Here is a 47,887-nt window from a genome sequence, read left to right on the forward strand (position 1 = left end):
CTTTTGGCAGCTTTGAAAAGGGACGGTTATTTGGTCTGCCGGATGTAGTTGCTACCGTCAATCTGAACTCGCCGCACAATTTCGAACAAAATGACCATTTTAAGGTGAATGTGTTGCCTTTTGCGCCGACCAAAGGTCAGCGAGGTCAAGATACTCCCGATTCGATTGCTAAGCGCGAATATGGTGCCAGCACCCGCACAGCAAGTTATTTCCTTGCAGATCATCCAATCAGACTTTGGCTAGATGAAATTTTAGAAATTTCGTGGCCCAAAGAGTCCAGAAAAATTAGTGCAAAAGAATGGCTGTGTGGTCAGTTGGGCGTCGAGCCGCCAGAGCGCCTGACTCTGAAATTTCTAGAGAAAGTGTTGCGTGAAAGAACGGAGGACGAACGCCGGAATGTCATTTCTGAAATGACTCAGCAATATCCTAATGCCAGTGAGCTGAGGTCACTGGAGAAGGTGCACAAAGTCTTGCAGGATAATCAAAGCTGATGTTGAACCGTTCTCTTACCGAAAATGCCACCGGCGGCTTCTATGGAAGCGAGCGGCTCGCGGTACGATTGTGGACTGAGTTGGTCACTCCACAGCAGGGCATAGCACAAGACCGATGGCATGGATTGCAAAATGACTGCTATCAGCTGCTAGTGGACACGCTGGACACGCGCTATCCCGGCCGTTATCGCCTGAACGATGTGCGCCGACTTATGGACCGAATGTGTGATGCGAGGCTGTTTGTCGGGCCGGAGTTGCCCTGGCTTGACGGCTTGTTCGGCCAACTGATGCTCCGCAATGGTGACATGATTTGCTATCGCGAGGCCGAGGTCCAAGCCTATGCACGACTAGCGGCGGAGGTGGACCCGACGCTGCTGGTGGCATGGCATCTGAGTGGCTGGCTGAGGGAGAGTTCACCCACACAGGGGAGAGACATATGCCGCGTCGTATCAGCGCAGGCTCCCTTCTTTGCACCCCCACCCAACCTAGCTTTGCCGCATGCCGAAGGCCATGTCCACCTGGGGGGGATTGCCGCCGATAGTCTCGTTCTGGGTGACTGTTTGCTGAAACCTGAAGGTTTAAGCTGGGCAAGAAACAAACAGTCCGATTGGGTCACGCAGCTGAAGCGTATGCGACAGCTACTGATACTTTTGTTGGAATCCCCACATCGGGAAGGTTGGCCGGTGGAGATTTCAGCGCTAATTAATGACCCGATGGCGAACCAAGAGAGGCTGCCAGATTGGACGCTGTTGGCAGCGAGCCAGACTTCGGCACCAGTGGGGTCTCCCTTATGGGTATGTAGCCAATTTGCCCAGGCCATGATTCGCGGTTGTGCCAACCGCTGGCTCTGGCTGCAGCTATACCTCTGCAGCTTGTATCGTGACGCCCAGCTCGTTCCGCAGTGGCGTGTTGCTGTTCTGTGCTGGCTGCAGACGCTCAATGATTTGCGTCGACGGCTGATCATGGATGGCCAAGGCTTGACTCGTTTCGTTGAACACTATTTTCAGGCCCCTTTGAGGCGCGGCGTCCGGCCTGACTTGCATGAAAATGTGCGCCGGCTACTGGTGGCGAAGGGGGATGTGGCGGAGGTCAAAGCGATGCCGGGGGCATTTTCTCCGAAGGCCGTAGCCAAGCTTTCCGCTGCAGTTGTCAGACAGAGCAAGCAGCATGGAGCCATGCCACCTTATATTTTTGGCGAGCATGAGGTCAGCATCGAGGGGGCCACTGGGCCGTACCTGCAGTCGTTGGAGCGCTGGCAGTTCTGTGGCCATTTCTCTCGCTCTCAAGGGCAAAAGCGGGCTTTCGGTAAAGAACCGAGAGCAGATTTGGAAAAGCACTGGAAAATAGCTGATGAATTGCTTGCTAGTTTGTCTCGGCAGTCGGGTTGGAACCAACCAGAGTTTCTGGGCGGCCGCCTAAATCAAAATTTCCGTTTCCAGCCCGCACGCTGGTTTCGCGGATTAGACGTGGCTGGAGACGAAAATGACCTACGTATCGAGTGGTTTGCGCCTATGTTGCGCTGGTTGCGTCGGGGTTTTGTGTCGCGCCCCGACGGCGAGCACGCCAGCAGTGGCTTTCATCTGAGCATCCACGCAGGCGAGGACTACGCACATCCTTTGTCTGGTATGCGTCATGTCGACGAAACGGTACGCTTTTGTGAAATGCGCGATGGTGACCGACTAGGGCATGCCCTAGCTCTTGGGATTGAACCTGCACAGTGGGTTGAGCGACAGGGCGAGATGATGCTCCCTCTAGATGAGCATCTGGACAATCTGGTTTGGCTTTGGCACTACGCCACGACACTCAGTGGCCGTTTGCCTCTGGCACAACAGGTGCTGCCTATCATTGAGCGTCGTATTGCGCGTATCTTCCCCTTCACACTTTGGCTTGAGCCACCTGAACTGGATAGAAATTACCAAGTAGACGATGGGAAGCCACGGGCTCGTCTAGAGTCGGTGCCTCCTTCGGAGCTTTATCGTGCCTGGTGCCTACGCCGTAACTGTCACCATCTTTGGCAAAAACTGCACGATGATGAGCCAAGAAGTGAGCGGGAACTGTGCGCGGTGCCGGATGCCGTAATGATAAACAGGCTGTCAGATACAGCGGCGTGTATTTACCGTTACCGCCACCAACATTTGGCGGCATCGAGCAAGCTTCCATTGGTGGTAATAAGAGTAGGCAATGAGTGGGACGGGCAGGCGCTATATGGAGAACATGCCAACCCGGTGCGTGAAATTATCGATGACGTAGATACGGTCCCGGAATTAGAATTCATGCATGCCCTGCAGGATTACCTGCTAGATCAATATGACCAGATGGGGCTGATCATCGAGACCAATCCTACGTCGAATGTTTACATAGCTCGACTTGAGAGCCATAGCGAGCACCCGATCTTTCGCTGGAGTCCGCCAGATGAGTCAGTGCTAGAAACTGGCGGCAGGTATAACAAATTTGGTTTGCGGCGTGGGGCGATTAGGGTTTTGGTCAATACCGATGATCCGGGAATTATGCCAACTACCTTGAGAACAGAGTTTTCATTGTTGCGCGAGGCTGCCATCGCGCTAGGGGTGGCTAGGACAGTGGCGGAAGAGTGGTTGGATAAATTAAGGCGCTATGGAGTTGAACAATTCCATAGAAATCATGTCGCTGTATTCGAAAGGGAGAGCGATGACATCGATTTTTAGCCAAAAAGATAGTTTGGGGTTGGCTGTTTGGTTAAGATGTAGCAATGCATTTTGCTTTGTCTATTAACTGAGCTTCATATCTTTATGAAATTGATGGTTGCAACTGGTAAATGGTTCAAGGATTTACTTTTTATCGTGTGACGTAGTCTGGGTAGTTGGCGTCGCTCGATTGAGCCATTCGGGAGGGGGAGATCAAAAGCTTGTAGCGTCCGTCTCAAAGACCGGCAGCTGTCCGTTTCATTTATAGGAAAGTCATGGTCTTAGGCGGGCAAAAGGGAGTGCTTGGAGTTGATGTGTAAAATGCTTGGGGTTCGCAGTTTCGGGCCTCGCGCCCTATGCTCTGTACGAAATCCCGCGAAACCGAATCGCGGCCCCTCGACCGCTGAGATTTTGTAGAGTCCCTCGCCATCAATGGAAAGGAATTCTGTGATGGCAAAGCGTTACGAACTCTCGGATGATGCCTGGACTGCGGTTGCCGAGCTCTTCACTGAAACCCATGGTCGGGGGCGGCCCCACCTAAGTGATCGGCTGATGCTCGATGGCGTGCTCTGGGTGCTCTGCTTGGGTACTGCGTGGCGAGATATGCGGGAGCGATTTGGCCTGTGGCCAACGGTGTATAAACGGTTTCGGGGCTAGCGAAACCAAGGGACGTTTGATCAGATGCTCAAACGCTTGCACCTGAGATTAAATGAGCAAGGCTTGATCGATCTGCAAACCTGGAGGATTGACCCAACCGCTGTACGCGTAACCCGAGCCTCTTCTGGCACCGGGAAAAAAGGGGACCTGACGAGCCTGCCGATCACGTTTTAGGCCGCAGTCGTGGTGGCCTGAAAACCAAAGTCCACATGCTCTGCGACGCCAACGGGACACCGTTGCGCTTCCTCCTCTCTGGTGGTCAAGCCAGTGACATCAGCTACACCCAACCCCTGTTGGATGAAATCTGCATTCCCTCGAGCCAACGTGGCCGCCCGCGTAAACGCTGCAATTGGTTGTTTGCCGACAAGGGCTATGACGCCGAAGGGCTCCGGCGCTACTGCGACCAGTATCGAATGCAACCCGTCATTCCGATGCGCTCGATGAAGCGCAAACCCAAGCCTGGCTTACCCAGGCTGTTTGATCGGCCCAAGTACCAACAGCGCAATATCATCGAACGCATGTTTGGCTGGCTGAAAGAGAACCACCGCATCGTGACACGCTTCGACAAGCTAGTGAAAAGCTATTTCGCCATGGTCTCGCTGGCTTGTTCCATGCGGTGTTTGCGACATTTCTTATCGTACAGAGCCTAAGGGTCCCTGATGGCCATCTTCCTACGAAACGCGCAGTCCTTTCCGACTCTTGGAAACTTGCGAAAACAGCCTCTCGGGAATAAAGTCCTCCCGTCGCCGAAGCATCGGCGATGCGACCTTGGCCGGTCGGAATCGAAAGGCGCATCAGCGCCCAGTCTTCATCGCAGGCGCTTTTTTGTGCCCGCGATGTCGCGTCATGGCGGTGGTGCGTGGGACACCTTCGGGTGTGCCGGGCTCCTTTCGTCCCGGTCGGCCAACCCGCGTACTGCTGCCACCTTAACTTGCTTGGCCGCGAGCGGTGGCAGTTCCATCACGAAAGGAACTCATGCATGACCACCGTAAATCCGCTAAAGATCCTCGTATCCGTTCTCCACCGTCGTACCTCGGCGGCCTTCAACGATCTCACCTCCAGTCAATCTCGCTCTGTCTCTACAACAAGGGAGGCACGTCATGACTGACCAAGAACGCCTATCCACCATCCAAAGCTACGCCTGGACCCTCGAACTGTTAGGCGAAGCCCTGGTCCAGCACGACGAAATGCTGGAGTGCGAACACAACCCTCGCCTGAGCTTTCGCAACACTGCCGGTATCCATCAGGCGATCCGGATCATCAGCCGTCTGGCCAGTGAGCAGTGTGGGAAGGTCATGGAGCGAAACGGCCAGGCCCCTGAGCGTTAGGCGAGATCATCGATGAATGGCGGACGAGATATCACCCTTCGGCTGGTTCAGTTACACCACTTCCGGGACACGATCGGCAGCTATCGTCCGCCCGCATAGCCAATGAGGGCAGCGGCCAGCGCGACCATCGGGAACGGTACGATGAGCGCGAAGATGGCGTCGAGCAGGCCGCTTAAGCGTTGGCGTCCCAGGGGCAGGGACGCCAAGGCTCAGAGCTGCGGACCGCATCAATGGCAGTGATGGTCACCGGTCTTGTGATTGGTGTGGCAGCCCCGGGCGTCAGTACCGCCACTGTGCGCAAAAGCGACTACCGATGAGAACGAAAGGACTGCAGCGATCAACAGCGAAACGATTTTCATCAGGCTACTCCTTGCTTGGCCAGGTGGTGGCTTATTGCCATTTCCAGCGTATGGCAAAATGCTCCCGGTTAACAACCAGAGCAACGCTGGCGCAGCGTATAACTGTCAAAACTGAGCGATATCCTTTTGGCCCGGTTAGGTGTTTTACTTAGTGCTTTAGATTGAGAAGGATCTGATCTAGATGGTGTCGAAGGACAGCTTGAGCGGTTTGATCGCGTTTGTACGTGCGGCTGAGTCGCAGAGCTTCACCTTGGCGGGGCGTGGTTTGGGTATTTCCTCCTCTGCCGTGGGCAAGAGCGTTAGCCGCCTGGAGGAGCGCCTTGGCGTGCGTTTGTTCCATCGCAGCACCCGACAGATCAGCCTGACCAGCGAGGGGCTGGACTTCTTCGCCCGTTGCCGCACCCTGCTGCAGCAATTGCAGGACGCCGAGGCGGCCTTGGCCAACTCCAAGCAAAGGCCCAAGGGCGTGCTACGGGTTAGCCTGCCGGCAGTAGGCTACCGTCTGATTTCCGGAAGCATGCGCGAATTCTACCGGCGCTATCCCGAAATAGAACTGGACCTGGACTTCAGCGACCGGATGGTCGATGTGGTGGAAGAAGGTTTTGACGCGGTAATCCGTAGCGGTGCGCTGCCGGACTCGAGCCTGGCCGCCCGCAAGATCTGCACCTTCCGCTTCGTGCTATGCGCGGCACCCGAATACCTGCAGCGCTATGGCGTCGCCCGCACCCTTCAGGACCTGAGCAGCTATCGGGGTATCGGCTACAAGCTGCCGTCGAGCGGCAAGCTGCAGCCATGGACGTTGCAGGCGCAGGGCGAGCGGGTTCAAGTGCAGGTAGAAACGGCGATGGTCATGAACAGTGTCGAGGCGGTGCTGGCGGCCTGCCGAAATGCCATGGGCGTGGCCTACCTTCCCGACTTTGTGATCCAGGAGTACATCGCCAGTAACGAGTTGACTCTGGTAATGCGTGAACTGAGTCTGCCGGGTGACTTCTGGATCGTCTGGTCGCCGACCAGGCTGCTGTCACCCAAAACACGCGCCTTCATCGACTTCTTGGGCGAGACTGACCTGATGACCAACGCCAGCTGAGCAAACCAGCTGGCGTTGCATCACGCAGGTCAGGCAATCAACAGCTTCTTGAAGCGCGCCGAGTAACGGATAGCCTCGACCACCTTGAGCCGGACCGGCACTTTGTAGCTGTCCATGCGTTCGCGGCTGTACTGGCGTATAGCCCGCAGGACCTCGGCGGTGGCATCGCCATAGTCGCCATCGAGTACCACCTCGGCGGCGACGAACTGCCCGGTCAGGCCGTTGCGCTCGCCATAGGCTTTGCAGTCCTTGATGCGCGGGTGCTGCATCAGCACCGATTCGACCTCGGCGGGGTACACCTTCTCGCCACCGACATTGATGATCTCCTTGCTGCGGCCAAGGATCTTCAGGTAGCCATCAGCATTGACTTCGACCAGGTCGCCGGTCTTGAACCAGCCGTCATCGGTGAAGCTGTCCATGCTGTGGTTGAGGTAGCCCATCACCTGGGTAGCGCTGCGCAGCCACAGTTCGCCGTCGACCACACGGTACTCGGTATCGCCTTCCTGGAAGCGCATGAACAGGCTGTCGGAGGACTGCGAGCTGGTGTTCATGATACCGGTTTCGCTGGTGCCGAAGGTTTGCAGGAATTTCACCTTGGGCAGTTTCTCGCGCAAGGCCCCCAGCAGGCTTTCGGGCATCGGCTCGGTGCCGTAGGTAATCATGCGCAGGGCCCCCAGGTCGTAGCGCCCGAAGACATTGTTGATGAGCATCAAATTGAGGAAGGTCGGCGAGGTCGGCAGCACCGTGATCCGGTGATCGGCGATCAACCGGGCGACGATGTCCGGGCTCTTGGTGGCGGCAATGGTTGCCGTGCCGCCGATGGTCAGGATGTTGAGCAAGGTGTTGATGCCGCCAATATGGTCGAACAGCAGGAACAGGAAAATGCTCAGGCGCCGAGAGCGCTTGTTCTGGTAGCTGGCCACCAGCCGATCGAGGTCGTGCAACATGGCCTTGGGCTGCCCTGTAGTACCGCTGCTGAACAGGATCAGGCCCGCATGCCCGAGCCCCTTGAGCTTGGCCACCAGAGCATTGTCCTCGCCCTGCGGAGTGTGCCGGGTGACCTCGCCGCTGTCGGCATCGATCTGGTACTCGGCTTGAGCGGCGGCAAGCTTGTTCTGCACTTCCTGCTCGTTGCTGGCGGTGTTCAGCGCGATTACGTTGCCGTTCTGGTACAGCGCCAGGAACAGCGCGATGCCACGGAACGAAAAATCGCCCTGGACGAATACCGTGGTCTGCGCCGCGACACCTTGGGCCCGCAGGTGTTCGAGCTGGCGCAGTACCTCGGCCTTGAGTTCGGCATAGCTATGGCTTTGCTGCTCGGTGTTGAGAAATGGTGTATCGGCAAAGCCGTCGAGCTGGTCGATCAGAGGCTTGAGAGTCATCAGAAATTCCCTTTTGTAAGGCTTCGCTCAGAAACGCACCGGAAGTTCGTTGGGACGGCGCAGCACGGTGCCGTTGATCCAGGCCAGCGATTTCGGCGCGCGGTCCAGCTGCATGTCGGGCAACTGTTCGATCAGCGTCTCGAGTACGATGCCGATTTCCAGCCGGGCCAGGGCCGGGCCCATGCAACTGTGGATGCCATGGCCGAACTGGATGTGTGCGGCCTTGTCCTCACGCAGTGGGTTGATCCGCAGCGGCTCGCTGAACACGGCCGGGTCGCGGTTGGCCAGGAACACATTGGCATACACGCAGGTGCCTGCCGGAATCTCACCACGGCTGGTACTCACTGCCTGAGTGGTGATGCGCGGGAAAGCCGACAGCTTGCCGATCGGGATAACCCGGATCAGTTCCTCGATCAGTGCCGGCAACTGCTCCCGGTTACGCTGGGCGTGCGTCCACAGCGCGGGGGCGCACAGAAGCGTGTAGACCGATTTGGTCATCACGCTCAGGGCGTTGTGATCGCCACCTAGCAGAATGCCCAGCAGCACGCCGACGAATTCCTCGTCGGTGAGTGGGTCGTCCATGCTCGCACGCTGGTCGACGTACTGCCGGATGAACCCGTCCGGTTCGGCGTGGCGGGTGCCACGCACGAAGTCCATCAGGTAATCGAAGCTAGCCTTGACCGCTACTTCGATACCCGGGATATCGTCCGGCGGCGCCGACTGGATGATCTGGCTCCAGGGGCGGAACAGTTCGCGGTCCTGCAGCGGGATCCCGAGGATGTGGCACACGGTGGAGGAGGTCAGGTCCTGTAACACCGAGGCGAACAAGTCCGGTGCCAGCTCGCCGTCACGCATGCGCTGGACGTTGCGCCGGGTGGTGGTTCGTACATGCTCGCGCAGGCTTTCCACCCCGCGCTTGCTGAAGGCTCGGGCCACAGTGGCACGCGAGCGCATGTGTGCCGGGTTGTCGAGGTTCAGCAGCAGCTCCGGCTGGGTCGGGCCTGGAAGGAAGGTCGGGCCACCTTCGACGTTGCACAGGGTGCGGCTGATACTCGGGTCGGCCAGGAAGCTACGGCAATCGTCGTAGCGGGTCAGGTGTGTGGCGACGTGGCCGCTTGGCAAGCGGATCTGCTGCAGTGGCTGGTCGCTGTCGAGCACGTGGTAATAAGGCGCGGCATCCAGGTTGGGGATGTCCATCACAAAGGGGAAGCTGTGGGTCGTCATGTCGGGCCTGCCACGTGTCAACGGGATGGATAAAGCAGCGCGCGCACGGCGTCGCACACTTCGAGGCTGTCCTGGAAGTGAATCGCCTGCCAGCCGGCGGCGCGGGCCGCCTCACAGTTCTCCTCGACGTCGTCGATCAGTACACAGCCGTGGTCGTCTACACCCAGCTCGCGGGCAGCCAGCGCGAAGATGCGTGGGTCTGGCTTGCGCAGGCCGACCTTGCACGAATCGATGATGCCGTCCGTGACGTCGTCCAGGCCGACCATGCGCCGCCACGACGTTTCCCACTCAACGGTATTGTTGGTGAGGATGGCCGCCTTTACCCCGGCCGCCTTGACCTCGTGGAACAGTTCGAACATGTGCGGGTTGACCTCATGGTCGGCAAACCACTGCTCGCCGTGGTTGTCGAAATCGCAGCGGCTGAGGTCGATGCCGGGATACAACTTGCGCAGCGCGGCGCTCATTGCCTGCCCCCATTCCACCTGGGTCATCAGGGCAAGCTCAATGGGGGCCTGGAACTGCACGCCCAGTGGACGTGCGACTTCGTGCATGGCCGCTTCCATCTGCTGGCGGTTGATGCCGGTCTTGCCTTCATAGACTCGGTACAACTCAGCGATAGAGGGGGAGAGTACGCCGCCGAAGTCGAACCAGATTGCCTGAGTAGTCATGGGTGTTGTCCTTGTCAGAGTGAAGTCGTCAGGGTGACGGGGGGAATCAGCAGGGTGTCGCGCAGCGACAAATGCGCCAGGCCAACCGAAAGGCCGACGCCAAAGCCACAAGCCACCAGGTTGTCCTGGCGCAGGCGTTCGGCATCCGGGCTGGCCGACAGTAGTACAGGGATCGATGACGGCCCGGTGTTGCCGATACCGTCCACATGCACCGGGATGCGAGCCGCGTCGATGCCAAGCTTTCGGCCGAGGTAATGCAGCATGAAGGCGTTGGCTTGGTGCAGCAGGAAGTACGGGATGCTGTCAGCCGGTAGCTGCAGCTCATGCAAGAAGGCATGCAGTGCGGCCGGAACCTGCTCCAAGGCGAAGTTCATCACCTGCGCACCGTCCATGAACAGGCTGCCAATTGCTGCGCTGGTGGTGCCTGGCTCGCGCTCTGCGGCCTGATACCGTAACGGTGTCCCCAGATGCCTGGCGCCGTTGCCGTCGGTGGAAAAAGCGAACGAGAAACTGTGTGGGCCAGCCTCTACCAGGGTGGCGCTGGCACCGTCGCCGAACACCATGCGCACATGATGGTCCTGTGGCTGTAACAGCTTGCTGATGACGTCGCTGGTGCACAGCAACACGCGTCGGCAGCTACCGCTGGCAACCAGCAGCGAGGCCTGGAACAGGCCATACACGTAGCCAGAGCAACCGAAATTGAGGTCGAACGCCGGGATGTCCCGGCGCAGGCCGAGTCGGGCTGCGAGTATTGCGCTGCTCGCCGGCATCAGTACATCAGGTGTCTGGGTCACCAGCACGAGCGCATCGATGCTGTACGGGTCGACATCGGCGGTGTCAAACAGGCTGCGAGCCGCACCACAGGCGAGATCGGTAGTGGACAGCTCACCGGCGATTCGCACACTGCCGATGCCGGTGCTTTTGGCAATCCGCGCGGCTTCGCGCTCACCGAACAGCGCGGCGAAGTCATCGAGGGTGAGTTGACGATCCGGCAGCGCCGATGAAACCGCGCGGATCGAAAGGCCATGAAGGGTGCTGTTCATCGGAGTACCTCAGGCAGGTTCTGCGAGGCTGCTGGCGACCGCTTCGAACAGTTCACCGAGGGTGTTCAGTTCGTCCAGGATCTCCGGGTGCAGGGCAAGGCCGAACTGGTCATTGAGCACGCCAAGCAAGGTCACCTTGGTCAGCGAGTCCCAAGTGGCCAAAGGCTCAAGCAGGAGGTCATCGGCAAGTTTCGATTCGGGCAGTTCCAGAAGCCCGGCCAGCTCTTTTTTCAGGGCGAGTATGTCCATGCTGTATGTCTCCAGTTGGGTAAAGCCGATAGGGTGGGGGCAGATGCGGTCAGAGCCCGCCGAGGTAGATCACCTGGCCGGTGATGAAGTCGCTCTGCGCCGACAGGAAAAAGTCGGTGACATGGCTGACGTCATCGAAGCTGCCCAAGCGCTTGATCGCCTGTTGCTGTAGCAATGCGTTCATCTTCGACGCAGGAATGGCGCGGGTCAGGTCGGTGTCGATCGGTGTCGGCCCAAGGGCATTGACCGTGATCCCGTAGCTGGCAAGCTCCTTGGCCATCACTGCGGTGAGGGTTTCAACAGCGGCTTTGGAGGCCGCGTACAGCGCTTCACCCTCGAGCTTGAGTGGCCTGGCCACCGTGGAGAAGTTGATGATGCGCCCGGCACCCTCACGCTTCATCAGCTTTGCCGCCTCGCGGCTAAGTAGAAAGGTACCGAGCAGGTTGGTGCGCACGATCTGTTCAGCGGTACTGTAGGGGGTGAGCAGCGAGTGGTTCATACTGGCGATGCCGGCGTTGTTGATCAGGTGATCCAGGCGTTGGTGCCGGCGGCGGATCTCGCTGACCATGGCTAGCACAGCGGCCTCGTCGGCCACGTCCAGGGCGAAGTGTTCGTACCCGGGATGGTCAAGATCGCTAGCCTGGCGGCTGCAACCAATGACCCGATGACCACGCGTCAGGTAGTGCTCGGCCAAGTGCCGACCGATACCTTTACGGGTGCCGGTGATGAGCGTGATCGGCTCAGCCATGTTCCACCTCGGCGCAACGCTTGCTGATGTAGTTGGCGAACGAACCGACGGTGGCGAACGGGCTGCGTACCGCCGACATGGCGCTGTCGTTGACCAGGGTCAGGCGCACATCAAGTTGCTGTTCGAGCAGTGCCTCGACTTCGACAACGATGGACACCAGGCTCATTGAGTCCAGGGCACCGCCATGCCCGTACAGCGCGGTTTTTTCGCCGGCGGCCAGGTCGATGGGGTGAGCCAGGCTCTGGTTTTCCAGGCGGATGGCGGTGTAGATAATTTCCAGGATACGGGACTTCATGGGACGCTCCTTGTGTCAGTCCATCATCGTGATGTAACGGTGCAGCAGCTGGTTTTCCTTCAGGTAGAAGTAGCGCGAGTCGATCACCGAGGTATCGAACTCGACCGTCGCGAGGGCCCGTCCTTGCTGGCGGAACTGCATGGCGACGGTGAAGCGGAAGTTGATCGGCCCGCTGCGCTTGAGGGTGACCGGAATGCACAGGATTTCTGTCGGTACCGGCAACAGGAAGTCGTTGTAATCGACCCGAATGCTGTTGGTGATGAAGTTGGCTTTGCCCCGGGCCGCGGGTGCGATGTAGAACTGTTCGGCGGTGGCGATCGACAGCTGTCGGGCGGCTTCCACGATCATCATTCCGGAGATGTGCTGGCCGGTGAGATGGTCGCTGAGCTCGGCGTTGGCTTCATCGATCATCAGCGCCGCGCTGAAGGTGCCATTGCCGTTATCGACCACTTTCGAGATGGCAATATTGTGCCGTTCATGTTTATGCGTTGTGCTTCTGCAGGCACGAACGCTCAGCTGTTCCGGTACCAGGCTGACTTGCGGTTTATTTAGTGCGTACAAGTTCGAAAGTTGATCATCGCTGACGCCCTGGCCAATATGCAATGTCAGTGCGGCCTGTCCGGAACTTGCAAGGGCGTGGGCGGCATCTGCGGAAATGAACAGGTCATTGTTGCAGTGATTTTTTATACGGTTGCCAACCACGATGTAATGTTTGTTGTTGGCGGTTTTGTTATCGGTCTCAACAGCGCCTGCGGCAAACGGGCACAGTGAGGCGGGCAAAGCCTGAGCGAGCGCTTCCATGTTTTACCTCTGCAGTTAGTTAAATGATGATGGCGGTGTTTCAGGCAGCAAGTGCGTCCAGCAATATCTCTGACAATCGGTCTGTTTGGGTTTGGTAGAAGAAGTGACGGCCAGGCAGGCAATGTTCGGAAAAACGCCCGTTGCTATATTGGCGCCACGCCCGGACCTCTGCGAATGGAGCGAAACTGTCCTGGGCACCGGCTATGGCTGTCAGCGGTGTATTCAACTGCGGGCGAGGCCGATGGCAGTAGGTGCTCGCTGCACGGAAGTCGTTCCTGAGGTTGGGCAGCAGGTATTTACGTGCGGCCGGGTTGCTATACAAGTAGGGGGGAACGGTGCCGAACGTGGCAATAGAGTCGAGAAAATCGTCATCTTCATCGTGTACCCTGACGCCATGGCAGCTGAACAGATGCGGCGGGCGACAGGCCGCTACCACCAGTTCGGTGATGGCCCACGGCATGGCCGCTTGGCGCTGTGCGACTTCATATGCCACCAATGCGCCAAGGCTGTAGCCAAACAGCACGACCTGGGCTGGGCGTGACTTGTGAAGGTGCTCGATCACCTCATTGGCCATGTGTCCTACAGTAGTGGGTGACGGTGCGAGTGCGCCTTGATAACGGCCTGAATAATGAATGTCGATACAGTCGACGCCCGGCGAAAGAGTGCTCTGAAGCGCTTTGAATGCACGGCTGCTACCCCCGGCAAAGGGAATGAAGACAATACTTTTTTGAGTGTTGCATGCACGCATGTTCAAACCCGTCGATAATCATTCTATGGGCGGTATGCCAAGCAAGGCGGTGGCTGCCCTGATGGGCCTTTAATGTGCGAAATTATATTTCAGGATATTTCGTGGTATTTGAGCATTTTAGGCTGAAGACTCCGGACTATAAGTTGAATATGCCGGCGCGACAGTACCCATTGGAGAACAGTGGATTGTGGTTTATTAGGGGGCAGTGCTGGCTGGGCAAAAAAAAACGCCACCGGGCAGGTGGCGTTTTTTTGAAATCACTGGCTGGGTAACGTGCCGGTGTGTGGCCGTAACATCGTAAACAATGTAGCGCCGGCCCCGAGGGAGCAGGCCAGGCCGAATAGTAGCGGGCCTTTCCAGTGCCAGTGCTGCCAGAGCCAGCCGCCCATGGCGCTGCCCAGGGCGCCGCCACAGAAGTTGCATACCATGTACACAGTGTTCAGGCGACTGCGGTACTCCGCACTGAGGCTGAAGATCCTGCTCTGGTTGCACACTTGCCCCAACTGCAGCGCGAAGCACAGCAAGTTGGCGCCGAGTAGCAGCACGCCCAGTTGCGGCCAGCTGATCAGCAGCGTGAAGGCGAGGCACGCCAGCACGATCGACAGGATGCTCATGGCTACCGTGCCGTAGCGGTCACACAGCTTGCCCGCCATGGGCGTGAGCAGGCCAGCCAGCGCGCCCCAGAAGCTGAAGATGCCAATGTCAGCGTTGCTCAGGCCCAGAGGCGATGCCTGCAATTTGAAGGCGATCACCGACCAGAATGCACTGAACGCAGCGAACAGGCTGGCGCCCAGCACGCACGACAAACGCAACAGGGGCTCGACGCGCAGCAGGCCGGCCATTGAGTACATGAGTTGCGCATAGCCGGGTGCACCGGTAGTGCGCGGGCGGGCGTCGATCAACCCGGGCAGGGCTAGCGCGCAAGCCAGCATACCGAGGGCGGCGCAGCGGTACACCGCCTGCCACCCGGCAAGCTCGCTAAGCAGCCCGGCCAACGAGCGCGACAGCAGGATCCCGGCCACCAGGCCGGTCTGCAGCAGGGCAAGGTTGCGGCTACGATGCTGGGCGCAGGACAGCCCAGCGACATAGGGCAACATCACCTGTGGAATGCAGGTGCCCATGCACACTAGCGCACTCAGCGTCGCCAGGCCTGCCAGGCTACTGGTAATGCTGGCCAGACCGAGCATCACTGCGGTCCAGACCAGCAGGGCTTGGCACAGTCGACGTGGATCGAGGCGATCACCCAAGGGCACAATCAGCAGCATTCCTAGCGCATAACCAAGCTGTGAAGCTGTGGCTATCCAGCTGACTTCACCCGTGCCCACTTGCAACGCTGTGGCGAGTAACGGCAGAAGGGCCTGATTGAAGTACACGTTTGCCACCGACAGGCCACAGACCACCGCCAGGCCGACGAGGGCGAGCACAGGGATCCCGTTGTTGCGTGTAATCGCCATGCCGTCGTCAGCCCCGCACCGAATCGGAGGCTGGCAGGCTGCTGTGAGGCGCTTTGGCATGCCTTGCCTGCTCGTCGTGCCCAAGCAAGAAGAACGCCGCTCCAGCCGACAACACGGTGAAGCCGATCAGCACCAGCACCAAGGTGCCGAAGCCGTCCAGATACGCGGCCTGCAGCAGCATGGGGTCAACGCCCTGAACCTGGCCCAGGTCGCCCATCACCAGGCGCTGCGCCAGTTCGCTGTAATCGCCGGCAGGCAGTACGCGCCCGAGACTGTTACCTACCAACGCGGTGAGCAGGGCGATGGTGATCGCCAGGGCGACACCTTCGCCCGCTACCCGGGTGGTGTTGAAGATGCCGGCGGCCATGCCTGCTTGCTCTTTGGGGATCACGCTAACCGCCAGCCCGTCCATCAGGCCCCAAGGGAAACCGGTGCCGATACCAATCACCAGCATTGCCAGCACCAGTTGCTGGTAATCGCCAATAGCGGCATGGGCCAACAGGTACAACCCCGCGGCCGCCACCAGGAAGCCTGCAGCCGACAGCACGCCAGCACTTACCCAGCGGGTCAACCAGGCGGCCAGCAGCGGGACCACCAGCATCGGCGCCGACAGTGCCAGCATGATCAGGCCGCTGTGCATCGGGGCGATGCCTTCTACGCCGATCAAGCGAAACGGAAGCAGCACGATCAGCACGATGTAGCAATAACAGGTGCCGATCGGCAGAATCTGCACCCCGACAAAGCGCGGGTATTTCAGCAGGCTCAGCTCGAGCATCGGCTGCCTGGCGCGCAGCTCGATGGTCACGAACGCCAGCAAACTCAGTGCCGCGCCGCCGAACAGGCCCAGGATCAGTGGGGAGCGCCAGCCGGCCTGCGGCCCCAGGATGATCGCAGTGGTAAACAGTGCGAGCATGCTCGAGAAGGCAAGCACACCGGGCAGGTCCAGCTTGGGCGCTTCGGGGTTGAAACTTTCGCGCATCCGTGACAACGCCGCCAGCAGCGAGATCGCAGCAAGGACCGCGGTGCTGACGAAGATCGAGCGCCAGCCGAACTGTTCGATCAGCAGGCCGCTGACCATCGGCCCGAACGCCAGGCCCAGCCCGAACGTGGTGCCAAGCAGGCTGAACGCGCGCGTGCGGGCCTGGTCCTCGAACTCTTGGGCCAAGGCGGCGGAACCGCTGGCCAGGGCAGCGGCGGCGGCAACGCCTTGCACCGCCCGCAAGGCATCAAGCCAGACGATGCTGTAGACGCTCGCCAGCAGGATGCTGACGATGACGAACAGGGCCAGGCCCAGCGTGAACAGGCGCTTTCGCCCGTAAATGTCCGACAGGGTTCCGGCTGCCATCAGCAGGCTGCCGAAACTGAGCATGAAGGCGTTGGTGATCCAGGTAAGCGAGGACGGCTCGGCATCGAAGGCCTTGCCGATGGCCGGCGTGGCCACGGCGCCACCGGTGAAACTCAGCGGCAGCACCAGGGCGGCCAGGCAGATGGCTGCCAGAACATAGTAACGGCCCGCGTGCGGGGTGTGATCAGTAGCCTGATCCATTGCGCTATCCCTCCTGTTGTAGCACCGTGTGCGTTAAATCTATAGTGGCCGCAATGCTGGATAAACAGGCTGGAACTCCACTCATAATGGACAAAAGGGAAGTAATGCCATGGAAAGCCTGAACGGCATCCTCGCCTTCGTGAAAACCGCCGAGTCGTTGAGCTTTGTCAGCGCGGCGCGGGCGATGGGTATTTCCGCATCGGCGGTCGGCAAGAACGTTGCCCGCCTGGAGAGTTCGTTGAAGGTGCGGCTGTTCCAGCGCAGTACGCGCAAGGTCAGCCTGACGGCGGAAGGCCAACTGTTCTATGAGCGCTGCCGGCGCATCCTCGACGACCTCCAGGATGCGGAGGCCATGCTGTCCCATGCGATACAGGCCCCGCGTGGTCGCTTGCGGGTCAGCCTCCCGACCATCGGCTACCGTTTTCTGCTGCCGTTGATGCCGGCTTTTCGCAAGGCATACCCTGAAATCGAACTGGAAATGGACTTCAACGACCACCTGGTCGACCTGATCGACGATGGCTTCGATGTGGTGATCCGCAGTGGTGGGCTAGCCGATTCAAAATTGATGTCGCGCAAGCTCGGGCCGTTCCGCTTTGTCCTGTGCGCAGCGCCTACCTACCTGGCACGCAAGGGGCGGCCCCAGACGCTAGCCGACCTGGAGCGACACGACTGCCTGCGCTATCGCTTCGTCACGACCGGCAAGATCATGGACTGGAGCCTCGGCGCCGATCCCGAGATTACCCAGTTGCGCTTACCCACGGTGCTGACGCTGAACAACATGGAGGCAATGCTGATGGCAGCGGTGGACGGCCATGGCATCGCCTACATGCCGGACTTTCTGGTACGTGAATCGGTCAGGACTGGCGCCCTGGAAAGCCTGCTTGATGCGCATACCTCCGACCAGGGCCAGTTCTGGGCACTGTGGCAATCGAGCCGCCACCTGTCGCCGAAGATCCGTGTGTTCGTCGACTTCATCGCCGAGCGTTTGTTCAAGGCGTAAATTGCCCGGCGCCTCCAACGATCTCCACAACACATAACTCATTGAGTTGGCAGTGACCTAGTGGGAGCGGGCGTGTCGAGGCGTCGAACCGCCGCGAACACCGGCGCAGCCGGTGCCAGGCACCGCGTTGGATTCTTCGCGGGCACGCCCGCTCCCACACGGTACGCGGACCGCTTGCGAGCGCTTCACAAATGAAGCAACCCCAACGCCCCGATCAAGGCAGGCGGCATTACCAGCGCCCCCAGGCGCAGGAAGTCCAAGGCACCGACGTGTTCGCCTTCACGGCGAACGGCAACCAGCCAGAGCAAAGTGGCCAGGGAGCCGGTAATCGACAGGTTCGGCCCGAGGTCGACGCCAATCAGCAGCGCCGCAGTGGTTCTCGCGGGTAAATCGACAATATGGCCAACGGAGCCTGCGATCAGGCCGGTCGGCAGATTGTTCATCAGGTTGCCGGCGATAGCCGCGATCACGCCGGCGCCCCAGCTCGCCTGGTGCTCGGAGCTGCGCGCCAGCGCGGCCAAGCCATGGGCCAGGTGCTCGATCACACCCGTCTGTGCCACCGCTTCCACCAGCACGAACAGGCCCGCGACCAACGGCAGTACGCCCCATGCCACGCCTTTGAGCACCGGCATCGGGTTGCGCCGTTGGCGCAGGTGAATCAGCCCGGCCGTGGCGATGCCGGCGCAGAAGGTGGGTAAGCCGAGCTGCCGGTCCAGGGCGGAGGTCAGCAGCAACAGTACACCTGTCAGCACGATACCCAGCGCGCATAAACGTGCACCGCTGGACAGCGGTTGCACGTCGATGGCCGTCGCCAGGGGCTGGCGGATCTGCTTGCGCTGGGCCAGCCGCAGCACCAGGTAGGTCAGGCCGATGGCGGCCAGCGATGGCAAGGTGAATTGCCGCAGCCACTCCAGCAACGGCGGCATCTGGCTGCCGAACACTACCAGGTTGGCCGGGTTGGAAATGGGCAGCACAAAACTGGCGGCATTGGCGATGAAGGCACAGATGAACAGATAGGGCAGCGGCTCGGCCTTGGCCGCCCTGCAGGCGGCGTACACCGCTGGGGTCAGCACCACCGCCGTGGCATCGTTGGAGAGGAACACCGTTACCAGTACCCCCACCAGGAATACCAGGTCGAACAGGCGCTGGCCGGAGCCCCGGGCATGCTGCACCGCGTACATGGCCAGCCAGTCGAACAGCCCTTCCTGGCGTGCCAGTTCGGCCAGCACCATCATACCGATCAGAAACAAGTACACATCGCCACCCTCGGCAACAGCGGCGAGGGCTGTGTGCAGTGGCACCAGGCCAAACACGGTCAGCAACAAAGCGGCGCCGACCGCCCAGATATACTCCGGCACCCGCCAGGGGCGCAGGATTACCCCGCCGGTCGCCACGGCGGCGACGGTCCAGATGAGCGAGGATGGATCAAATACGGGCATGCAGTTTACTCAGGTGAATGAATGACTTGGCGCGGCATGGCCGTGCCGGCCTTTGGGGGGCGTGCAGCACGCTATATCTTGTCAAAGTGATTGGGCTGAGCTGACTGTTGCCGACTTGGATGTCCCTTGCGAAGGCCTGTCTGATAGGTGAGTAGTCCGAGTGCAGCCACGATACCCAGAACGACGAAGGCTGCGCCATAGCCGAAATGTTGCGCGATCCAACCGGCGAGTGCGTGGCTCATGGCCGCGCCTATCCCCTGGATCGTCATCACAGCACCAAGCCCTGCATTGACGTGCCCAGTGCCGCGCAGAATGCAAGCGACAAGCCCAGGCAAGGCGACCCCCAGTAGACCCGCCCCGATGCCGTCAAGGGCCTGTACCGGAATCAGTGCCCACGGCGACTCCCAGAAACCGGCGATCAGCCCTCGCAAGGGCAAGGCCAACAGGGCGGTAATGATCAGTGCCCGATACCCATGCCGAGAGGCATACCTCCCGGCCCAAAGTGCCACAGGAATCATCACCAGCTGCGCCACGATGACGGTCGATGCCGTGAAGGCGCTGGGGTCGGCCAGCCCACGCGTGACGACCGACTGCGCCAGCAAGGGCAGCATCGCGGCATTGCCCAGGTGGAACAGCAGCATGGTGACCGCGAGCAGGCACAGCTCGCGCGAGTCCGTCAAAACCCGCACCAGGGAAGGCGAGGGGCTGGTGCCTTGCGCAGGCAGGTTGCCGGTGAGGTCACCACCGCGGGCCCGCTCATGGTTGATGTCCTGTGGGTTGATCTTGCGCAAGCATGCAAGGGCTGCGCATGCCATCACGGCCATCAGCACGAAGACGGCTGACAGCCCCCAGCGGTAGCCTGCCAGCCCGGCCAATGCAGCCGCGACCACGTTGCCGGCATGGTTCCAGGCCTCGTTGATGCCGAGCTGCCGAGACAAGTCTCGCTGATCAACGATGCCCAAGGTGATGCCCATGATGCCGGCGCCCATCAACGCGCCCACAGCACCCGTCACCACCTGGGAGGCGATGACGACGCCGAACGATGGCGCCGTCCATAGCGCTGCCGTGGCGAGCATGAGTGCTAGGGTGCCGCTTGCCAGCAGAAGTCGCTTGTGGCGCGAAGCGTCGATCCAGGCGCCCATCGGCGTGGTCGCCAGCATGCCTGCGATGCCGCCGGCGGCCATCACGTAGCCGATGTCATCAGCGCGCCAGCCCTGGCTGGCCAGAAACACGCCGAGGAAGGGGCCCAGGCCATCACGGACGTCGGCCAGGAAGAAGTTGAGGCCGGACAGCCAGCGTCGTGAGCTGGCATGCGCCGGGGGTATGGAAGGTGTTGCCGGGTGCATAGCGGCATTCCCTTATGGCGCGCGGTCGTAGAGCGGCTGCAGGGTGGATAACGTGGTGCCCATGCTGACCGCTTCCAAAGCGGTGCCAAACGCATTGCGCGTGCCCAGCCCGGAGGCCGCGAACGGTGCCCCCGTCTGCACGGAAAGACGCAGGCTCTCTGGCGGGAAACGAACGATGCTGCCATCGCTCAGGATGACGCCGTTGGCCTCGCCCCGTGGGCCAGTGAGCACGGTGTCCACATGGCCTTCCACCTGCTGGGGCTGCAGACGCTGGGCGCGCAGGTGTGGCGGCAGCACTCGGCCTTGGCCAACCGGCGGCGGTTGGTCGTACACGGTGCGCCCGCTGTCGGCGTGGATGATGGCGTCGGCCTTGACCGTGCCTCGTGTCTCCGCCCGCCCGATGATGCGAACGGCGTCCCCCACCTTGACCGTGGCCGTGAGCGCATCGGCCATGTGCGGTGGAAACCTGGCAATGGTTCCGTTGCTCAGGCGCAGGCCGTCGACCTCACCGTAGGGATTGATGAGCATGCGCTGAACCTGGCCTTCCACCGTGTACTGGCCCGTCAGGCCGGGTGCGTCGACCCCTTGATGTGGTATTGCAGGCAGAGGGGAGGGCGGATCGGCGGGCGCGGCCTGTGCGCTGAGGCTACACAGGCCGAATGCCAACGCAACAGACGTAGCGATGAAATACCTGGACATTGGAGAAGCTCCTTGGGTCGGGAAAGCAGCCAACCTGCAGGGCAAGCACCATGCCAAATAATATTTCCAATAAAATCAAATACTTATGAAGTTTCCAGGCGATCTGCCGTCCGATCTCGTGACGCCAGGGTGTCACGAGATCGGACACCGGTTTGCGTGCGAAGGGGTTAGTCCAGATTGAACTCGGCCAGCTTGCGATAGAGCTGCTGGCGAGACAGGCCGAGGCGCCGCGCCGCCTCTGCGCGGTTGCCTGCCGTCGCAGCCAGGGCGCGCACGATCATTTCGCGCTCCAGGCGGGCAACGGCCTGTGCCATGGGGCCTTCCCAGTCGATGTCCAGGCCCGGGGTGAGCGCAGCCGCAGGCTGTAACCCGATGTGTTCGACATCGATGACCGGGCCGTGGCTGAGGATGGCCGCGCGCTCCATGGCGTTACGCAGTTCGCGCACGTTGCCAGGCCAGGGATGGGCCAGCAGTAAGCGGGCTGCCGCCGCGCTCAAGCGCTTGGGCGAGTCGCCGCCCAGCAGGCGTAGAAAGTGTTCGGCCAGCAGCAGCACGTCGCCCAGGCGCTCACGCAGCGGCGGCAGCCACAGGGGCACTACCTGCAGGCGGTACCACAGGTCTTCGCGGAAGCGCCCCTCTTTGACCGCGCTGGGCAGGTCCCGGTGGGTGGCCACGATGATGCGCACGTTCACCGGCTGGACGCGGTTGGCGCCCACGGGGGTGATCTCGCGTTCCTGCAGCACCCGCAGGATCTTCGCCTGCGTGGCCAGCGGCATATCGCCTATTTCGTCGAGGAACAGGGTGCCGCCATCGGCCTCACGAAAGCGCCCGATACGGTCGTTGACGGCACCGGTGAACGCACCTTTGACATGCCCGAACAGCTCGCTTTCCATCAGGTCGGCCGGGATCGCGGCGCAGTTCACTGCAACGAAGGGGCCGCTGGCTCTGCCGCTGTTGCGATGCAGGGCCCGCGCCACCAGTTCCTTGCCGGTGCCCGTCTCGCCGAGGATCAAGGCGGTGGCATCGGAGTTCGCGGCCAGCCCGATGCGCTTGAAGACCTGGCGCATGGCCTCGCTGCTGCTGACCAGTTCGGTGCCATCCACGGGCTCTCTTGTGGCAGGTGATGCCCCGGCCGCCTGGGGCCTGTCCGGGGTGTGGGCTGCTCGCCGCAGGGCCCGTTCGAGCGTTTCGAGCAGGGCGGCCCTGGTCACGGGCTTGGTCAGATGGTCGAACGCGCCCAGGCTCATCGCCTCGATGGTGTTGCCGCCGCTCGCATAGGCGGTGAGCATGATGCAGGGCACCTGCGAGATGCGCGCCGCGCGGCGCAGGAACACCAGGCCATCCTCGCCCGGCAGGCGCAGATCGACGATGGCCACATCCACGTCCTCGGTGCGCAGTCGGTGCAGGCCTGCATCGGTGGTTTCAGCCTGCAGCACCGCATGCCCCAGGTCTTGCAGCATTTCTGCAAGGCTGTCGCGGAACGCGGCGTCATCGTCGACGATCAGGATTCGGGCCACGGTAGCTCCATTTCTATACGCGTTCCCTTGGTCGACTTGGCGAGACCGACCCGCCCGCCGTGCCCCTGCACGATCTCGCGCACCAGCGCCAGTCCCAGGCCGGTACCTCCAGCGCGGTTGGTGGCGAACGGTTCGAACAGTGTATCGCGCAAGTCGGCCGGAATGCCGCAGCCATCGTCCGCCACCCACAACAGCAATGCGCCACGGCGCGTGCGATGCGCACCAAGTTCGATTTCACCGCGTTCTTCCGTGTGCGCCAGCGCATTGAGCAACAGGTTGTCAAAGACCCGCGCCATTTGTGCTGGGTCGAACAGCGCAACCTCCTTCGCGCTGGCGGTCAGCCCCGGTTCAACTGCCAGTGTGATTCGTACCCCTTTATTTTGCGCCGCTTCGGCGTGGGCATTGCGCCGCTCCTCCAGCCATGCCTGCAGGTCAACCGCCTGGCGCTCGGCGTGGAACGGTTGGGTCAACGCCAACAGGCTCGACACCAGCGTCTCCAGGCGTGCCGTTTGCGACAGTACCGCCTCCAGGGCGCCAGCCACACGTGCTTCGCGCCGGTCGGCCGGGGCAGCCATCGCGTTTTCCACCTTCATGCGCATCGTGCCCAAAGGGTTGCGGATTTCGTGCGCGAGCCCGGCGGAAACACGCCCCAACGTGGCCAGGCGTTCGGACTGGGCCAGTTGCTTGCGCAGATGGGCGGACTGGCGCTGCCAACGCGAAATCATCCAACCCAGCCATGCGCCGGAGACCACGACCAGCGCCAGCAGCAGGCTCACCGCGAGGATCAAGGTGTTGACTGTTTCTGTGGCCAAAAGCGGCACGCGCATCAGGGTCCAGGCGATCAGGTGCCGGTCAGCGCTCTCCACAGGGCATGCGGCGAAAGCCACGGCTTCGCGTAAACCCGGTCGCACGTCTGCCACGAGGCTTGCGGAATCCTGCGCGCGTTGGGCCGTGGAGGCAATGCGCTCCAACTCGGCACTCGGCGGATCGCGCTTGATTCCCGTGCCGTCGTAGGTTGGGAACGCGTAGGCCACCACGCCCGCATCCGCTCGCCAGAAGCCGCCCTCCATGCCCGGCTGATCGCGCAGTGCCAAATCAAGCACCGCCTGCGCTGCAGCTGGGGTCATGAGATAGGGTTGATCTTGCGCAGACGGAAGTTGCTGGCGAACGCGTGCTGCACCTGCCTGCAGCGCCTGGCAACTGGTCGAGGTAAGTTGGCGCGCCTGCGCAATCTGCGGGCCGGCGCCTTGGCGGCTGATGACCAGCAGCAGCCATCCCAGCACCAGCGCAACGGCGGCAATGGAAAGCCACAGAATCAGCAGATCACGTCGAACGGAGGGTTGCAGCGACAGGTCAGGTTTCCTTTGATGTGGCGCACCGCTGGTCAATCGGGGGGCGTTCTGATGGCAACCTTGCCAGATGGGAAATCGCCGTGCAAGGACACGGTCAGTTGAATTAGCGGGGACTCTGTGGGAGCGGCTTTAGCCGCGAACACCGGCGCAGCCGGTGCCAGGCAACGCGTTGGATTCTTCGCGGCTAAAGCCGCTCCCACAGGGTACGCGTACCGCTTCCCTTTGCCTTTGTGTGGTCTTTTCGCCTCAGCAGGCGATACTTCTCTGTATTGCAGGCGTGTTCCTGGTGGCGCGCGCCGCTGGGAGGTGTCACGTGAACAAACTGACAATCGTGGGTGCCGGCATGGTCGGCGAGGCGGCGGCGCAGATCATTGCTCGGGAAGAGTTGTGCCGTGAGCTGGTGTTGATGGATGTGCAGGGCGAGATGGCACAAGGCAAGGCGCTGGACGTGTGGCAGGCGGCAGTCGAGTCGGGGTCCGATACCCGGGTTTACGGCGGGGCCAAGGCTGAAATGCTGCAGGGCTCCGAGCTGGTGGTCATCACCGCAGGGGTGCCGCGCAAGCCTGGGCAGTCGCGGCAGGATGTACTCAGTACCAACCTGCCCATCCTCGACGGCATCATGGCCGACATCAAACACCATGCGCCAACCGCGACGGTGCTGGTGGTGTCCAACCCGGTCGATGTGCTCACCTATCGCGCCTGGAGCCTGAGCGGGCAGGGGCGCAACAAGGTGTTCGGCCAGGCGGGTGTGCTTGATACCGCACGCATGAAGTGCTTCATCGCCGAGCAGACCGGGTTTTCCGCCCGGGATATCACGGCGCTGGTACTGGGCGGGCATGGCGACAGCATGGTGCCGCTGATGCGCTACTGCCAGATCGGTTCGGTGCCGCTGTCACACTTCCTGTCCAGTGAACAGATCGAGCAGATCGTGGAGCGCACGCGCAAGGGCGGTGGCGAGATTCTGGGGTTGAAGAAGCTGGGCAGCGCCTGCGATGCGCCGGGTGTGGCGATTGCACAGATGGTCGATGCGATCGCCAACGGGCGAAACCGCATCTTGCCGGCGGTGGCGATTCTGCAGGGCGAGTACGGGCGCACGGATATCGCCATGGGGGTGCCCTGCGTACTGGCAGAAGAGGGGCTGGCGCGGGTAATCGAGTTGCCGCTGGATGCGCAGGAGCAGGCGATGTTCGATCAATCGGCTGATCAGGTGGCGCGGGATATTGCTGAAATGAAGGCGCTGTAACGCTGTGGGAGCGGCTTTAGCCGCGAAGAATCCAGCGCGGTGCCTGGCACCGGCTGCGCCGGTGTTCGCGGCTAAAGCTGCTCCCACAGTGTCCCTGCCAACCCAGCCTGGCCCCTAGCGCTGATAAGCCTTGCCAAAATGCCGCTCCAGCCGCGCCTGCACCAGCTCCAGCAAGATCGACAGCACCCAGTAGATCACTGCCGCCGTGGTCAGCATCTCCAGGTACCGATAGCTCGACCGCCCGTACGACTGCGCCAGGAACATCACCTCCCACACCCCCATCACCGATATCAGCGATGAGTCCTTCAGCATCGAGATGAACTGGTTGGCGGTAGGCGGAATGATCACCCGCATGGCCTGGGGCAGGACGATATGCCAGAAAATCTGCGGCGTGCGCATGCCCAGCGCCAGCGCTGCTTCACGTTGCCCGCGCGCGACGCCAAGAATGCCGGCCCGGAAGATTTCGCTCAGGTAGGCCCCGTAGTTCAGCGACAGGGCGATGATGCCGGCGCTGATGGCGCCCGGTACCACGCCCAGCTGCGGTAGCCCCAGGTAGATCAGCAGAATCTGGATCAGCAGCGGTGTGCCGCGGAAGAACGAGGTGTAGAAGCTGGCGACCCCCACCAGCACTGCGCTGTTCGACAACCGCGCCAGCGCGGCGGCAAAGCCGAACAGCACCGATACCACCATCGAGCACAGGCACAGGAACAGGGTCAGCGCTGCGCCTTGCAGAAAGCCGTTGGGCCCCAGCTTGAAACCGGCGAGGTTGGGAAACTTCTCCAGGATGATCGAAAACTTCAGGTCGAAGCTGAGGAAAAACGCGACGAACAGGCCGAACAGCGCCAGCCAGGTCAGCAGCAGCCGGGTGCGAAAGCCGAACAGGCCGGCGCCCGTGGGCTTGACCACGGGCTTGGGGGATGGGGGAAAGGTGCTCATTTGCTGATATCGGCGCCAATCCATTTCTGCGACAGCTTGGCCAGGGTGCCATCGGCCTTCAACTCGGCAAACACCTGGCGCACCTTGGCATCCCACTCAGGGTCGCCTTTCTCGATGGCCACCGAGTTCGGCTCTTCATACAGCGGGGCGCCGGCCAGCTTGAAGCGTTTGTCCTGGTCCAGGCGCGGCTGTGCGGTCACCAGGTTGGTAAGGATGGCATCCAGGCGTACGCCGGCGCCCAGGCCCAGGTCCTGGAAGGCAACGTTGTCGGTGTCGTAAGGCGCGATCTGCACGAACTCGAAGGGGTATTCGAGCTTCTTGTCTTCGTTGCCTTCGATCACCAGGTTCTTGTTCAGGTAGCTCTCGTAGCTCGATGCACTGGTCAAACCCACCTTGCGGCCTTCCAGGTCCTTGGCCCCATGGATGCGCTCATCCTTGGCGTTGACCACGATCACCGCAGGCGATGCGTAGTACTCCACCGGGAAGTCGAACACTTCGGCGCGGGCCTTGCTCGGGGTCATCGAGCAGATGCAGATGTCGTAGCGGCCGCTCCAGCGGCCAGCGGCGATCACGTCCCACGAAGGGGTTTCCAGGCGCAGCTTGACGCCCAGCTTGTCCGCCACGGCCTTGGCCACATCCACGTCGAAACCGTCCAGCTGGTTCTGGTCATTGAGGAAGGAAAACGGCGGGTAGCTTTCCATCAGGACGTTGACCAGTTCCTTGCGCGATTCAACCCGCTCCAGCGTGGCACCGGCAAAGGCCTGGGAAGCAGTTGCGAGCAGCACAAGGCCCGCACCGAGCACAGTAGAAAATCGCATGGACATACCTGAAATGTTGGCCAATTATAGGAGGCTGTATTTAATAGTTATAAGTGTCACCCACCTAGTGAATTTTATTCATAAGTACCTTTAGAGTAGTTATATGAAACAGCGAGCAATGGTAATTCTCGACGGTGGCATGGGCCGTGAACTGCAGCGCAGCGGGGCGCCGTTCCGTCAGCCCGAGTGGTCGGCGCTGGCGCTGAGCGAGGCACCGGAAGCGGTGGTTGGCGTGCACGCAGCGTTCATCGCTGCCGGTGCCCAGGTCATTACCAGCAACAGCTATGCGGTGGTGCCGTTTCACATCGGCGAAGAGCGTTTTGCCAAGGAAGGGCGACAACTGGCCAATATCGCCGGCCAGCTGGCGCGACATGCCGCCGATGCCGGTGCGCACCCGGTCAGGGTGGCAGGCTCGCTGCCGCCGCTGTTCGGCTCGTATCGTCCGGACCTGTTCCAGCCCGAGCGCGTCGAGGAGGTGCTGACCCCCTTGCTGCAGGGCCTGGCCCCGCATGTTGACCTGTGGCTGGCGGAAACCCAGAGCTCGGTTGCCGAGGTGCGGGCCATCCACGGCCACTTGCCTGCAGACGGCAGGCCGTTCTGGGTGTCGTTCACCTTGCAGGACGAAGAAGTCGACGAGGTACCCCGCCTGCGTTCCGGCGAGCCGGTGGCCGATGCCATCGAAGCCGTGGTCGGCCTGGGGGTGGCGGCCGTGCTGTTCAACTGCAGCCAGCCCGAGGTCATTGGCGCTGCACTGGAGGTAGCGCGCTCAGTCATCGAGCGACACAACGCCGACATCGCCATCGGCGCCTATGCCAACGCCTTCCCGCCGCAACCGAAGGAAGCCACCGCCAACGACGGCCTGGATGAGCTGCGCGAAGACCTGGACCCGCCGGGTTACCTGGCATGGGCCAACGACTGGCGCGCGCGGGGTGCCAGCATGATCGGCGGCTGCTGTGGCATCGGCCCGGAGCATATTGCCGAGCTGAAACGCAACCTGGCGTGAAGCCGGCAGGGTGCCGGGCGGCTTCCGCGCCCGCTCGGCATCCAGCCATTAAAAAAAACGTTACTCAGACCCGGATTCCATCGTTTTTCAGTCCCCCCGCCATGCCCCTATAGTCCGCTGAAAGCCGATGCTGAATCGGTGTACAAAACTCAGCGGTGCGGGAACCGGATATGAACAACAACGAAAAAAGCGTGGGCAATGCAGCGGTCGGTATCGGTACACGAGTGGTGTGGAGCGGGGAGCAGGTCCAGCACCCGTACAACGCTACCCAGACCCCGATCGTGGTCAGTGCCGCCTACGGCTACAACGACATCGATGCCTGGTACGACGTGGCGCAGGGCAAGTTGCCGGGCTACATCTACAGCCGCATGAGCAACCCGACAGTCGCCACGCTGGAAGCGAAACTGTGCGAGCTGGAGCAGTCCGAGTCGGCGGTGGCATTCAGCAGCGGCATGGCTGCCATCAGTGCCGTGCTGCACACGTTCCTCTCAAGCGGCAAGCGAGTGGTATCGACCCGCGACAGTTACGGCGGCACCAACAAGATTTTCGAAGAGTTCCTGCCGCGCATGGGCGTGCAGGTCTGCCTGTGTGACACCCTCGACACCGAGGCGCTGGAGCGCGAGATCGCCGCAGGTTGCGACCTGCTGTATCTGGAAACCCCAACCAACCCCACCCTGAAGGTACTGGACATCCAGCGGCTGAGCGCTGCCGCCCGGCAGGCCGGCGCCGTGGTAGTGGCCGACAACACCTTCGCTACCCCGCTGAACCAGAACCCGCTGGCCCTGGGCGTGGACGTGGTAGTGCACAGCGCGACCAAGTTCCTGTCCGGGCACGGTGACGTGCTGGGCGGGGTGGTGTGCGGTGCCGAGTCGTTGATGGCGCAGGTACGCCACTACCGCGAGATCAACGGTGCGGCGCTGGACCCGTTTTCCGCCTACCTGATCATCCGCGGTATCAAGACCCTGGCCCTGCGCGTGCGTCAGCAACAGGCCAGTGCCCAGGCCCTGGCGCATTACCTGACCACCGAGCCGCTGGTTGAAGCGGTCAACTACCCCGGGTTGCCCCAGCACGCCGGCCATGCGATCGCCAAGGCGCAGATGCGTGGCTTCGGCGCCATCGTCAGCTTCGTGCTCAAGGGCGGCATGCCCACCGTAGCGCGGCTGCTGCCGCGCCTGAAGTACGCCCATCGGGCGGGCAACCTGGGCGCGGTAGAAACCATCTACGGCCCGGCACGCACCACCAGCCATGTGGAAAACACCCTCGAAGAACGACTGGCCCTGGGCATTTCCGAAGGGCTGGTGCGCATTTCGGTGGGCATCGAGGACACCGAGGACCTGCTGGCAGACCTGGCACAGGCCTGTGCATCGGTGCGTCAGGAGTTGGCCGCAGCAAAGGAACTGCACGGTGACGAAGACGCCTGCCTGGCCGAAGCACAGGCCTGAGGCAGGCGCGTAGCACCCGCTCCTTGCGGTGGGTGCCACTTCATGAAGTCGAACAAAAACAATATGCAAGGCAATTCGCTTCGCTCTGCCAAGACGAGGTCGTTGCAACGTCCTTGCCCGCCAACTTTCATGAGTAAACCACAATGTCCCTGCAGACAACGACAACGAGAAATGCTTCGGCGCACAGCTTCAAGCAGGATATGCAAACCCGCCATATCGTCATGCTGGCGCTGGGTGGTGTCATCGGTACCGGCCTGTTCCTGACGTCGGGCTACACCGTCAACCAGGCGGGCCCGCTGGGGGCGGTCATCGCCTATATCCTCGGCGCGATCATGGTCTACCTGGTGATGATGTGCCTGGGCGAACTGGCAGTACACATGCCGGAAGTCGGCTCGTTCAGCAGTTACGCCACGCGCTACCTCGGGCCGGGTACAGGCTACATGGTGGCCTGGATGTACTGGCTGACCTGGACCGTGGCCATCGGCTCGGAATTCACCGCCGCCGGTATCCTGATGGTGCGCTGGTTCCCCGATACGCCGGTGTGGATATGGAGTGCGCTGTTCGGGTTTGCGGTGTTCATCAGCAATATCATTTCGGTGCGGTCGTTTGCCGAAACCGAATTCTGGCTGTCACTGATCAAGGTGCTGGCGGTGATTGCCTTCCTGGTGGTGGGCGGTGGCGCGATCCTGGGCGTTTTCGAAATTACCCAGGCGCACAGTGTCGGGCTGGGCAACTTCACCCGCGAAGGGCTGTTCCCTACGGGCTTCTGGTCGATCGCCATGACCCTGCTGGCGGTGGCCTTCGCGTTCTCGGGCACCGAGTTGATCGGCATCGCCGCTGGCGAAACCCGTGACCCGGAAAAGAACGTACCCAAGGCCATCCGCACCACGGTCCTGCGCCTGGCGCTGTTCTTCGTCGGCACCATCTTTGTATTGGCTACCTTGTTGCCGCGTGAACAGGCCGGTGTGGTTGAAAGCCCGTTCGTGATGGTCTTTGCCATGATCGGTATCCCCTATGCGGCGGACATCATGAACTTCGTCATCATCACTGCGCTGCTGTCGGCGGCCAACTCCGGGCTTTATGCTGCGGCGCGCATGCTGTGGACCCTCAGCGACCAAGGCAACATGCCCCGCCGGTATGCGGCACTGTCGCGTCGTGGCACGCCGTTCAATGCCATCGTCCTGAGCATGGCGGGTGGCATGGCTTCGCTGCTCAGCAGTGTGTTTGCCCCCGACACCATCTACCTGGCGCTGGTGTCCATTTCCGGGTTGGCGGTGGTGGTGGTGTGGATCAGCATCGCGGCCAGCCAGATGGCTTTCCGTCGCCATTACATCGCCAATGGCGGCAAGCTCGAAGACCTGAAGTTCAGGGTGCGCGGCTACCCGTTCGTGCCGCTGGCCGCCATCTTCTGCTGCGTACTGGCCTGCGTCGGCATTGCCTTCGACCCGGCCCAGCGCGTTGCCCTGTACTTCGGCTTGCCCTTCATTGCCTGGTGCTACCTGGCCTATTGGCTGACGTGCAAGTTCCGCCGCCGCCAAGCAAGCCCGCTGGAAGTCGTCGCGCCAGGTTCCGAGGCCGCCAGAGCAGGGTGATACTAGGCCACCGGAACGTTGCCACGAGAAACCGCCGATGACCCAGAAAACCCTGCCCCCCTTGAACTGGCTCAGAGCCTTCGAAGTGTCGGCGCGTTACCTGAACTTCACCCATGCAGCCGAGGAACTGCACCTCACCCAGGGGGCGGTGAGCCAGCAGATCCGCCACCTGGAGAGCCAGTTGGGGGTGGCGCTGTTCAAGCGCCTGCCCCGGGGGCTGGGGTTGACTGAAGAGGGCCAGTCCTACCTGCCGGTGGTGCAGGATGCGATAAGCCGGCTGGCGGTAGGCACCAATGAAATTTTCGGGCAACGCCAGCGTCGGCCCCTGAAAGTGCGCGGCAGCCTGTCGTTCCTGCACTTCTGGCTGGCACCCCGACTGGCCGATTTTCGCCGTTCGCACCCGCAGGTGGACATCCGCTACATCAGCAACCTGTGGGTCAAGGAACTGGATGCCGAGGATGACCTGGAAATCCGTTGGGGCAGCGGCCAGTGGGCGGGAGTGGAAGCGCAGCGCCTGACCCGCGACGTACTGGTGCCGGTCTGCTCGCCTGCGCTGATTGCCGGCTCCCCGCTACGCGAGCCGCGCGACCTGGCCCGCGTCCCGTTGCTGCATGTGCTGGGTTACGAGGAGGGGTGGGGTTATTGGCTGGAGCGGGTTGGCGCCGATCAGGTCGACTCCTCCAGCGGCCTGCAGTTCGACACCCTGGTGGCGACCTTGCGCATGGCGGAACTGGGGCTTGGGGTGGCGCTGGCGCGCTCGTCGCTGGTGGAGGACTTGCTGCAGGAGGGGCGGCTGGTGGCGCCTTTTGCCCAGCGCATCGAGGCGAGCGAGTCGTTTTACCTGGTACGTGGCCTGGGTGAGGCGTTGTCCACGGATGCCCAGGCCTTCAGCCACTGGTTGGTGGCGATGGCCCACCGTTAATCAAATAGTTACCTGGAGCACCGATGCAGTACACATCCACGCGCGGCAACGAGATACGGGTTGATTTTCGCACGGCGCTGCTTTCCGGGCTGGCCGACGATGGCGGGCTATACGTGCCTGCCGCGGTGCCGACCTTCAGCCAGCAAGAGATTGCCAGCTGGTCGTGGTTGCCGTTCGACGAACTGGCCTGGCGGGTGATGGCACCGTTTGTCGGTGACACGCTCGACGAGCCGACCCTGAGGGCGCTGGTCAGCGACAGCTATCGCGGGTTCAAGCACCGTGGCATCGCGCCGTTGCAGCAGATTGGCCACAACGAATGGATCCTGCAGCTGTTTCACGGGCCCACCCGGTCCTCCAAGGATTTCGCCGCACAGTTGCAGGCTCGGCTCATCCGCCATTTCCTGGGGGCCGATTGCGAACGGGTCATGCTGGTCGGTGCCAGCAACGGCGATACGGCGGTGGCCGCTATCGAAGCCTTGCGGCATTGCCCTACGGCACGCTTGCTGGCGCTGTACCCCAGTGCAGGGACGCCGGCCGACCGGGCGGCGGTGATGCGCAGTGCCGCTTCCGACAGCGTCAGCTGCGTGGCCGTGGACGGCAGCTTCGATGACTGCCAGTCGCTGGTGTCGGCGCTGCTGCGTGCATGGCCATGCCCCGGGCTGATACCCGTGAGCTTCAACTCGACCAACTGGGTCGGCGTGCTGGCGCAGATCGTGTTCTATTTCCACGCGGCGCTTCAGCTGGGTGGGGGCAATCGGCCGGTGGGTTTCAGCATCCCCACGGCCAGTTTTGCCGAGATCTACGCAGGGTTCATTGCCCAGAAAATGGGCCTGCCGATCAACCAGATCATTGTCTCCACCAACCGCAACGATGCCTTGCACCGGTTCATCCACTGCAATCGCTACAGCCGTGGCTCAACCAGCCAGACCTTGTCGCCGGTCATGGACTTCTCGCTGTTCTCCAACCTGGAGCGCTTCGTCTGGGAGCTGTATGACCGCGATGGCGAAGCGACCCGGGCGCTGATGGAGCACTTCGAGGATTGTGGCGAATTGAGCATCGGCAACCGCCAGTGGTTGCATGCGCGCATGCTGTTCGACTCCTATGCCGTGGATGACGCGCTGATCCGCGAAGAAATCGTCACGCTGTTCCACGAAACCGGCAGCGCAGTAGACCCACACGCGGCCACCGGGGCATTCGCCGGGCGCCTGCACCGGCGCAACATTGGCGCGCCCATCGTCACGCTGGGGCAGTTTGCCCCGGAAAAGTCCGCCGGGTTGCTGGCGGAGCTGGGGGCCTGGCATGGTGAAGTACCGGCCAGTGTCGTGGATGCTGCAGGCGGCGGGCCGCTGCTGGCACCCGACGACCTGGCGGGGGTTCATGAATTACTGGCCCGGTTGCAGGCAGGACGATGAAGCGCATCCTCGACCCCCTGGACGAGCGTATCCTCGCCGAGCTCACCGCCAATGCACGCATTGCCCATGCCGAGCTGGGGCTGAAGGTGAACCTTTCGCGTAATGCGGTACGCCAGCGCATCGAGCGCCTGGAGCGTGACGGGGCGATCCAGGGCTACACCTTGCGCATCGGTGAGGGACGACGACCGACCTCGTTGATCAACGCGGTCATCTTCGTCTACCGCTATGACCGCATGCGCGGAGAAGCTGTGCTCGATGCGTTGCGCCAGATCCCCGAGGTTATCCAGTGTGAAGTGCTCAGCGGCGAGTTCGACCTGCTGCTGCGCGTCGAGGCTTCCAGCCCGGAACGGGTGCACCATGTATGGAAGGAGATTGCCGCCATGCCGGGGGTCGAGAACACTGTGACATCGTTCGTCCTGGCCACGGTGATCTGAGCCGCGCACTCGCGTTTGGTAACCCTCGCCCCAACAACGCCGCCCGGGCTTGCGCCCTGGCGGCGTTGTGCATTCTGGCGGCGCGCGGGCGTGCATCGGGCACTGGTCAGATTGGCCAGTAAATACAGCGGATTGCCATATTCAACTGGCATTGCCCGGCTCTTAGGCTTGTCCTCATCGACCAATCGCCTGGAAGGACAGCAAACCATGACCGAATACAAGATCGCACTCGTTGGCTTTGGCGGCGTGAACCGTGCCCTGGCCCAACTGATCGCCGAACGCAATGCGCGCTGGCAGAAAGAGCTGGGCTTTGGCTTGAAGATCGTTGGCGTCACCGACCTGTTCCTGGGTTCGGCAATCGACCGCAACGGCCTGGACGCGGCCACGCTGGCTGCTCTGCCCGCTCAGAAGGGGGCGCTGGCGCAAATCCCTCAGGGTTCGGCAGAGGCGTTCAACGAGTCGGTGATCAAGCAGTCCGGTGCCGACATCATCGCCGAGGCTACCTTCACCAACCCCAAGGACGGTGAACCGGCGGCAACCTTCTGCCGCTGGGCGCTGGAAGCGGGCAAGCACGTGGTCACTACCAACAAGGGGCCGATCGCCTTGCATGCCCAGGCGCTGAAGGCCTTGGCCAAGGCCAATGGCGTGTCGTTCGAATACGAAGGCGCTGTGATGAGCGGTACACCGGTGCTGCGCATGGCGCGCCAGACCTTGGCCGGCGCGGGCCTGGTGGGGTTCGAGGGCATACTCAACGGCACTTCGAACTATGTGCTGACACGTATGGAAGAGGGGCTTGGTTTTGCCGAAGCGGTGGCCCAGGCGCAAGCACTTGGCTACGCCGAGGCAGACCCGAGCGCCGATGTGGAGGGGTATGACGTGCGCCTGAAAGTGGTGATTCTCGCCAACGAGCTGCTCGGTGCTTGCTTGCAGGTGAACGATGTCACCTGCAGCGGCATCAGCAGCCTCGACAGCGCGGCTATCCAGCAAGCGCAGGCGGCGGGCCAGCGTTGGAAGCTGATCGGCAGTGCCAGCCGTGAAACCGATGGCTCGGTGCGTGCCAGCGTCGAAGCGCGCCTGCTGCCCGGCAACCACCCCCTGGCGGGTATTTCCGGTGCCACCAATGCGGTTGCATTCAACACCGAATTGCTGGGCGCTGTGACCGTGTCCGGCCCAGGTGCGGGACGTGTGGAAACGGCATTCGCCCTGCTGTCGGATATCGTCGCCATCCACAACGCTGGCCGCTCGGCCTGAGGAGCAACCTTCATGAGCCTGACTTCCGTGTCCCGGGTAGCCGCCCAGCAACCCACCTTGATCGATGTGTACAGCCCCTTCGACGGTAGCCTGGTCGGTAGCGTCGCCAACCTTGCTGCCGATGCCGTGCCTGGTCTGCTCGTCCGTGCCCGCCAGGGCGTGCGCGAAAGTGCCGCGCTGCCCCGGCACCGTCGCGCCAGCATTCTGGAGCAGGCCGCACGGCTGATCGAACGTGACGCCGCGGATTTTGCCGGCCTGATTGTCGACGAAGCGGGCAAGACCCTGCGTCAGGCCGAGAAGGAGGTGAAACGCTGCATCAACACGCTCAAGCTGTCTGCCGAGGAAGCGCGGCGCAACGCCGGCGAGGTGGTGCCTTTCGATGCCTATGAAGGCTCCGAGTCGCGCCAGGGCTGGTTCACCCGCGAGCCGTTGGGGCTGATCCTGGCCATTACCCCGTACAACGACCCGCTCAACCTGGTGGCGCACAAGCTGGGGCCAGCGATTGCTGGAGGCAATGCGGTCATTCTGAAGCCTTCGGAGCTGGCCCCGCTTTCTGCCTTGAAGCTGGTGCAGTACCTGGTTGATGCAGGGCTGCCGGAGGCTGTCGTCACCGTGGCCACTGGCGGTGCCGAACTGGGCAAGGCCCTGGTGGCCGTGCGTGAAGTGCGGATGATTTCCTTCACGGGCGGCTTCGCCACGGGTGAACAGATTGCCCGCGGGGCGGGCCTGAAAAAACTTGCCATGGACCTGGGCGGTAACGCCCCGGTGCTGGTACTGAAGGACTGCGACCTCGAGGCCACTGTCGAGTCTTGTGTGTCAGGCGCATTCTGGGCGGCCGGGCAGAACTGCATCGGCACCCAGCGCATCCTGGTGGACGCTTCGATCTATGAGGCGTTCCGCCAGCGCTTCGTTGCCTTGACCCAGGCGATGGTGGTGGGTGATCCTGGCCTGCGCGAAACCGACATGGGGCCGATGATCACCGAAGGCTCGGCACGGCAGATTGAAGAGCGCGTGAGCCAGGCCCTTCAGGGCGGCGCTCGCCTGCTCTGCGGCCACAAGCGGCAAGGGGCTACCTATGTGCCGACGGTGCTGGAAGGCGTTGACCATGGCAGCCGGCTGTGGCGTGAAGAGGTATTCGCACCGGTGGTGATGCTGGCGCCTTTCGAGGATATCGAGCAGGCGATTGCATTGGCCAACGCCCCGGAGTACAGCTTGCACGCCGGTGTGTTTACCCGCGATCTGTCCTTGGCGTTGAGCCTGGCGCGGCGTATCGAGGCGGGCGGCGTGATGATCAACGACTCGTCCGACTACCGCTTCGATGCCATGCCATTCGGTGGCTCCAAATATGGGAGCCTTGGGCGCGAGGGGGTGCGGTTCGCCTACGAGGACATGACCCAGCCCAAAGTCGTCTGCCTCAACCAGATGGGCTAAAAGGAGGAATCTTGATGATCGAACGGTATGGACAAGGCGAACGGATGTCGCTGGCAGTGAGCTACAGGGGCCTGTTCGAAACGGCTGGCGTGGTCGCGGACGACCTGCGGCAGGATGTGCAGGGGCAGTTGCGCCAGGCGTTGAGTACGATCGATGGGCTGATGGCTGAGGCTAACGTCGGCAAGGAACATTTGACCCGGGTTCAGTTATGGATTGCCGACTACAGCCACTTCGACCTGGTCAATGAGGTGTACGACGCCTGGTTGCAGGGTTGTCCGAAACCAGTACGGGCTTGCGTAGGCGCAGACTTGGGAGAGGGTTACCTGGTCGAGGTACAGGTGTTTGCCGTGTGCCCTGAGCGCTCCTGACCGTGAGTGACCGATGCCCCGGGTCAGCGCACGACTCGGGGTACCGCCCTGATATAGACCAGTTCACTTACCAGCTCCACCAATGTCTGTGTAATCACAGCTGCCGCCGCCAGTCCGCGCATGTCTTGCGGCAACGCCAGCGCCAGCGGCAGCACTACCAGTGAGTTGCGCGTGGCGGCGCTGAAGGTTACCGAGCGTGCTTCGGTGGCCGGCAAGCGCAGCAGCCTCGCCGATAATATGCCCAGCGCAGGCGCCAGCAGCATGAAGCCGATGTACACCGGAATCACCGGCAGCAAGCGGTCGAAATCACGCAGCACCACGGCAATCTGCGAGGCGATCACTACCACCAGCACCAAGGCCATGGCCGGTACCGGCATCCACGCCCAGGCGTCGTTCCAGGCCGAGACCGTGCGCGAGCGACGGGCGCCGGCGCTGGTGAGCACGGCGAGGACCATCGGCAGCACGATCAACAGCACGAAGGCTTCCACGAACGGGGTGACGGAGATGGCCACGTTGCTGCTGTCACCCAGCATCAGGGCCAGGTAAAGCGGCAGCAGCGCCAGTTGCACCAACAGCAGCACGGGGGTGGCGGCCAGGGTCAGGCGGGCGTCGCCTTTGCCGATGTGGGTGAACACCACCACATAGTCGATGCACGGCGTTAGCAGCACCAGCAGCGCGCCGATGAGGATCGCCGGGTGTTCGAGCAGCCCGCGGGTGATGCCCCAGACCAGCAGTGGTACGAGGATGAAGTTGGCCAGCAGCAGGGCGGCGATGAAGCGGCGGTTGCCCAGGCCTTGGCGCAGGTCGAGGAAGGGGATTTGCAGAAACATCGCGTACATCAGCACGGTGATGGCGGGGGTGACCAGGGCTTCCAGGTGGCGTGCAGTGTCGCTGGCCAGCAGGCCGAAGGCCACGGCGGCGAGCACGACGGCGAAGTAGATCGGGATCTGCTGGGTTTCGAGTTGCTCTCTGGTCAAGGTCCGGCCTGTGCTTGAAGGAAGGAACGCAATCATAACCTGTGGGAGCGGGCGTGCCCGCGAACACCGGCGCAGCCGGTGCCATCCACCGCGTTGTCTTCTTCGCGGGCACGCCCGCTCCCACAGGATTCGCCACCTGAAAACGAAAAAGCCCGGCACGAGGCCGGGCTTTTTCCTGTCAGGCAATTGCCAATCAGTTGCCGTAAACCGGCAGCTTCTTGCAGATAGCCTTGACCTTCTCACGTACGGCGTCGATCACCGCTTCGTTGTTCAGGTCAGCCAGGATGTCGCAGATCCAGCCAGCCAGCTCGCGGCACTCGGCTTCCTTGAAACCACGGGTGGTAACGGCTGGGGTGCCGAAACGCAGGCCCGAGGTGACGAACGGAGAACGTGGGTCGTTCGGTACCGAGTTCTTGTTGACGGTGATGAAGGCTTTGCCCAGGGCGGCGTCAGCGTCCTTACCGGAGATTTCCTGCTTGATCAGCGACAGCAGGAACAGGTGGTTCTGGGTGCCACCGGAAACCACGTCGAAACCACGCTCGATGAACACGCTGGCCATGGCCTGGGCGTTCTTCACCACTTGCTGCTGGTAAGCCTTGAACTCAGGCTGCAGGGCTTCCTTGAAGCAGATGGCCTTGGCAGCGATGACGTGCTCCAGCGGGCCACCCTGGGCGCCCGGGAAGACGGCGGAGTTCAGCTTCTTCTCGATCTCTTCGTTCTTGCGAGCGAGGATCAGGCCACCGCGCGGGCCGCGCAGGGTCTTGTGGGTGGTGGTGGTGACCACGTCGGCGAACGGAACCGGGTTCGGGTACACGCCAGCGGCAACCAGGCCGGCAACGTGGGCCATGTCGACGAACAGGTAGGCACCGACCTTGTCGGCGATGGCACGGAAGCGGGCGAAGTCCAGCACCTGCGAGTAGGCCGAGAAACCGGCAACGATCATCTTCGGCTTGTGCTCGACAGCCAGGCGCTCGACTTCGTCGTAGTCGATCAGGCCGTTGCTGTCGATGCCGTACTGGATGGCGTTGTACAGCTTGCCCGAAGAGCTGACGGAAGCACCGTGGGTCAGGTGGCCACCGTGGGCCAGGCTCATGCCCAGGATGGTGTCACCGGCCGACAGCAGGGCCAGGTAGACGGCAGCGTTGGCCTGGGAGCCGGCGTGCGGCTGGACGTTGGCGTAGTCGGCGCCGAACAGCTCCTTGGCACGGTCGATGGCCAGTTGCTCGACGACGTCGACGTACTCGCAACCACCGTAGTAGCGCTTGCCCGGGTAGCCTTCGGCGTACTTGTTGGTCAGGACCGAGCCCTGGGCCTCCATGACTGCCGGGCTGGTGTAGTTTTCCGAAGCGATCAGCTCGATATGCTCTTCCTGGCGCAGAGCTTCTTGCTGCATGGCTTCGAAGAGCTCGGCGTCGTACTTGGCAATGGTCAAATCACGGCTGAACATGGCGGTCCTCAAGGATCGGGGTGAATTGGGGGGGCATTCTAACCGATTGATTGGCGGCTGGCATATGAAGTGGCATCAAGTCGCGGACCAATGGGCCTCATGTTGTATCCCGCGCCGTGTCTGGGCTGGGCGGGGATCGGAGTTGACTCGCAGGTCCGTTTTTCTATCCGGCACTCAGCCATAACACCTTACCTGTGGGAGCACCGCAGGCAACCGGTCAATGGAACATGAACAAGGTCTCGTTGGCGAACTGCGCCTCGAACTGATTCGCCGGCATCGGCCGCCCGAACAGGTAGCCCTGCACTTCGTCGCAACCATGTTCGCGCAGGAACTCCAGCTGCTCGTGGGTCTCCACGCCTTCGGCGATCACCGCCAGGTTGAGGCTGTGGGCCATGGCGATGATCGCCCGGGCAATCTGTGCATCCTGCTCGCCTTCAGGCAGGCCGTCGACGAAGGTGCGGTCGATCTTCAACACGTCGATGGGGAACTGCTTGAGGTAGTTCAGCGATGAGTAGCCGGTGCCGAAGTCGTCCACCGCGATGCTCAGGCCGAGGTTTTTCAGGCTGGCGAGAATCTGCAGCGCTTCGTTCACTTCGCGCATCAGGATACTTTCGGTCAACTCCAGCTCCAGGCACGCCGGTGGCAGGCCGGTTTCTTCCAGAATGGTGGCGATACGCGTGCCCAGCTGGCCGTCGGAGAACTGCCGCGCCGAGATGTTCACCGACACCTTGGGCACGCGCACCTTGGCCTTGTGCCAGGCCTTGAGCTGGCGGCTGGCCTCGCGCAGCACCCAGTCGCCCACGTCCACCACCAGGCCCAGCTCTTCGATCACCGGGATGAAGTCGCCCGGCGGCACCAGGCCGCGGGTCGGGTGGCGCCAGCGCAGCAGGGCTTCGGCGCCGGTCAGGCGCTTGCCGTCGCCGCTGAACTGCGGCTGGTAGTAGAGGATGAACTCGTTCTGCTCCATGGCATGGCGCAGGTCGCTTTCCAGCTCCAGGCGTTCCAGGGCACTGGCGTTCATCTCGGCCTGGTAGAACTGGAAGTTGTTCTTGCCGCGTTCCTTGGCATGGTACATGGCGGTGTCGGCGTTTTTCATCAGCTGGCTCAGCTCGCTGCCATCCTGTGGGCTGAGGGCGATGCCGATACTGGCGGTGACGAAGAACTCGCGGTTTTCCAGCACGAACGGCCGCACCAGGCTGCCAAGAATGTTTTCGGCCACATGGATGGCGCGGTTGAGTGCCATCTCGCGAGTGGCGCGCGGTTGCAGCAGCAGGGTGAACTCGTCGCCGCCCATGCGCGCCACGGTGTCGTCGTTATCCACACAGGCCAGCAGGCGCTGGGCCATGTCCTTGAGCATGCGGTCGCCGGCGGCGTGGCCGAGGGAGTCGTTGATCGGCTTGAAGCGGTCCAGGTCGAGGAACATCAGCACCACCCAGGCCTTTTGTCGCTCGGCCTGCTGCAAGGCGTTGTACAGGCGGTCCTGGAACAACGTGCGGTTGGGCAGGTGGGTGAGGGCGTCGTAGTAGGCCAGGCGGTGGATGCGCTGTTCGCTGGCCTTGCGCTCGCTGATGTCGGTGAAGAAGCACACGTAGCTGGCCAGGTCGCCTTCGTCGTCCAGCACCGCGGTGATGCCGACCCAGGCCGGGTAGTGGTCGCCGTCGCGGCGCTTGAGCCACACCTCGCCCTCCCAGCTGCCGCGCTGGTGCAGCTGCTTGACCACATAGCGCAGGTGGCCCTCCTGCTGTTCGTCGACGGTGAGCAGGCCCGGCAACTGGTCGAGTACCTCGCTGACGGCGTAACCACTGACGCGGCTGAACGCTTCGTTGGCCTGGACGATATAGCCGGCCGGGTCGGTGATGAGGATCGCCGAGGTGGAGTGCTCGAATACCGTCGCGGCCATGCGCAGGTCTTTTTCGGCACGCCGTTGCTGGCTGATGTCGCGGCCCACCCCGAGCACGCCTTCGAAGCGCTCCTCATCGTCCCACACCAGTACCAGGCGCAGTTCGATGGGGATCTTGCGGCCATCGGCGCGCAGGCAGTCGAACAGGAACAACTGGGTCGGCAGCTGGCTGCGCAGCTGGGCCAGTTGGGCCGGGTCGCTCATGGCCTTGCTGACGCGCTCCATCAGGCTGTAGATGCCGGTGAGCTGGGCCGGGTTGGCGATGATCGACTGCCAGCCGTTGGCGAAGATCCAGTCGGCCTGGTAGCCCAGCACGCCCTGCACCGAGGGGCTGACGTAGTTGAGCTTGAGCAGGCTGTCGGTGGAGAAGATCACGTCGCTGATGCTTTCGGCGAGCATGCGGTAGCGCTGCTCGCTGTCGCGCAGCGACTGGCTGGCCTCGATCTGCACCGTCACGTCCTTGCCCACGCCGATGATGCGCGTCACCAGGCCATCGGCGTCACGGGTCAGCACTTGTTCGCGGATGTCGTAGCAGCGCCAGCCGCCATCACGGTGGCGGAAGCGCAGCTGGCAGTGCAGCGGTTGGTCATGGCCGCTGTCGCGCTGTTGCTGGCGCAGTGCCTGGTAGTGCGCCGCGTCCTCGGGGTGCAGCAGCAGTTCCCAGAAGCGGTCGCCCATCTGTGCCAGCTCGGTACGGTCGTAGCCCAGGGTCTGGCCGAGGTGGCGGTTGCTGAAGATCATCCGCTGGTTGAGCACGTCCTGTACGTACAGCTGGTCGGGCACGGTGCGCACCACGTCCGACCAGAAGCTTTCGCGCTCCAGCAGCGACAGTTCCACCTGCTTGCGGCTGGTGATGTCGCTGATGCTGAGGATGACCGCCTGGTAATCACGGCGCTGCTGCGGCAGGCGGGCCATCAGCCACAGGTGCAGCTCGCCACCCAGCGGCGCCGGCAGGCGCACTTCCAGTTCCAGCAGCGGGCGTTGCTCGATCAGCGCGTCGATCAACTGCATGCCGACGCTGTCGCGGCCATCGCCAGTGCCGTCGATCAGGCGCTGCCAGGCACCTTCGTGGCAGTCGATGTTCAACAACTGGCGGGCCACCTGGTTGATCTCGGTGATCTTCAGCTCCAGCAGCAGCGAGCGGCGCAGGGTCGGGTCCAGGGCCAGGCTGTGCTTGAGCGCGGCAGGGTTGCGCAGGTGGTAGCGGTCGAGTTTGCCGGGCAGGCTGGACAGGTCGAGCACGCACAAGGCCACGCCGGTGCCTTCGAAGATTTCCTGGTAGCGCCGGCGGTCTTCCTGTAGCGCCCGTTGGCGGCGGCGCATGTTGATCAGGGCCAGCACCGGCAGCAGGGCGCAGAACAGCACCAGCAGGCATTTGCCGAGCAGCGCCGGCAGCAGTTTCTGCTGGGCCCGCTTGGCGTCGAACAGACCGCGCAGCTGCCAGGTACTGTTGTCGATGAAGGCCAGCATCACGCTTTGCAGCGGTTCGTTGCTGGTATCGGCCGGCGCATGGCTTTGCAGTACCTCGCCGTTGCGGCTGTTTTCCAGCAGCCACAGCGGGTGGCCGGCATCATTCAGGTGAAGGGTGAGGGTGCGGTAGTAGTCCGGCGACAGGCGTAGCAGCCAGTAGCCGCGGTCCTCTTCGGTGGCCTGACGTAGCAACAGGTAGAGGGTGCGGTTGTCGGCCGAATTGGTGAAGAAGTACGGGCGACCCTGGTTCAACCTGAATAGCTCGTCAAGCAACTGGCGGTCGGGGCTGCCGTCCAGGCTGTCGGCCTGCACCTGCCCGGCAGCGTCCAGCCAGGCCATGCTCTGCAGGGCCGGCAGGCGCTTGCGCAGAGTGCCCAGCAGGCTGGGCAGGGCCTTGGGTGGCGGTGCCTTGAGGTAGGGTTGCATCACATTCATGGCCTGCTGGGCCTTGAACGCCATGTTCAGGCTCAGGTGGTCGGCCTGTTCGGCGGCGGCGTCCAGGCTCTGTTTGCGCAGGTCGGCCTGGGTATGGTTGAACTGGGCGAACAATTGCCACAGCAGTAGGCCCAGCAGGATCAGGGCCAGCAGCGCCAGCGCACCCTTGATCGACCCGCGCAGCGAAGCGACGGGCGCCTGTGGCGCGGAACGCAATGACGACGGATGTGTAAGATTGGTCAAGCGTTGATCCTGCGATTGGGCTGGCGATGGCAGGGATGGATCATGCACGGTATGCGCCGGTGTCTGGTTGCCAGACCGCGGTGGTGCACTATAAGGCCGGACACCTGAAACGGGCTAGCATGCCTAGGATTATGGCAAAGTGCCAGTCCGCTGGACCGGTGGTGCCTGCCCGGTGGTTCGGCAAGCCCCTGCAACCTGTGCGAGAATAGCGCCTGCTTCAAATGACAACGCATCGGAGATGTTCGGTTTTGGTTACTCACTTTTCCACCAATGGCCTCGATTCCGCCTGTGGGCGCAGCAGTCAGACCCTTGTCAGCACTGCCGTGACCGAGGACGTATCCTGCAAGTCTTGCCAGCGTTCGCTGAGCAAACCCGAGGCGGCAGCTGTCGCCAAGAGCAAGAGCCCATCGCTGGCTGAACTGCGCAAGACCGCCAAGGCGGCGGCAGAGCCGGCAGTTGCCGTGGCCGAGGTCAAGCCGGCGGCCAAGGTCGTCAGCAGTGTGCCTGCGGCCGCCAAACCGGCCAAAGCTGTCGAGCAGCAGCCTGCTCGTAGCGGTGGTTTCAGCGTGAAGTCCGCCTGGGCCGCGCGCCTGGCCGAGCAGGGCGACCGCTGCCGCTTGCCGCGGGGTACGGCCAAGCAGCGTCACGTCTGAGCCCTCTTTGGCTGCTGTGCCAGCCCTTTCGCGGCTGAAGCCGCTCCCACAGGGATTATCACTGCCTACGAGCGCTGTGCAGTACCTGTGGGAGCGGCTTCAGCCGCGAAGAGGCCGGTACAGGCAATAGATTCCCCCCGATCCCATCCCCACCATCCGCCCCTCCTATGCAACGCTGCGCGTTGGCGTAGAATGGTCGACTTTGTTCAATGACACCCCGTAAATACATCACCCTGGCCAGCGCGCCGGGGCGATCGTCGATGTCTTTACCTATCTGATTAGAGGGCTTGGTTTTGGCTCAATACGTCTACACCATGCATCGGCTGAGCAAGGTCGTGCCGCCGAAGCGGGAAATTCTCAAGAACATTTCCCTGTCGTTCTTCCCGGGCGCCAAGATCGGCGTGCTCGGCCTGAACGGCGCCGGTAAATCGACCCTGCTGCGGATCATGGCGGGCGTCGACAAGGAATTCGACGGCGAAGCCCGTCCGATGCCCGACATCAACGTTGGCTACCTGCCGCAGGAACCGCAACTGGACCCGAACAAGTCGGTGCGCGAAGTGGTCGAGGAAGCGGTCAGCGTGATCAAGGACGCCCAGGCGCGCCTGGACGAGGTCTACGCGGCCTACGCCGAACCGGATGCCGACTTCGACAAGCTGGCCGCCGAGCAGGCCAAGCTGGAAGCCATCCTGCAGGCCGCCGACGGCCATAACCTGGAGCGCCAGCTGGACGTGGCCGCCGACGCCCTGCGCCTGCCGGCCTGGGACGCGCGCATCGAGCACCTGTCCGGTGGCGAGAAGCGCCGCGTGGCCCTGTGCCGCCTGCTGCTGTCGGCCCCCGACATGCTGCTGCTGGACGAACCGACCAACCACCTGGATGCCGACTCGGTAGCCTGGCTGGAGCGCTTCCTGCACGACTTCCCGGGCACCGTGGTAGCGATTACCCACGACCGTTACTTCCTCGACAACGTCGCCGGCTGGATCCTGGAACTGGACCGCGGCGCCGGCATCCCGTACGAAGGCAACTACTCGGGCTGGCTGGAAGCCAAGTCCGAGCGCCTGGCGCAGGAATCCAAGCAGCAGAGCGCCCACGAGAAGGCCATGAAAGAGGAACTGGAGTGGGTGCGCAAAGGCGCCAAGGCCCGTCAGTCCAAGTCCAAGGCCCGTCTGCAGCGCTTTGAAGAAATGCAGTCGCAGGAATTCCAGAAGCGCAGCGAAACCAACGAGATCTACATCCCGGCCGGTCCGCGCCTGGGCGACAAGGTCATCGAGTTCAAGAACGTCACCAAGGGCTACGGCGACCGCGTGCTGATCGACAACCTGTCGTTCTCCATGCCTAAAGGCGCCATCGTCGGTGTGATCGGTGGTAACGGTGCCGGTAAGTCGACCCTGTTCCGCATGCTGATGGGCAAGGAGCAGCCGGACTCGGGCAGCATCGAGATCGGTGAAACCGTGCAGCTGGCCTGCGTCGACCAGAGCCGCGAGGACCTGGACGGTGGCAAGACAGTGTTCCAGCAGGTTTCCGACGGTTCCGACGTGATCCGCATCGGCAACTACGAGATCCCGTCGCGTACCTACGTGGGCCGCTTCAACTTCAAGGGTGGCGACCAGCAGAAGTTCGTCAAGGACCTGTCCGGTGGTGAGCGTGGCCGCCTGCACCTGGCCCTGACCCTGAAGGAGGGCGGTAACGTCCTGCTGCTCGACGAACCGTCCAACGACCTCGACGTCGAAACCCTGCGTTCGCTGGAAGAAGCCCTGCTGGACTTCCCCGGCGCGGCAATCGTGATCTCCCACGACCGTTGGTTCCTGGACCGTGTGGCTACCCACATCCTGGCGTACGAAGACGACTCGAACGTGGTGTTCTTCGAGGGTAACTACACCGAGTACGAAGCCGACCGCAAGAAGCGCCTGGGCGATGCTGCTGCCCAGCCGCACCGTGTACGGCACAAGAAGCTGGCCCAGTAAGCCGGTGTTCTGATGCACAAGAATGGGGCCCTATGCGGCCCCATTTTTGTGCCTGCTGGAAAGCGGCGTTGGCTTCTTCGCGGGTAAACCCGCTCCCACAGGGATACCTATAGCTCTCGGGCTTGCGCAGCTCCTCTGTGGGAGCGGGTTTACCCGCGAAGAAGCCAACACTGATTGCAAATTTGTATACAGTTATAGAAAACGCACCAAATAATTTCAAAAAAACGACATCGCGCCCTGTTCTAGTGCGATTGCTTCTTGGTACATTCCTGAAAAAAACCAATAAGTCCAATCCTCTTGGTGAGATGTCTACCATGATCGAATCTGTCGACAATTTCCTCGCGCGCCTGAAGCAACGCGACCCGGGCCAACCTGAATTCCACCAGGCGGTGGAAGAAGTGCTGCGCAGCCTGTGGCCGTTCCTCGAGGCCAATCCGCATTACCTGCAGGCCGGCATTCTGGAGCGCATGGTCGAGCCCGAGCGTGCCGTGCTGTTCCGTGTGTCCTGGGTCGATGACCAGGGCAAGGTGCAGGTCAACCGCGGCTACCGCATCCAGATGAGCAGCGCCATCGGCCCTTACAAGGGGGGCCTGCGCTTCCACCCGTCGGTCAACCTGGGCGTGCTCAAGTTCCTGGCCTTCGAGCAGGTGTTCAAGAACTCCCTCACCTCGCTGCCCATGGGCGGCGGCAAAGGCGGCTCGGACTTCGACCCCAAAGGCAAGAGCGACGCCGAAGTCATGCGCTTCTGCCAGGCGTTCATGAGCGAGCTGTACCGCCACATCGGCGCTGACCTGGACGTCCCTGCCGGCGACATCGGCGTGGGTGCCCGCGAAATCGGCTTCATGTTTGGCCAGTACAAGCGCCTGGCCAACCAGTTCACCTCGGTGCTGACCGGCAAGGGCATGACCTACGGCGGCAGCCTGATCCGCCCGGAGGCCACCGGCTACGGCTGCGTGTACTTCGCCGAAGAAATGCTCAAGCGCCAGGACAAGCGTATCGATGGCTGCCGCGTGGCGATTTCCGGCTCGGGTAACGTGGCCCAGTATGCCGCGCGCAAGGTCATGGACCTGGGTGGCAAGGTGATTTCGCTGTCCGACTCCGAAGGCACCCTGTACGCCGAAGCCGGCCTGACCGATGCCCAGTGGGATGCGGTGATGGCGCTGAAGAACGTCAAGCGTGGCCGCATCAGCGAACTTGCCGCGCAGTTCGGCCTGGAGTTCCGCAAGGGCCAGACCCCGTGGAGCCTGCCGTGCGACATCGCCCTGCCGTGTGCCACGCAGAACGAACTAGGCGCCGAAGACGCCCGCACCTTGCTGCGTAATGGCTGCATCTGCGTGGCCGAAGGCGCCAACATGCCGACCACCCTGGAGGCTGTGGACATCTTCCTGGAAGCCGGCATCCTGTATGCCCCGGGCAAGGCCTCCAACGCCGGCGGCGTGGCCGTGTCGGGCCTGGAGATGTCGCAGAACGCCATGCGCCTGCTGTGGACTGCCGGTGAGGTGGACAGCAAGCTGCACCACATCATGCAGTCGATTCACCATGCTTGCGTGCATTACGGTGAAGAGGCGGATGGCAGCATCAACTACGTCAAAGGTGCGAACATTGCGGGCTTCGTGAAAGTGGCTGATGCGATGCTGGCTCAAGGCGTCGTTTGATCTGAGGCCGTTGGGGCCGCTTTGCGGCCCTTTCGCGACACAAGGCCGCTCCCACAGGGAATTGCGTACTCCTGTGGGAGCGGCCTTGTGTCGCGATGGGCTGCAAAGCAGCCCCCAGGTCCCTCAATCTTCACCAAAAACCTCAACCACTTCGATGACCTGCTCCCCCACCGGCCGCCGCCAGACCACCTCATCCCC

At 62.2% G+C, this 47,887-nt stretch carries 40 protein-coding genes and 1 pseudogene (1 of these 41 only partly in view); 19 read left to right on the forward strand and 22 right to left on the reverse strand.

The window, feature by feature from the left end:
- The 4 genes and pseudogenes from rdrA to J5M71_RS20055 all read left to right on the forward strand — a co-directional run.
- On the forward strand, positions 1–491 hold the 3' end of the coding sequence (rdrA, locus tag J5M71_RS20040) for an antiviral RADAR system adenosine triphosphatase RdrA (RefSeq protein WP_207835585.1). The gene continues 2,143 nt to the left of window position 1, outside the view; 491 of the gene's 2,634 nt are visible here — the last part of the coding sequence; the start codon falls outside the window, past its left edge; it ends in the stop codon at positions 489–491.
- A complete protein-coding gene (gene rdrB / locus J5M71_RS20045; protein ID WP_207835587.1) occupies positions 491–3,175 on the forward strand; it encodes an antiviral RADAR system adenosine deaminase RdrB in 2,685 nt (894 codons plus the stop codon). Before rdrA ends, rdrB begins: the two co-directional genes overlap by 1 nt.
- Before the next feature lie 429 nt (positions 3,176–3,604).
- Positions 3,605–4,461, forward strand: a pseudogene (locus J5M71_RS20050) (IS5 family transposase).
- Between the two features lie 450 nt (positions 4,462–4,911).
- A complete protein-coding gene (locus tag J5M71_RS20055; protein ID WP_207835589.1) occupies positions 4,912–5,139 on the forward strand; it encodes a hypothetical protein in 228 nt (75 codons plus the stop codon).
- 227 nt (positions 5,140–5,366) lie between these two features.
- On the opposite strand, the gene J5M71_RS20060 is transcribed toward J5M71_RS20055, so the two are convergent.
- Positions 5,367–5,498, reverse strand: coding sequence for a YHYH domain-containing protein (locus tag J5M71_RS20060; protein ID WP_207835592.1), 132 nt, complete (start codon positions 5,496–5,498; stop codon positions 5,367–5,369).
- Positions 5,499–5,697: 199 nt separating this feature from the next.
- Here J5M71_RS20060 and J5M71_RS20065 point away from each other — a divergent pair, with 199 nt between their 5' ends.
- Entirely contained in the window at positions 5,698–6,585 is an 888-nt protein-coding gene (locus J5M71_RS20065; RefSeq protein ID WP_325175955.1) for a LysR family transcriptional regulator, read from the forward strand.
- A 29-nt stretch (positions 6,586–6,614) separates the two neighbouring features.
- Here the strand turns inward: J5M71_RS20065 and J5M71_RS20070 are convergent, their stop codons facing one another.
- From J5M71_RS20070 to J5M71_RS20120, 11 genes are all read right to left on the reverse strand, one after another.
- Complete coding sequence (locus J5M71_RS20070) at positions 6,615–7,967, reverse strand: fatty acid--CoA ligase family protein (protein ID WP_207835607.1); 1,353 nt, start codon at positions 7,965–7,967, stop codon at positions 6,615–6,617.
- 27 nt (positions 7,968–7,994) lie between these two features.
- Complete coding sequence (locus tag J5M71_RS20075) at positions 7,995–9,191, reverse strand: cytochrome P450 (protein ID WP_207835610.1); 1,197 nt, start codon at positions 9,189–9,191, stop codon at positions 7,995–7,997.
- A 17-nt stretch (positions 9,192–9,208) separates the two neighbouring features.
- Positions 9,209–9,859, reverse strand: a complete 651-nt coding sequence (locus tag J5M71_RS20080) for an HAD family phosphatase (protein WP_207835612.1) — start codon at positions 9,857–9,859, stop codon at positions 9,209–9,211.
- A gap of 14 nt (positions 9,860–9,873) precedes the next feature.
- Positions 9,874–10,902: a ketoacyl-ACP synthase III gene (locus tag J5M71_RS20085; protein ID WP_207835613.1), complete on the reverse strand. Its 1,029-nt coding sequence runs from the start codon at positions 10,900–10,902 to the stop codon at positions 9,874–9,876.
- Between the two features lie 9 nt (positions 10,903–10,911).
- Entirely contained in the window at positions 10,912–11,151 is a 240-nt protein-coding gene (locus J5M71_RS20090) for a phosphopantetheine-binding protein (protein ID WP_085626693.1), read from the reverse strand.
- 49 nt (positions 11,152–11,200) lie between these two features.
- The gene (locus J5M71_RS20095; RefSeq protein WP_085626692.1) at positions 11,201–11,899 is read right to left on the reverse strand and encodes an SDR family oxidoreductase; all 699 of its coding nucleotides are present in this window, start codon (positions 11,897–11,899) and stop codon (positions 11,201–11,203) included.
- A complete protein-coding gene (locus J5M71_RS20100) occupies positions 11,892–12,194 on the reverse strand; it encodes a hypothetical protein (RefSeq protein WP_085626691.1) in 303 nt (100 codons plus the stop codon). The genes J5M71_RS20095 and J5M71_RS20100 overlap by 8 nt, the downstream gene beginning before the upstream one ends.
- 15 nt (positions 12,195–12,209) lie before the next feature.
- Positions 12,210–12,995, reverse strand: a complete 786-nt coding sequence (locus J5M71_RS20105) for an AfsA-related hotdog domain-containing protein (protein WP_207835615.1) — start codon at positions 12,993–12,995, stop codon at positions 12,210–12,212.
- 40 nt (positions 12,996–13,035) lie between these two features.
- Positions 13,036–13,743, reverse strand: coding sequence for a thioesterase (locus tag J5M71_RS20110; protein WP_207835617.1), 708 nt, complete (start codon positions 13,741–13,743; stop codon positions 13,036–13,038).
- 257 nt (positions 13,744–14,000) lie between these two features.
- Positions 14,001–15,167: an MFS transporter gene (locus J5M71_RS20115; RefSeq protein ID WP_207835620.1), complete on the reverse strand. Its 1,167-nt coding sequence runs from the start codon at positions 15,165–15,167 to the stop codon at positions 14,001–14,003.
- Between the two features lie 37 nt (positions 15,168–15,204).
- Positions 15,205–16,743, reverse strand: a complete 1,539-nt coding sequence (locus J5M71_RS20120) for an MFS transporter (RefSeq protein WP_207835622.1) — start codon at positions 16,741–16,743, stop codon at positions 15,205–15,207.
- A gap of 109 nt (positions 16,744–16,852) precedes the next feature.
- Between J5M71_RS20120 and J5M71_RS20125 the strand changes: the two genes are divergently transcribed.
- On the forward strand, positions 16,853–17,743 hold the full coding sequence (locus J5M71_RS20125) for a LysR substrate-binding domain-containing protein (RefSeq protein ID WP_015268872.1): 891 nt from the start codon (positions 16,853–16,855) through the stop codon (positions 17,741–17,743).
- 185 nt (positions 17,744–17,928) lie between these two features.
- Here J5M71_RS20125 and J5M71_RS20130 read toward each other — a convergent pair whose 3' ends face one another.
- The 5 genes from J5M71_RS20130 to J5M71_RS20150 all read right to left on the reverse strand — a co-directional run bounded on the left by J5M71_RS20130 (position 17,929) and on the right by J5M71_RS20150 (position 24,132).
- Positions 17,929–19,182 (reverse strand): arsenic transporter, encoded by a 1,254-nt coding sequence (locus J5M71_RS20130; RefSeq protein ID WP_207835624.1) that lies wholly within the window; start codon positions 19,180–19,182, stop codon positions 17,929–17,931.
- Positions 19,183–19,253: 71 nt separating this feature from the next.
- Positions 19,254–20,528, reverse strand: a complete 1,275-nt coding sequence (locus J5M71_RS20135) for an MFS transporter (RefSeq protein ID WP_207835626.1) — start codon at positions 20,526–20,528, stop codon at positions 19,254–19,256.
- A 12-nt stretch (positions 20,529–20,540) separates the two neighbouring features.
- Positions 20,541–21,056 (reverse strand): hypothetical protein, encoded by a 516-nt coding sequence (locus J5M71_RS20140; RefSeq protein WP_243434276.1) that lies wholly within the window; start codon positions 21,054–21,056, stop codon positions 20,541–20,543.
- Between the two features lie 338 nt (positions 21,057–21,394).
- Positions 21,395–22,744, reverse strand: a complete 1,350-nt coding sequence (locus tag J5M71_RS20145) for a sigma-54 dependent transcriptional regulator (RefSeq protein WP_207835630.1) — start codon at positions 22,742–22,744, stop codon at positions 21,395–21,397.
- Positions 22,729–24,132: an ATP-binding protein gene (locus tag J5M71_RS20150; protein WP_243434277.1), complete on the reverse strand. Its 1,404-nt coding sequence runs from the start codon at positions 24,130–24,132 to the stop codon at positions 22,729–22,731. The genes J5M71_RS20145 and J5M71_RS20150 overlap by 16 nt, the downstream gene beginning before the upstream one ends.
- 277 nt (positions 24,133–24,409) lie before the next feature.
- Between J5M71_RS20150 and J5M71_RS20155 the strand changes: the two genes are divergently transcribed.
- The gene (locus J5M71_RS20155; protein ID WP_207835632.1) at positions 24,410–25,339 is read left to right on the forward strand and encodes a malate dehydrogenase; all 930 of its coding nucleotides are present in this window, start codon (positions 24,410–24,412) and stop codon (positions 25,337–25,339) included.
- A gap of 114 nt (positions 25,340–25,453) precedes the next feature.
- Here the strand turns inward: J5M71_RS20155 and J5M71_RS20160 are convergent, their stop codons facing one another.
- Both J5M71_RS20160 and J5M71_RS20165 read right to left on the reverse strand, forming a co-directional pair.
- A complete protein-coding gene (locus J5M71_RS20160) occupies positions 25,454–26,275 on the reverse strand; it encodes an amino acid ABC transporter permease (RefSeq protein ID WP_207835635.1) in 822 nt (273 codons plus the stop codon).
- Entirely contained in the window at positions 26,272–27,093 is an 822-nt protein-coding gene (locus J5M71_RS20165) for an ABC transporter substrate-binding protein (protein WP_207835648.1), read from the reverse strand. The genes J5M71_RS20160 and J5M71_RS20165 overlap by 4 nt, the downstream gene beginning before the upstream one ends.
- A gap of 118 nt (positions 27,094–27,211) precedes the next feature.
- On the opposite strand from J5M71_RS20165, the gene J5M71_RS20170 reads away from it, so the two are divergent.
- From J5M71_RS20170 to J5M71_RS20210, 9 genes are all read left to right on the forward strand, one after another.
- A complete protein-coding gene (locus tag J5M71_RS20170; protein WP_172827477.1) occupies positions 27,212–28,096 on the forward strand; it encodes a homocysteine S-methyltransferase family protein in 885 nt (294 codons plus the stop codon).
- A gap of 170 nt (positions 28,097–28,266) precedes the next feature.
- The gene (locus J5M71_RS20175) at positions 28,267–29,538 is read left to right on the forward strand and encodes a cystathionine gamma-synthase family protein (protein WP_207835650.1); all 1,272 of its coding nucleotides are present in this window, start codon (positions 28,267–28,269) and stop codon (positions 29,536–29,538) included.
- A 143-nt stretch (positions 29,539–29,681) separates the two neighbouring features.
- Positions 29,682–31,130, forward strand: a complete 1,449-nt coding sequence (locus J5M71_RS20180) for an amino acid permease (RefSeq protein WP_207835652.1) — start codon at positions 29,682–29,684, stop codon at positions 31,128–31,130.
- Between the two features lie 37 nt (positions 31,131–31,167).
- Positions 31,168–32,052: a LysR substrate-binding domain-containing protein gene (locus tag J5M71_RS20185; protein ID WP_063911173.1), complete on the forward strand. Its 885-nt coding sequence runs from the start codon at positions 31,168–31,170 to the stop codon at positions 32,050–32,052.
- A gap of 23 nt (positions 32,053–32,075) precedes the next feature.
- Positions 32,076–33,464, forward strand: a complete 1,389-nt coding sequence (locus J5M71_RS20190; protein WP_085601707.1) for a threonine synthase — start codon at positions 32,076–32,078, stop codon at positions 33,462–33,464.
- Positions 33,461–33,898 (forward strand): Lrp/AsnC family transcriptional regulator, encoded by a 438-nt coding sequence (locus J5M71_RS20195; protein WP_015268886.1) that lies wholly within the window; start codon positions 33,461–33,463, stop codon positions 33,896–33,898. Before J5M71_RS20190 ends, J5M71_RS20195 begins: the two co-directional genes overlap by 4 nt.
- A gap of 207 nt (positions 33,899–34,105) precedes the next feature.
- Positions 34,106–35,149 carry a homoserine dehydrogenase gene (locus J5M71_RS20200; RefSeq protein WP_207835654.1) on the forward strand — a complete coding sequence of 348 codons (1,044 nt, stop codon included), beginning with the start codon at positions 34,106–34,108 and terminating at the stop codon, positions 35,147–35,149.
- 12 nt (positions 35,150–35,161) lie between these two features.
- Entirely contained in the window at positions 35,162–36,580 is a 1,419-nt protein-coding gene (locus J5M71_RS20205) for an aldehyde dehydrogenase family protein (protein WP_207835656.1), read from the forward strand.
- A 44-nt stretch (positions 36,581–36,624) separates the two neighbouring features.
- Positions 36,625–36,948, forward strand: a complete 324-nt coding sequence (locus tag J5M71_RS20210) for a RidA family protein (protein ID WP_052970534.1) — start codon at positions 36,625–36,627, stop codon at positions 36,946–36,948.
- Between the two features lie 23 nt (positions 36,949–36,971).
- Here J5M71_RS20210 and J5M71_RS20215 read toward each other — a convergent pair whose 3' ends face one another.
- The 3 genes from J5M71_RS20215 to J5M71_RS20225 all read right to left on the reverse strand — a co-directional run bounded on the left by J5M71_RS20215 (position 36,972) and on the right by J5M71_RS20225 (position 43,420).
- Complete coding sequence (locus J5M71_RS20215; RefSeq protein ID WP_207835658.1) at positions 36,972–37,925, reverse strand: bile acid:sodium symporter; 954 nt, start codon at positions 37,923–37,925, stop codon at positions 36,972–36,974.
- 193 nt (positions 37,926–38,118) lie between these two features.
- Entirely contained in the window at positions 38,119–39,372 is a 1,254-nt protein-coding gene (gene glyA / locus J5M71_RS20220) for a serine hydroxymethyltransferase (protein ID WP_003256308.1), read from the reverse strand.
- A gap of 217 nt (positions 39,373–39,589) precedes the next feature.
- A complete protein-coding gene (locus J5M71_RS20225; RefSeq protein ID WP_207835661.1) occupies positions 39,590–43,420 on the reverse strand; it encodes a bifunctional diguanylate cyclase/phosphodiesterase in 3,831 nt (1,276 codons plus the stop codon).
- A 248-nt stretch (positions 43,421–43,668) separates the two neighbouring features.
- Between J5M71_RS20225 and J5M71_RS20230 the strand changes: the two genes are divergently transcribed.
- The 3 genes from J5M71_RS20230 (at position 43,669) to gdhA (ending at position 47,689) form a co-directional block, all read left to right on the forward strand.
- Complete coding sequence (locus J5M71_RS20230) at positions 43,669–44,073, forward strand: hypothetical protein (RefSeq protein WP_207835664.1); 405 nt, start codon at positions 43,669–43,671, stop codon at positions 44,071–44,073.
- Positions 44,074–44,366: 293 nt separating this feature from the next.
- Complete coding sequence (ettA, locus tag J5M71_RS20235) at positions 44,367–46,034, forward strand: energy-dependent translational throttle protein EttA (RefSeq protein ID WP_087502930.1); 1,668 nt, start codon at positions 44,367–44,369, stop codon at positions 46,032–46,034.
- A 314-nt stretch (positions 46,035–46,348) separates the two neighbouring features.
- Positions 46,349–47,689, forward strand: coding sequence for an NADP-specific glutamate dehydrogenase (gene gdhA / locus J5M71_RS20240; protein WP_207835667.1), 1,341 nt, complete (start codon positions 46,349–46,351; stop codon positions 47,687–47,689).
- Positions 47,690–47,887: the final 198 nt, after the last annotated feature.

The organism is Pseudomonas sp. 43(2021), from assembly GCF_017490805.1.
Lineage (GTDB): Bacteria > Pseudomonadota > Gammaproteobacteria > Pseudomonadales > Pseudomonadaceae > Aquipseudomonas.

What these genes read in the sequence shown, in the direction of transcription:
- rdrB (WP_207835587.1), top strand. Translation starts at nt 491, where the DNA reads ATGTTGAACCGTTCTCTTACCGAAAATGCCACCGGCGGCTTCTATGGA.
- J5M71_RS20055 (WP_207835589.1), top strand. Translation starts at nt 4,912, where the DNA reads ATGACTGACCAAGAACGCCTATCCACCATCCAAAGCTACGCCTGGACC.
- J5M71_RS20060 (WP_207835592.1), bottom strand. Translation starts at nt 5,498, where the DNA reads ATGAAAATCGTTTCGCTGTTGATCGCTGCAGTCCTTTCGTTCTCATCG.
- J5M71_RS20070 (WP_207835607.1), bottom strand. Translation starts at nt 7,967, where the DNA reads ATGACTCTCAAGCCTCTGATCGACCAGCTCGACGGCTTTGCCGATACA.
- J5M71_RS20075 (WP_207835610.1), bottom strand. Translation starts at nt 9,191, where the DNA reads ATGACGACCCACAGCTTCCCCTTTGTGATGGACATCCCCAACCTGGAT.
- J5M71_RS20080 (WP_207835612.1), bottom strand. Translation starts at nt 9,859, where the DNA reads ATGACTACTCAGGCAATCTGGTTCGACTTCGGCGGCGTACTCTCCCCC.
- J5M71_RS20085 (WP_207835613.1), bottom strand. Translation starts at nt 10,902, where the DNA reads ATGAACAGCACCCTTCATGGCCTTTCGATCCGCGCGGTTTCATCGGCG.
- J5M71_RS20090 (WP_085626693.1), bottom strand. Translation starts at nt 11,151, where the DNA reads ATGGACATACTCGCCCTGAAAAAAGAGCTGGCCGGGCTTCTGGAACTG.
- J5M71_RS20095 (WP_085626692.1), bottom strand. Translation starts at nt 11,899, where the DNA reads ATGGCTGAGCCGATCACGCTCATCACCGGCACCCGTAAAGGTATCGGT.
- J5M71_RS20100 (WP_085626691.1), bottom strand. Translation starts at nt 12,194, where the DNA reads ATGAAGTCCCGTATCCTGGAAATTATCTACACCGCCATCCGCCTGGAA.
- J5M71_RS20105 (WP_207835615.1), bottom strand. Translation starts at nt 12,995, where the DNA reads ATGGAAGCGCTCGCTCAGGCTTTGCCCGCCTCACTGTGCCCGTTTGCC.
- J5M71_RS20110 (WP_207835617.1), bottom strand. Translation starts at nt 13,743, where the DNA reads ATGCGTGCATGCAACACTCAAAAAAGTATTGTCTTCATTCCCTTTGCC.
- J5M71_RS20120 (WP_207835622.1), bottom strand. Translation starts at nt 16,743, where the DNA reads ATGGATCAGGCTACTGATCACACCCCGCACGCGGGCCGTTACTATGTT.
- J5M71_RS20125 (WP_015268872.1), top strand. Translation starts at nt 16,853, where the DNA reads ATGGAAAGCCTGAACGGCATCCTCGCCTTCGTGAAAACCGCCGAGTCG.
- J5M71_RS20130 (WP_207835624.1), bottom strand. Translation starts at nt 19,182, where the DNA reads ATGCCCGTATTTGATCCATCCTCGCTCATCTGGACCGTCGCCGCCGTG.
- J5M71_RS20135 (WP_207835626.1), bottom strand. Translation starts at nt 20,528, where the DNA reads ATGCACCCGGCAACACCTTCCATACCCCCGGCGCATGCCAGCTCACGA.
- J5M71_RS20140 (WP_243434276.1), bottom strand. Translation starts at nt 21,056, where the DNA reads ATGCTCATCAATCCCTACGGTGAGGTCGACGGCCTGCGCCTGAGCAAC.
- J5M71_RS20160 (WP_207835635.1), bottom strand. Translation starts at nt 26,275, where the DNA reads ATGAGCACCTTTCCCCCATCCCCCAAGCCCGTGGTCAAGCCCACGGGC.
- J5M71_RS20165 (WP_207835648.1), bottom strand. Translation starts at nt 27,093, where the DNA reads ATGCGATTTTCTACTGTGCTCGGTGCGGGCCTTGTGCTGCTCGCAACT.
- J5M71_RS20170 (WP_172827477.1), top strand. Translation starts at nt 27,212, where the DNA reads ATGGTAATTCTCGACGGTGGCATGGGCCGTGAACTGCAGCGCAGCGGG.
- J5M71_RS20175 (WP_207835650.1), top strand. Translation starts at nt 28,267, where the DNA reads ATGAACAACAACGAAAAAAGCGTGGGCAATGCAGCGGTCGGTATCGGT.
- J5M71_RS20180 (WP_207835652.1), top strand. Translation starts at nt 29,682, where the DNA reads ATGTCCCTGCAGACAACGACAACGAGAAATGCTTCGGCGCACAGCTTC.
- J5M71_RS20185 (WP_063911173.1), top strand. Translation starts at nt 31,168, where the DNA reads ATGACCCAGAAAACCCTGCCCCCCTTGAACTGGCTCAGAGCCTTCGAA.
- J5M71_RS20190 (WP_085601707.1), top strand. Translation starts at nt 32,076, where the DNA reads ATGCAGTACACATCCACGCGCGGCAACGAGATACGGGTTGATTTTCGC.
- J5M71_RS20195 (WP_015268886.1), top strand. Translation starts at nt 33,461, where the DNA reads ATGAAGCGCATCCTCGACCCCCTGGACGAGCGTATCCTCGCCGAGCTC.
- J5M71_RS20200 (WP_207835654.1), top strand. Translation starts at nt 34,106, where the DNA reads ATGACCGAATACAAGATCGCACTCGTTGGCTTTGGCGGCGTGAACCGT.
- J5M71_RS20205 (WP_207835656.1), top strand. Translation starts at nt 35,162, where the DNA reads ATGAGCCTGACTTCCGTGTCCCGGGTAGCCGCCCAGCAACCCACCTTG.
- J5M71_RS20210 (WP_052970534.1), top strand. Translation starts at nt 36,625, where the DNA reads ATGTCGCTGGCAGTGAGCTACAGGGGCCTGTTCGAAACGGCTGGCGTG.
- glyA (WP_003256308.1), bottom strand. Translation starts at nt 39,372, where the DNA reads ATGTTCAGCCGTGATTTGACCATTGCCAAGTACGACGCCGAGCTCTTC.
- gdhA (WP_207835667.1), top strand. Translation starts at nt 46,349, where the DNA reads ATGATCGAATCTGTCGACAATTTCCTCGCGCGCCTGAAGCAACGCGAC.